51 protein-coding genes (1 of these 51 only partly in view) are annotated in these 56,171 nt (G+C 72.1%); 28 read left to right on the forward strand and 23 right to left on the reverse strand.

The window, feature by feature from the left end:
• On the forward strand, positions 1 to 205 hold the final stretch of the coding sequence (locus ACWCP2_RS18870; protein ID WP_450909755.1) for a Gfo/Idh/MocA family protein. Its footprint begins 725 nt before the window's first position; only the last 205 of its 930 coding nucleotides appear in the window; its start codon lies off the left edge, out of view; the stop codon is at positions 203 to 205.
• 96 nt (positions 206 to 301) lie between these two features.
• Here the strand turns inward: ACWCP2_RS18870 and ACWCP2_RS18875 are convergent, their stop codons facing one another.
• On the reverse strand, positions 302 to 886 hold the full coding sequence (locus ACWCP2_RS18875; RefSeq protein ID WP_450909707.1) for a hypothetical protein: 585 nt from the start codon (positions 884 to 886) through the stop codon (positions 302 to 304).
• A 173-nt stretch (positions 887 to 1,059) separates the two neighbouring features.
• On the opposite strand from ACWCP2_RS18875, the gene ACWCP2_RS18880 reads away from it, so the two are divergent.
• Positions 1,060 to 1,767 carry an NADPH-dependent F420 reductase gene (locus tag ACWCP2_RS18880; protein WP_450909708.1) on the forward strand — a complete coding sequence of 236 codons (708 nt, stop codon included), beginning with the start codon at positions 1,060 to 1,062 and terminating at the stop codon, positions 1,765 to 1,767.
• Complete coding sequence (locus tag ACWCP2_RS18885; RefSeq protein WP_450909709.1) at positions 1,764 to 2,690, forward strand: ketopantoate reductase family protein; 927 nt, start codon at positions 1,764 to 1,766, stop codon at positions 2,688 to 2,690. Before ACWCP2_RS18880 ends, ACWCP2_RS18885 begins: the two co-directional genes overlap by 4 nt.
• A gap of 80 nt (positions 2,691 to 2,770) precedes the next feature.
• Here the strand turns inward: ACWCP2_RS18885 and ACWCP2_RS18890 are convergent, their stop codons facing one another.
• Entirely contained in the window at positions 2,771 to 3,163 is a 393-nt protein-coding gene (locus tag ACWCP2_RS18890) for an ArsC/Spx/MgsR family protein (RefSeq protein ID WP_450909710.1), read from the reverse strand.
• Positions 3,164 to 3,269: 106 nt separating this feature from the next.
• Between ACWCP2_RS18890 and ACWCP2_RS18895 the strand changes: the two genes are divergently transcribed.
• Complete coding sequence (locus ACWCP2_RS18895) at positions 3,270 to 3,533, forward strand: hypothetical protein (RefSeq protein WP_254383401.1); 264 nt, start codon at positions 3,270 to 3,272, stop codon at positions 3,531 to 3,533.
• On the opposite strand, the gene ACWCP2_RS18900 is transcribed toward ACWCP2_RS18895, so the two are convergent.
• Positions 3,514 to 3,726 carry a hypothetical protein gene (locus ACWCP2_RS18900; RefSeq protein WP_450909711.1) on the reverse strand — a complete coding sequence of 71 codons (213 nt, stop codon included), beginning with the start codon at positions 3,724 to 3,726 and terminating at the stop codon, positions 3,514 to 3,516. The two genes, ACWCP2_RS18895 and ACWCP2_RS18900, sit on opposite strands and share 20 nt — an antisense overlap.
• A gap of 121 nt (positions 3,727 to 3,847) precedes the next feature.
• On the reverse strand, positions 3,848 to 4,975 hold the full coding sequence (locus ACWCP2_RS18905) for a PP2C family protein-serine/threonine phosphatase (RefSeq protein ID WP_450909712.1): 1,128 nt from the start codon (positions 4,973 to 4,975) through the stop codon (positions 3,848 to 3,850).
• 115 nt (positions 4,976 to 5,090) lie between these two features.
• Between ACWCP2_RS18905 and ACWCP2_RS18910 the strand changes: the two genes are divergently transcribed.
• From ACWCP2_RS18910 to ACWCP2_RS18920, 3 genes are all read left to right on the forward strand, one after another.
• Positions 5,091 to 5,759: a VIT1/CCC1 transporter family protein gene (locus ACWCP2_RS18910; protein WP_450909756.1), complete on the forward strand. Its 669-nt coding sequence runs from the start codon at positions 5,091 to 5,093 to the stop codon at positions 5,757 to 5,759.
• A 101-nt stretch (positions 5,760 to 5,860) separates the two neighbouring features.
• On the forward strand, positions 5,861 to 6,754 hold the full coding sequence (locus ACWCP2_RS18915) for a TIGR01777 family oxidoreductase (RefSeq protein ID WP_450909713.1): 894 nt from the start codon (positions 5,861 to 5,863) through the stop codon (positions 6,752 to 6,754).
• Positions 6,755 to 6,971: 217 nt separating this feature from the next.
• Positions 6,972 to 8,228, forward strand: a complete 1,257-nt coding sequence (locus ACWCP2_RS18920) for an FAD-dependent oxidoreductase (protein ID WP_450909714.1) — start codon at positions 6,972 to 6,974, stop codon at positions 8,226 to 8,228.
• 201 nt (positions 8,229 to 8,429) lie between these two features.
• Here ACWCP2_RS18920 and ACWCP2_RS18925 read toward each other — a convergent pair whose 3' ends face one another.
• Positions 8,430 to 9,944, reverse strand: a complete 1,515-nt coding sequence (locus ACWCP2_RS18925) for a regulator (RefSeq protein WP_450909715.1) — start codon at positions 9,942 to 9,944, stop codon at positions 8,430 to 8,432.
• A 173-nt stretch (positions 9,945 to 10,117) separates the two neighbouring features.
• Here ACWCP2_RS18925 and ACWCP2_RS18930 point away from each other — a divergent pair, with 173 nt between their 5' ends.
• The 5 genes from ACWCP2_RS18930 to ACWCP2_RS18950 all read left to right on the forward strand — a co-directional run bounded on the left by ACWCP2_RS18930 (position 10,118) and on the right by ACWCP2_RS18950 (position 13,615).
• A complete protein-coding gene (locus ACWCP2_RS18930; RefSeq protein ID WP_450909716.1) occupies positions 10,118 to 10,477 on the forward strand; it encodes a hypothetical protein in 360 nt (119 codons plus the stop codon).
• Positions 10,478 to 10,565: 88 nt separating this feature from the next.
• Entirely contained in the window at positions 10,566 to 11,363 is a 798-nt protein-coding gene (lipB, locus tag ACWCP2_RS18935) for a lipoyl(octanoyl) transferase LipB (RefSeq protein ID WP_450909717.1), read from the forward strand.
• Between the two features lie 119 nt (positions 11,364 to 11,482).
• A complete protein-coding gene (lipA, locus tag ACWCP2_RS18940; RefSeq protein ID WP_450909718.1) occupies positions 11,483 to 12,436 on the forward strand; it encodes a lipoyl synthase in 954 nt (317 codons plus the stop codon).
• A gap of 272 nt (positions 12,437 to 12,708) precedes the next feature.
• Positions 12,709 to 12,906 (forward strand): SCO2195 family GlnR-regulated protein, encoded by a 198-nt coding sequence (locus ACWCP2_RS18945; protein ID WP_243329800.1) that lies wholly within the window; start codon positions 12,709 to 12,711, stop codon positions 12,904 to 12,906.
• 10 nt (positions 12,907 to 12,916) lie between these two features.
• A complete protein-coding gene (locus ACWCP2_RS18950) occupies positions 12,917 to 13,615 on the forward strand; it encodes a DUF4191 domain-containing protein (protein WP_450909719.1) in 699 nt (232 codons plus the stop codon).
• Positions 13,616 to 13,745: 130 nt separating this feature from the next.
• Here the strand turns inward: ACWCP2_RS18950 and ACWCP2_RS18955 are convergent, their stop codons facing one another.
• Positions 13,746 to 14,213, reverse strand: coding sequence for an RDD family protein (locus ACWCP2_RS18955; RefSeq protein ID WP_450909720.1), 468 nt, complete (start codon positions 14,211 to 14,213; stop codon positions 13,746 to 13,748).
• Positions 14,214 to 14,398: 185 nt separating this feature from the next.
• Between ACWCP2_RS18955 and glnA the strand changes: the two genes are divergently transcribed.
• Complete coding sequence (gene glnA / locus ACWCP2_RS18960; RefSeq protein ID WP_382971796.1) at positions 14,399 to 15,808, forward strand: type I glutamate--ammonia ligase; 1,410 nt, start codon at positions 14,399 to 14,401, stop codon at positions 15,806 to 15,808.
• 93 nt (positions 15,809 to 15,901) lie between these two features.
• Here the strand turns inward: glnA and ACWCP2_RS18965 are convergent, their stop codons facing one another.
• On the reverse strand, positions 15,902 to 18,121 hold the full coding sequence (locus ACWCP2_RS18965; RefSeq protein ID WP_450909721.1) for a hypothetical protein: 2,220 nt from the start codon (positions 18,119 to 18,121) through the stop codon (positions 15,902 to 15,904).
• A 287-nt stretch (positions 18,122 to 18,408) separates the two neighbouring features.
• Between ACWCP2_RS18965 and ACWCP2_RS18970 the strand changes: the two genes are divergently transcribed.
• Positions 18,409 to 18,609 carry a hypothetical protein gene (locus tag ACWCP2_RS18970; protein ID WP_450909722.1) on the forward strand — a complete coding sequence of 67 codons (201 nt, stop codon included), beginning with the start codon at positions 18,409 to 18,411 and terminating at the stop codon, positions 18,607 to 18,609.
• A gap of 105 nt (positions 18,610 to 18,714) precedes the next feature.
• Complete coding sequence (locus ACWCP2_RS18975) at positions 18,715 to 19,032, forward strand: MazG-like family protein (protein ID WP_450909723.1); 318 nt, start codon at positions 18,715 to 18,717, stop codon at positions 19,030 to 19,032.
• An 18-nt stretch (positions 19,033 to 19,050) separates the two neighbouring features.
• Here the strand turns inward: ACWCP2_RS18975 and ACWCP2_RS18980 are convergent, their stop codons facing one another.
• On the reverse strand, positions 19,051 to 19,704 hold the full coding sequence (locus tag ACWCP2_RS18980; protein WP_450909724.1) for a TetR/AcrR family transcriptional regulator: 654 nt from the start codon (positions 19,702 to 19,704) through the stop codon (positions 19,051 to 19,053).
• 86 nt (positions 19,705 to 19,790) lie between these two features.
• Between ACWCP2_RS18980 and ACWCP2_RS18985 the strand changes: the two genes are divergently transcribed.
• Positions 19,791 to 20,561 carry an SDR family NAD(P)-dependent oxidoreductase gene (locus ACWCP2_RS18985; RefSeq protein ID WP_450909725.1) on the forward strand — a complete coding sequence of 257 codons (771 nt, stop codon included), beginning with the start codon at positions 19,791 to 19,793 and terminating at the stop codon, positions 20,559 to 20,561.
• A gap of 37 nt (positions 20,562 to 20,598) precedes the next feature.
• On the opposite strand, the gene ACWCP2_RS18990 is transcribed toward ACWCP2_RS18985, so the two are convergent.
• Positions 20,599 to 21,117: a DUF4240 domain-containing protein gene (locus ACWCP2_RS18990; protein WP_266881731.1), complete on the reverse strand. Its 519-nt coding sequence runs from the start codon at positions 21,115 to 21,117 to the stop codon at positions 20,599 to 20,601.
• Between the two features lie 156 nt (positions 21,118 to 21,273).
• On the opposite strand from ACWCP2_RS18990, the gene ACWCP2_RS18995 reads away from it, so the two are divergent.
• A complete protein-coding gene (locus ACWCP2_RS18995; RefSeq protein ID WP_450909726.1) occupies positions 21,274 to 22,923 on the forward strand; it encodes a protein kinase domain-containing protein in 1,650 nt (549 codons plus the stop codon).
• A gap of 55 nt (positions 22,924 to 22,978) precedes the next feature.
• On the opposite strand, the gene aceE is transcribed toward ACWCP2_RS18995, so the two are convergent.
• From aceE to ACWCP2_RS19020, 5 genes are all read right to left on the reverse strand, one after another.
• Positions 22,979 to 25,663 carry a pyruvate dehydrogenase (acetyl-transferring), homodimeric type gene (aceE, locus tag ACWCP2_RS19000; protein ID WP_450909727.1) on the reverse strand — a complete coding sequence of 895 codons (2,685 nt, stop codon included), beginning with the start codon at positions 25,661 to 25,663 and terminating at the stop codon, positions 22,979 to 22,981.
• Positions 25,664 to 25,907: 244 nt separating this feature from the next.
• Positions 25,908 to 26,531 (reverse strand): GntR family transcriptional regulator, encoded by a 624-nt coding sequence (locus tag ACWCP2_RS19005; RefSeq protein WP_450909757.1) that lies wholly within the window; start codon positions 26,529 to 26,531, stop codon positions 25,908 to 25,910.
• 232 nt (positions 26,532 to 26,763) lie between these two features.
• Positions 26,764 to 28,560 (reverse strand): 2-oxoglutarate dehydrogenase, E2 component, dihydrolipoamide succinyltransferase, encoded by a 1,797-nt coding sequence (gene sucB, locus ACWCP2_RS19010; protein WP_450909728.1) that lies wholly within the window; start codon positions 28,558 to 28,560, stop codon positions 26,764 to 26,766.
• Between the two features lie 54 nt (positions 28,561 to 28,614).
• Positions 28,615 to 30,003, reverse strand: coding sequence for a dihydrolipoyl dehydrogenase (gene lpdA, locus ACWCP2_RS19015; protein ID WP_250742547.1), 1,389 nt, complete (start codon positions 30,001 to 30,003; stop codon positions 28,615 to 28,617).
• Positions 30,004 to 30,299: 296 nt separating this feature from the next.
• On the reverse strand, positions 30,300 to 31,835 hold the full coding sequence (locus ACWCP2_RS19020; protein ID WP_450909729.1) for a leucyl aminopeptidase: 1,536 nt from the start codon (positions 31,833 to 31,835) through the stop codon (positions 30,300 to 30,302).
• Between the two features lie 345 nt (positions 31,836 to 32,180).
• On the opposite strand from ACWCP2_RS19020, the gene ACWCP2_RS19025 reads away from it, so the two are divergent.
• The 5 genes from ACWCP2_RS19025 (at position 32,181) to ACWCP2_RS19045 (ending at position 39,159) form a co-directional block, all read left to right on the forward strand.
• Positions 32,181 to 34,205: a hypothetical protein gene (locus ACWCP2_RS19025; protein ID WP_450909730.1), complete on the forward strand. Its 2,025-nt coding sequence runs from the start codon at positions 32,181 to 32,183 to the stop codon at positions 34,203 to 34,205.
• A gap of 265 nt (positions 34,206 to 34,470) precedes the next feature.
• Positions 34,471 to 35,985, forward strand: coding sequence for a GT4 family glycosyltransferase PelF (gene pelF, locus ACWCP2_RS19030; protein WP_450909731.1), 1,515 nt, complete (start codon positions 34,471 to 34,473; stop codon positions 35,983 to 35,985).
• Positions 35,982 to 37,613, forward strand: a complete 1,632-nt coding sequence (locus tag ACWCP2_RS19035; RefSeq protein ID WP_450909732.1) for a hypothetical protein — start codon at positions 35,982 to 35,984, stop codon at positions 37,611 to 37,613. Before pelF ends, ACWCP2_RS19035 begins: the two co-directional genes overlap by 4 nt.
• 53 nt (positions 37,614 to 37,666) lie before the next feature.
• The gene (locus ACWCP2_RS19040) at positions 37,667 to 38,326 is read left to right on the forward strand and encodes a spherulation-specific family 4 protein (protein WP_450909758.1); all 660 of its coding nucleotides are present in this window, start codon (positions 37,667 to 37,669) and stop codon (positions 38,324 to 38,326) included.
• A complete protein-coding gene (locus tag ACWCP2_RS19045) occupies positions 38,323 to 39,159 on the forward strand; it encodes an endo alpha-1,4 polygalactosaminidase (RefSeq protein WP_450909733.1) in 837 nt (278 codons plus the stop codon). The genes ACWCP2_RS19040 and ACWCP2_RS19045 overlap by 4 nt, the downstream gene beginning before the upstream one ends.
• A 24-nt stretch (positions 39,160 to 39,183) precedes the next feature.
• Here ACWCP2_RS19045 and ACWCP2_RS19050 read toward each other — a convergent pair whose 3' ends face one another.
• The 5 genes from ACWCP2_RS19050 to ACWCP2_RS19070 form a co-directional block, all read right to left on the reverse strand.
• The gene (locus tag ACWCP2_RS19050; RefSeq protein ID WP_450909759.1) at positions 39,184 to 40,365 is read right to left on the reverse strand and encodes a sensor histidine kinase; all 1,182 of its coding nucleotides are present in this window, start codon (positions 40,363 to 40,365) and stop codon (positions 39,184 to 39,186) included.
• A gap of 71 nt (positions 40,366 to 40,436) precedes the next feature.
• Positions 40,437 to 41,204 (reverse strand): hypothetical protein, encoded by a 768-nt coding sequence (locus tag ACWCP2_RS19055; protein ID WP_450909734.1) that lies wholly within the window; start codon positions 41,202 to 41,204, stop codon positions 40,437 to 40,439.
• Positions 41,201 to 42,934 (reverse strand): phosphatidylglycerol lysyltransferase domain-containing protein, encoded by a 1,734-nt coding sequence (locus tag ACWCP2_RS19060; RefSeq protein ID WP_450909760.1) that lies wholly within the window; start codon positions 42,932 to 42,934, stop codon positions 41,201 to 41,203. Before ACWCP2_RS19060 ends, ACWCP2_RS19055 begins: the two co-directional genes overlap by 4 nt.
• A gap of 278 nt (positions 42,935 to 43,212) precedes the next feature.
• The gene (gene cobT / locus ACWCP2_RS19065) at positions 43,213 to 44,274 is read right to left on the reverse strand and encodes a nicotinate-nucleotide--dimethylbenzimidazole phosphoribosyltransferase (RefSeq protein WP_450909735.1); all 1,062 of its coding nucleotides are present in this window, start codon (positions 44,272 to 44,274) and stop codon (positions 43,213 to 43,215) included.
• 74 nt (positions 44,275 to 44,348) lie between these two features.
• Positions 44,349 to 45,554, reverse strand: coding sequence for a bifunctional adenosylcobinamide kinase/adenosylcobinamide-phosphate guanylyltransferase (locus ACWCP2_RS19070; protein WP_450909736.1), 1,206 nt, complete (start codon positions 45,552 to 45,554; stop codon positions 44,349 to 44,351).
• 104 nt (positions 45,555 to 45,658) lie between these two features.
• Between ACWCP2_RS19070 and ACWCP2_RS19075 the strand changes: the two genes are divergently transcribed.
• Entirely contained in the window at positions 45,659 to 45,871 is a 213-nt protein-coding gene (locus tag ACWCP2_RS19075) for a hypothetical protein (protein WP_450909737.1), read from the forward strand.
• Positions 45,872 to 45,970: 99 nt separating this feature from the next.
• Here ACWCP2_RS19075 and ACWCP2_RS19080 read toward each other — a convergent pair whose 3' ends face one another.
• The gene (locus ACWCP2_RS19080; RefSeq protein ID WP_450909738.1) at positions 45,971 to 46,693 is read right to left on the reverse strand and encodes a class I SAM-dependent methyltransferase; all 723 of its coding nucleotides are present in this window, start codon (positions 46,691 to 46,693) and stop codon (positions 45,971 to 45,973) included.
• An 89-nt stretch (positions 46,694 to 46,782) separates the two neighbouring features.
• Positions 46,783 to 47,391, reverse strand: a complete 609-nt coding sequence (locus tag ACWCP2_RS19085; RefSeq protein WP_450909739.1) for a DUF3043 domain-containing protein — start codon at positions 47,389 to 47,391, stop codon at positions 46,783 to 46,785.
• Positions 47,392 to 47,624: 233 nt separating this feature from the next.
• On the opposite strand from ACWCP2_RS19085, the gene ACWCP2_RS19090 reads away from it, so the two are divergent.
• Complete coding sequence (locus tag ACWCP2_RS19090; protein WP_450909740.1) at positions 47,625 to 48,416, forward strand: PspA/IM30 family protein; 792 nt, start codon at positions 47,625 to 47,627, stop codon at positions 48,414 to 48,416.
• Positions 48,417 to 48,429: 13 nt separating this feature from the next.
• Entirely contained in the window at positions 48,430 to 48,708 is a 279-nt protein-coding gene (pspAA, locus tag ACWCP2_RS19095) for a PspA-associated protein PspAA (RefSeq protein ID WP_450909741.1), read from the forward strand.
• A 145-nt stretch (positions 48,709 to 48,853) separates the two neighbouring features.
• On the opposite strand, the gene ACWCP2_RS19100 is transcribed toward pspAA, so the two are convergent.
• Positions 48,854 to 49,621: a hypothetical protein gene (locus tag ACWCP2_RS19100; protein WP_450909742.1), complete on the reverse strand. Its 768-nt coding sequence runs from the start codon at positions 49,619 to 49,621 to the stop codon at positions 48,854 to 48,856.
• A gap of 70 nt (positions 49,622 to 49,691) precedes the next feature.
• On the opposite strand from ACWCP2_RS19100, the gene ACWCP2_RS19105 reads away from it, so the two are divergent.
• The 3 genes from ACWCP2_RS19105 (at position 49,692) to ACWCP2_RS19115 (ending at position 54,623) form a co-directional block, all read left to right on the forward strand.
• Positions 49,692 to 50,513, forward strand: a complete 822-nt coding sequence (locus tag ACWCP2_RS19105) for an adenosylcobinamide-GDP ribazoletransferase (protein WP_450909743.1) — start codon at positions 49,692 to 49,694, stop codon at positions 50,511 to 50,513.
• A gap of 37 nt (positions 50,514 to 50,550) precedes the next feature.
• Entirely contained in the window at positions 50,551 to 51,267 is a 717-nt protein-coding gene (locus ACWCP2_RS19110; RefSeq protein ID WP_450909744.1) for a response regulator, read from the forward strand.
• Between the two features lie 224 nt (positions 51,268 to 51,491).
• Positions 51,492 to 54,623: an efflux RND transporter permease subunit gene (locus tag ACWCP2_RS19115; protein ID WP_450909745.1), complete on the forward strand. Its 3,132-nt coding sequence runs from the start codon at positions 51,492 to 51,494 to the stop codon at positions 54,621 to 54,623.
• Positions 54,624 to 54,702: 79 nt separating this feature from the next.
• Here the strand turns inward: ACWCP2_RS19115 and nadA are convergent, their stop codons facing one another.
• On the reverse strand, positions 54,703 to 55,905 hold the full coding sequence (nadA, locus tag ACWCP2_RS19120; RefSeq protein ID WP_450909746.1) for a quinolinate synthase NadA: 1,203 nt from the start codon (positions 55,903 to 55,905) through the stop codon (positions 54,703 to 54,705).
• Positions 55,906 to 56,171: the final 266 nt, after the last annotated feature.

Consider the following 56,171-nt stretch of genomic DNA (forward strand, 5'->3'; position numbering starts at 1 on the left):
GGCCGCCGGGGTGGGGCTGGAACTGCGCGGGTCCGCCGGTGTCTTCGGCCTGCCGGACTGGGGCAACGTGCCGGGCGCCTACGGCCGCGCCCTGGACGCGCTCCTCACCTCGGCCCGCACCGGGGTGCCGGACGCACGGGGGGCGGAGTTCGGGGCCCGGCTGACGGAGATCCTGGCGGAGGCGGAGGCGCAACTGCCGGAGTGAGCCCGGGTCCAAGGCCGGGTCCAAGGCGGGGTTCGAGACGGTGTTCAAGGCCCGGTCCAAGGCCGGGTCCAAGGCCGGGTCCAAGGGGGCCCGCGTTCACTTGATGACCGCGTTCGCCGCGATGATGGCCAGCCCGATCGTGGCGTCGGCGACCCCGATGAGCAGCGCCGAGGCGAGCTTGTAGCCCACCCTGAGGGCCACGAAGGCGCCCCAGGCGAACAGCAGCGCGGTGTTCACGCCGAGCCCGACGGCCGTGACCGCGTGCGAGTCCCACTCGGCGAGTCCGGCGACGAGCAGGAGCAGGACCGTGGGCAGGGTGGCCGCGATCATGGGCCACTCGTTCCACAGCGCCCGCCCGAGGATCCGCCACCGGTGCCCGGCGGAGCCGGACTGATGGGTGCTCATGTGGTGCGAGTACCCGTGCGCGAGTCCGGCCGTGGCGGCGGTGACGAGCACCCAGCTGGCGTCGTAGAAGGGGGTGTACTCCCCGCCCTTCTGGTCGAGCGCGGCCAGCAGACCGGACGCGAGGACGGTGCCGTACACCCCGCCGAACATCCAGTCGGCGCCGCGCCGGGGCGGGGGGAGCGGAGGGATCGCGGACACCGGGAGGTCCGCCGGGGCGGGCGGCGGCGCCGGCGGCTCGCCGGGCAGGGTGGGCCGCGGGTGCTGCTGCTCGTTCACGATGGATCCTTTGGTGTGGTACGTCCCCTTTGTGATGGCCTCACCCTACGAGGCGCGGGATGGGGCCGGTGTGAAGGCTGCGACGGGGGTGGGGCCGCGACCCGCCGGGACGCGGCCCCACTCCGCCGGCCCAGCGGCGGAATACCGTGGATCGCGGGCGACTTGAACCCCGCATGGCAACTCTTGGACTCATCGGAAGCGGCAACATCGGAAGCACCCTCGCGCGGCTCGCCGTGGACGCGGGGCTGGACGTGGTCCTCAGCAATTCCAGGGGACCGGCGACGCTGGACGCCCTCGTCGCCGAGCTCGGCCCGCGGGCCCGGGCCGCCACCCCGGCCGAAGCGGCCGAGGCCGGCGACTGGGTCGTGGCCACCATCCCGCTCGGCAAATACCGCGAACTCCCCGCCGGGGCCTTGGCGGGCAAGGTCGTGCTCGACACGCTCAACTACTACCCGCAGCGGGACGGGATCTTCCCCGCCCTGGAGGCGGAGGAGACCACCACCAGCGGGCTCGTCCAGGAGCACCTGGCCGGGGCGCAGGTCGTCAAGGCGTTCAACAACATCTACTTCACGCACCTGCTCGCCCTCGCCCGCCCGGCCGGTTCCCCGGACCGCTCGGCCCTGCCGATCGCCGGCGAGGACCCGGCCGCCCGCGCGTCCGCCACCCGCCTGCTCGACCTGCTCGGCTACGACGCGGTCGACGTGGGCGGGCTCGCCGAGAGCTGGCGCTTCCAGCGCGACACGCCCGTGTACGTCCTTCCGTACGCCGAGGACCTGTCCCGCCCCGGGGGCATCGCCGAGGACCCGGGGGCCGTCGCCGACGCGGCGGCCGTCCGCGCGGCCCTGGCCGAGGCGGTCCGGCCGGCGGGCTCCGCCGGATGAGGATCCTGACGGTCGGCGCCGGAGCCGCGGGCGGCTACTTCGGTGCCCGGCTCGCCCGGGCGGGGCAGGACGTCACCTTCCTGGTGCGCCCCCGGCGGGCCGGGGCCCTGCGGGAACGCGGGCTGCGGGTGAGCGGGCCGGGGGAGGAGATCGTGCTCGACCCGAGGCTCGTCACCGCCGGAGAGCTGCAGGAGACGTACGACCTCGTCCTGCTGTCGGTGAAGTCCACCTCCCTCGAAGCGGCCGTACGCGACCTCGCGCCGGCGGTCGGTCCCGGAACGGCGATCCTGCCCCTGCTCAACGGCATGGCCCACCTCGACCGCCTCGCGGACCGGTTCGGGGACGCGGCGGTGCTCGGCGGCGTGGCCAAGGTGGTCACCACCCTGAACGAGCAGGGCGACATCCTCCGGATGGCCCCGCCCACCGTGGTGCTCACCGGCGAACGCGACGGCCGTCCCTCGGCGCGGGTGGACGCCGTCCGCGCCGTGCTGGCCGGGGCGGGGATCGACAGCCCCGAAGTGCCCGACATCATCGGCGCCATGTGGCACAAGTGGGTCTTCATCACCACCCTGGTGGCGGTGACCACCCTGGCGCGCGGAGCCGTCGGCGAGATCAACGCCGTGCCCGGCGGGACCGGGTTCGGCCGCGCGGTCCTCGCCGAGGCGGCCGCGGTGTCGGCCGCAGCCGGACACCCGGTGCCGGAGTCCGAATTCGACTTCACCGCGCGGACGCTGGCCACCCCGGACTCGTCGCTGACCCCGTCGCTGTACCGGGACCTGCTCGCCGGCCGTCCGACCGAGGTCGAGCACGTCTTCGGCGACCTGTCCGCCCGGGCCCGCGGCTTCGGCGTCCCCACCCCGCTCCTCGACGTCGCGGCGGTCCAGCTGAGGGTCCACGAACGGCGGGTGGCGGCGGGGGAGTAGGTGCGGGCGGCGGAGCGGGGCGGGGCCGGGGGCGACCGGACCGGGCGCGCCGCGCAGTGCGTGGACGGGGGCTTCGGCGGTCAGGCCGGCCGGCCCTGGGGGCCGGGCGTGCGGGAGAGGGCTTCGCGGACGGCCTCCTCGGAGCGGGCCACCACCGCGGTGCCGTCCTCGGCCGTGATGATCGGGCGCTGGATCAGCTTCGGGTGCGCCGCCAGGTGGCTGATCCAGGCCCCGCGGGCCCCTTCGGTCTCCTCGCGCGGCAGGTCCCGTACCCCGGTCTCCTTGGCCAGCGGGTCCGAGGTGCGGGTGATGTCCCAGGGCTCCAGGCCCAGTCGGCCCAGGACCTCGCGGATCTCGGCCTCGGAGGGCACGTCCTCCAGGTAGCGGCGGACGGTGTACTCGGCGCCCTCAGCGTCCAGCAGGGTCAGTGCGCTGCGGCACTTCGAGCAGGCGGGATTGATCCAGATCTCCATGCCCGGAAGCTTAGCGAGGCGGTGCCTGGCCAGGTCCTTTGTCAGTGGTCGCGGGTAAAATTCAAGGAGAAGGACAGGACGCCAACTTGCCTTTGGGAGGCTGTAGATGGCCACTGCCATGACCCTGCACACCATCGGGCCCGTCAAGAAGAAGCCGCTGCCGGCGGGGCTGCCCCGCGAGTGGTACGAGAGCCACAACCGGCGGCTGAAGGCCATGCGGCTGGCGATATCGCTGCTCGACTCCGGCACGTATGACGCTCAGCGCGCCACCAACCGCAAGATCCGCACGATGGCCGTCCGGACGGGCATCCGCCGGCCGTCGAACGTCACCTGCAAGATGGTCCGCTCCTTCATACGCGACGCCGGGTAGGCGGGGCGGGCGGAGGCGGGCCGACCTGGAGCGAGGCGGGGGCCTCGATCTGCTGGTGCCGGGCCGAGCCCGGTTCCGCCGCCGCCTCCTTCCCGGCGAGGCCGAGCACGATCGAGCCGGTGATCAGGGCGACGGCTCCGGCCGCCGCGATGACCGCCGTGATCCGCTGGTTGTGCTTGTACGGTGCGCGCATCGAATGGGCCTCGGTTTCCGTGCTCGAAGGGCTGGAAGGCCCGAGCAAAACATGGAAATCGAGCCAAACGGGCGGTTGTCTGCGTTTGTCGCCGTTTGGTCATGCGATCAGTACGGCGTGGTCATCCCACGCCGGAGCCGGACGTCTTCCCGCCCGGCTCCGGCTCCGGCTCCGGTTCCAGGGACAGCACCAGCAGGGCCACGTCGTCGCGCGGCCCGCCCCCGGTGAAGGACCTCAAGTCCCGCCACACCGCCGGGGCCAGCCCGGCCGGATCGGTCGCCAGTACGGGCACCCGCGCGGCCAGCGGGTAGAAGTTCCCCGCCGCGTCGCGGGCTTCCGTGACCCCGTCCGTGTACATGACCAGCCGGTCCCCGGCCACGACCCGCAGCTCGGCCGGGGCCGCCGGGGTGGGACCGGCCAGGCCCAGGCCCAGCGGGGGCCCCGGCTCCACGTCGACCTCCGAGACCGTGAAACCCCGGAGCAGCAGGGGCGGGGGATGCCCGCACGACACGATGCGCACGAGGTCCAGCCCGGGCGGGAACTCCAGCAGCACCGCCGTCGCGAAGAGCTCCGCGTGCGCCACCGACTCGGCCGCCGAGTCCGCCAGCAGCCGCCGGTCCAGCCGGGCCGCCACCGTGGTGAGTTCCGCGTCGTCGAGCACCCCCTCGCGGAAGGCGCCGAGCAGCGAGGCCACGGTGCCGACGGCGGCCAGGCCGTGGCCCTGGACGTCACCGATCAGCGCGCGCACACCGTAGGCGCCGACCCGTACGTCGTACAGGTCGCCGCCGACCAGGGTCCCGTGCTGGGCGGCCCGGTACAGGCCCGCGCAGCCGACCGGGCCAACCCGCTCGGGGACCGGTGGCAGCACCGCGAGCTGCGCCGCCTCCGCGACGGTGCGCACGCTCACCAGCTGGGCGTCGCGGCGTTTTCGGACCCAGGCGACCACCACGCTGAGCAGCCCGATCGCCGCGACGGTCGCGAGGTCGGAGCCCTGGGCGTGGGCGATCCCGAGCGTGGGCAGGCCGATGAGGACCAGCACCACGGCGGCGAAGACGGCCGTCCCGGCGGCCCCGTAGGCGAAGGCGGCCACCGGAGGGAGGCCGGCCAGGAAGTAGCCCAGCTCCACGTCGCCCGGGGTGATGCGCTGGACCAGCACCAGCACCACGAGGGCCACCGCGGGCGCGAGGCGGGCCCAGCGCGGCGGCGGCGCCCCGCGCGGCCAGCCCGGCTCCTCGCGTCGGCGTCTCACTCCTCCACCCTCGTCCCGGCGCCGGAGGCGCGCACGCCGGGTGGCTCCTTCCGGCGGCGCCCGCGACAGTGGGGGCGTGACGGAAACGGATGGCGCGGCGGGGCAGAGCGCGGCGATGAGCACACGGCTGAACTGGCTGCGGGCCGGGGTGCTCGGCGCGAACGACGGGATCATCTCCACGGCGGGCCTGGTCGTCGGCGTCGCCGGGGCCACGACCTCGCGCACGGCGATCCTGGCGGCGGGCGTCGCCGGGCTGCTGGCGGGCGCGCTGTCGATGGCGGCGGGGGAGTACGTGTCGGTCAGCTCCCAGCGGGACTCGGAGAAGGCGGCGCTGGACCTGGAACGGCGGGAGCTGGCGGAGTCGCCGGAGGAGGAGCTGGACGAACTGACGGGGCTGCTGGTCGGCAGGGGGCTGAGCGAGGCGGTGGCCCGGGAGGCGGCGGAGCAGCTGACGGAGCGGGACGCCCTGCGGGCGCACGCCCGGGTGGAGCTGGGGATCAACCCCGACGAGCTGGCCAACCCCTGGCACGCGGCGGCGGCGAGCCTGGTGGCGTTCACGGTCGGGGCGCTGCTGCCGCTGCTGGCGATCGTCCTGCCGGGGGCGTCCCAGCGGGTCCCGGTGACCGTGATCGCGGTCCTCCTCTCCCTGACCCTGTGCGGGGTGCTCAGCGCCCGCCTGGGCGGGGCGCCCGCTCCCCGGGCCATCCTGCGCAACGTCACCGGCGGCGCCCTGGCCATGGCGGTCACCTACGCGGTGGGCACCTGGCTGGGCACGGCGACCTGACACCCCGGCGACCTGACAACTCCGGCGACCTGACACCCCGGCCTCCGGCCGTCCGGGCCGGGTGCACCCCGTAGGGGCGGGACCGCTGCCAAGATGGGGGCATGCGTATCGCGGTCACAGGGGCCACAGGACTCATCGGCAGCGCCCTCGGGCGGTCACTGAAGGCCGACGGGCACGAGCTCGTCCGGTTCGTGCGGCGGGAGCCGGCCGGGCCGGACGAGGCGCGGTGGGACCCCGCGCGGGGGTACGTGGACCCGGCCGGGCTCGCCGGATGCGACGCCGTCGTGCATCTCGCCGGGGCCGGCGTGGGGGACCACCGCTGGACGGACGCCTACAAGCGGGAGATCCGCGACAGCCGGGTCAAGGGCACGGCCGCCATCGCCGCGGCCGTCGCGGCCATGGACGAGCCGCCCGCCACGCTCGTCAGCGGATCCGCCATCGGGTACTACGGCGACACCGGCGACCGGACCGTCGACGAGGACGCCCCGGCGGGGGAGGGGTTCCTCCCCGAGGTCTGCGTCGCGTGGGAGGCCGCCGCCGCGCCCGCCCGGGACGCCGGGATCCGGACCGTGTTCGCCCGTACCGGACTGGTCGTCGCCGCCGAGGGCGGGGCCTGGGGCAAGCTGTTCCCGATCTTCAAGGCCGGCATCGGCGGCCGCCTCGGCAACGGCCGCCAGTACTGGTCGCACATCGCGATGCACGACGAGATCGCCGCGCTGCGCCACATCCTCGACACGCCCGCCCTGACCGGACCGGTGAACCTGACCGCCCCCGAGCCCCTGACCAACCGCGAGGTCACCGCCGCGATGGGCCGGGTCCTGCACCGCCCGGCGGTGTTCGCCGTGCCGGCGCCGGTCATGCGCGCGGTGCTCGGGGAGTTCGCCCAGGACGTGCTGGGCAGTCAGCGGGTGCGTCCGGCCCGGCTGCTGGAATCCGGGTTCGTCTTCCGCTACCCCGGGATCGAGGAGTCGATCAGGGCAGCACTGGAGGCCTGAAACACCCCGGACCCGCGCGGCCGGAAAGCCCCGGAGCCCCGGAGCTCCGGGGGAGCGCCCCGGCGCACGGGTGCGACCGCTCGTGAGCCGAATGCGACCGTCGTGCGACCGGAGTTGACCGCATCACCCGTAATGGTCCGACCAACTCGGGTTCCGCTGGACTCCGTTGGGGGAAGGAGGATCCCCACACAGCCGGGCCGACCTCGGGGAGGGGCACGTGCTCAACAGCGCCAGCGCACACGCACACCATGCGGACGTGGTCATCGTGGGAGCCGGAGTCTCCGGACTCGCGGCAGCGCACCACCTGATCGCGGCCGGAGTCACGGTCATCGTCCTGGAGGCCGCGGACGACGCCGGCGGCCGGATGGCCACCGAGACCGTGGACGGCTTCCGGCTCGACCGGATCGGCCAGCTCCTGAACACCGCCTACACCGAACCGGCCCGCACCCCGGGCCTGGAAGGCCTGGTCCTCAAGCCCTTCGCGCCCGGCGCCCTCGTCCACGGCGAGGGCAGGACCCTGCGCGCCGGGGCCCTCACCCCCGCCCGCGCCCTGGCCAGCGGCTCCCTCGACCAGGCCCGGATCGGCGCGGCCCTCGGCCGCCTCGCCGCCCTGCCCGAGGAACGCCTCCTGACCCGCCCCGAGCGCACCGCACACGCCGCCCTGAGCTCCCGGAGCCTCGGTACGACGCTGCGCCCGCTCCTCGCCGCGCTCCTGCGCGACCCCGCGCTCACCACCTCCAGCCGCGTCGCCGACCTGGCCCTGCGCACCTTCGCGCGCGGCCGCCTCGCCGTGCCCGAGGGCGGCGCCGCCACCCTGCCGGCCCTGCTCGCCGCCGGACTGCCGCCCGGCACCGTACGCACCGGGGTCCGGGTCCGCTCGGTGGCCACCAACCTGGTCACCACCGAGGAACACGGCGACTTCAGCGGCCGCTCCGCGGTCCTGGCCACCGGCGCGCGGGCCGCCGCCGACCTGCTCCCGGGCCTGCGCGTGCCCGCCTTCCACCAGGTGACCGTGATGCACCACGCCACCACCACCCCGCTCCCCTGGGACGGCTCGCTGCTCGTGGACGGCGACCCGGACTGGCCCGTCGCCCACACCGCCGTGATGAGCGCCGTCGACCCGACGCGCGCCCCCGCCGGCCGCAGCCTGGTCACCACCACCGTGCTCGGCCCGCCACCGCCCACCCGCACGGTCGCCTCGCGCCTCGCGCGGCTCTACGAGACCGCGACCCGGGACTGGGAACTGCTCACCGTCCACCACACCCCCGAGGCCGTCCCCGCCATGCCGCCGCCGCAGGACACCCGGCGCACCGTCCGGGTCCTGGCCGGGCTGTACGTGTGCGGCGACCACCGGGACACCAACACCGTCGAGGGGGCCCTGCGCTCGGCCCGCCGCGCCGCCGCCGCCGTCCTGCGCGACTTCGGCATCCCCGTCCCCGCCGCCCCGCAGGCCGCCCTCCCGGTGGCGGCCTGAGCCAACCACCCACCCCGGCCCGGCGGGGCCGACCCGACCCCGCCGGGCAAAGACCAGCCCCACCGGGCAAAGACCAGCCCCACCGGCGTGTGAGGCGCGGGGTCCGGGGCGGAGCCCCGGGAACGGACCCGCGGGGAACCACGGCGCAGCCACCCCACCCGGCCCCGGGGGCGGCCCCGGAACCCAGGCCGACCCGCAGGGTCAGGACAAGGCGGCCACCCGGTCCCGGTAGCCCCGCACCGCGGACGCGTCCCGGTACGGCTCCAGCCGCCGCTCGAAGTCCCGTACGTACTCCACCGCCCGCACCGACCGCATCTCCATCGCCTGCTGCGCCGCCTCCGCCCCCAGCGCGCACGCCTGGTCCAGCTCGCCCAGCCCCAGCCGCGCCGTGGCCAGCACCACCCGGCAGAACAGCCGCGAGCGCGCGTACGAGGGCGCCCGCAGCTGCAGGGACCGCTCCGCGTGCTGCGCCGAGGCCCGGTACTGCTGCAGGTCCCGGTGGCAGTGCCCGAACTCGTCCGCGAGCTGCGCCTCGTCGTAGTCGCGCGCCCAGTGCGGTACGTCGTCCCCCGGCCGGGCCGCGCCCAGCGCCCGCTCGGCCCGCACCAGCGAGGCCGTCGAGGCCCTGACCTCGCCGAGCACCGCGTGCCCCCGCGCCTCCGCCGAGTGCAGCAGCGCCTGCACCACCGGCGGCGGCCCGGAGCCCACGCCCTGCTGGGCCACCCGGGCCAGCTGCACCGCCTCCCGGCCGTGCCCGAGGTAGACCGCCTGCCGGCTCATGGTGATCAGCACGTACGCCCCGTACGGCCGGTCCCCGGCGGCCTGCGCCAGGCGCAGCGCCTGGACGAAGTACCGCTGGGCGAGCCCGTGCGCGGCGATGTCGTACGAGGTCCAGCCCGCGAGCCGGGTCAGATCGGCGGCGGCGGAGAACAGCCGGCGCCCGGTGGTCTCCCCGTAGGTGCCGCGGAGCATCGGCTCGGCCTCGTGCTCCAGGTACCGCACCAGGGCCTGGCGGGCATGGCCGCCGCCGTAGGCGTGGTCGAGGGTGCGGAACAGCTCGCCCACCGATCTGAGCGCGGCGATGTCACCGCCCGTCACCCGCTGCCCGGGACCGCGGTCGATCTGCCGTTGCCGGGGCACCGAGGCCCGGCCGGGCACGGGACGGCCCGGGTCGAGGCGGTTCGGGTCGAGACGGCCCTGATCGAGGCGGCTCAGCTCCGGCCGGCCCTGCTCGGGCACGCGCGGGGCGGCCTGCTCCGCGCCCCGGGCCACCCGTTCGTCGGCGCGGCCGATCAGCCAGTCCCGGCTGGGCACCACCAGCCCGGCCGGGGTGAAGGCGATCTTGCGCAGCTCGGCGTGCGAACCGGAGTCCTTGCGCCACAGCCCGCTCGCGATGTCGACGGCCTCCTCGGGGGTGGCCGCGAACTCCAGCCCCGCGTACACCGGGGCGCATGCGTCCAGCCCCAGGTCCTGGGCCGAGAGCCGGCGCCCCAGGCGCCGGGTGAACACCTCCGCGATCAGCGCCGGCGTGGTGCCGCGCGGCTGCTGCCCGCGCAGCCAGCGGGTCACGGAGGTCTTGTCGTACCGCAGATCGAGACCGTGCTCCAGGCCGAGCTGGTCGACACGGCGGGCGAGCCCGGCGTTGGAGAACCCGGCCTCGGCGATCAGCGCCGAGAGCTGCCGGTTGGGGACACGCTGGGCAGGTCGTTCCGTCATCGGCTCCACGGTCTCCTGACGTGACGGACCGGAGTCCCGGCCCTGTGAACGGCGTGAATGTAGCGGCGAACCTCGCCCGTACCGCCCTCTCTGTCCCACATTCATCCGATCGTGTGCAGAACCGGTGGGTCTCTTTACGGACCGACCCCCTCCACCCGCGTACGCTGCGCCCCATGACCCGCCGGCCCACCGGGGAGCCTCACCCCGGCAGCTGCGAGCGCCCCGGAGGCGACGGCAGCCACGCAGCGTCCGCGCCGCCGCCGCACGTGTCCGAGCCGGCCGCTCCCGAGCTCACCGAGGCGGAGTGCCGGCGGTGCGGGACCTACATCGCGGGTCTCGACGGGCGCTACGCGTGCGGGGTCTGCGGCTGGGTGAACGACCACACCGAAGGGCACCGCCGGCTGCCGCGGGCGGACGAGGACCCGGACCGGCCGCCGGCGGGCCGCAGGCGCCCGAAGCAGCTCCCCGGTCCCTTCGGCCCCCTCGGCCCCCCCGATCCCGGGCCCTTCGCGGTGTCCGGGACGGGCGGCTGACAGGGCCCGCGGGGGCCGCCGTACCCTTGCTTGGTGCGATAGGTGCACACAGCAAGTTCGTCGGCAGGTTCAACGAGGAGGCGCCGCGGTGGCTGAGCTTGGGTTTGTCCGCATGGGCTTCGGCCCGGAGGCCGTGGAGTACACGGTGGCCTGGGAAGAGCAGCGCCGGGTCCACGCGGCCCGCTTCGCGGACGAGATCGAGGACACCTGCCTGCTGCTGGAGCACCAGCCGGTCTACACGGCCGGCCGGCGCACCGCCGACAACGAGCGCCCCCTCGACGGCACGCCCGTCGTGGACGTGGACCGCGGCGGCAAGATCACCTGGCACGGCCCGGGCCAGCTGGTCGGCTACCCGATCATGAAGCTGCCCCGCCCCGTGGACGTGGTCGCCCACGTCCGCCGCCTGGAGGACGCGCTGATCCGCACGGCCGCCGAGTTCGGCCTGGAGACCACCCGCGTCGAGGGACGCAGCGGGGTCTGGGTGCTCGGCGACCCGGTGGAGGAGCGCCCGAAGATCGGCGGCCTCTCGCTGGACTTCGACCCGCGGCTCAACGACGAGGAGTTCGACCCGAGGCTCAACGGCCCCGAGTACGCCCCGTCCAACGCCGGCCAGCGCCGCGAGGACCGCAAGCTCGCCGCCATCGGCATCCGCGTCGCCAAGGGCGTCACCATGCACGGCTTCGCGCTCAACGTGAACCCGGACAGCACCTGGTTCGACCGGATCATCCCCTGCGGGATCCGCGACGCCGGTGTGACCTCGCTCTCCTACGAGCTGGGCCGCGAGGTCACCGTCGCCGACGTGCTGCCGGTGATCGAACGGCACCTGAAGGACGTCCTGGAGCAGGCCGAGATGCGCCCCAGGGAGATAGAGCCCGCCGCGGGCTGACCCCGGCGGGACGCCGGGGAATGGGTCGGGCCGCCCGCAGGTTGGCCGACGTAAGAGCGTATGAAATTACGGGCGTACCCTGGTGGGCGCCGAAGAATCGAAGTCACAGGGAGCCGGTCGTGTCCGCAGTCGCACCCGACGGACGCAAGATGCTGCGCCTAGAGGTCCGTAACGCCCAGACGCCCATCGAGCGCAAGCCCGAGTGGATCAAGACGCGGGCCAAAATGGGTCCCGAGTACACCAAGATGCAGGCCCTGGTGAAGGGCGAAGGACTGCACACGGTGTGCCAGGAAGCCGGCTGTCCGAACATCTACGAATGCTGGGAGGACCGCGAGGCCACCTTCCTCATCGGTGGCGACCAGTGCACCCGGCGCTGCGACTTCTGCCAGATCGACACGGGCAAGCCCGAGGCGCTGGACCGCGACGAGCCCCGCCGCGTCGGCGAGTCCGTCGTCACCATGGACCTGAACTACGCCACCATCACGGGCGTCGCGCGCGACGACCTGGCGGACGGCGGAGCCTGGCTCTACGCGGAGACCGTGCGCCAGATCCACCAGCAGACGGCGGGCCGCGCGAGCGGTCAGACCAAGGTCGAGCTGCTCGCCCCGGACTTCAACGCGGTCCCGGAGCTGCTGGAGGAGGTCTTCGCCTCCCGCCCCGAGGTCTTCGCCCACAACATCGAGACGGTGCCGCGCATCTTCAAGCGCATCCGCCCCGGCTTCCGCTACGAGCGCTCCCTCGACGTGATCCGGCAGGCCCGCGCCTACGGCCTCATCACCAAGTCCAACCTGATCCTGGGCATGGGTGAGGAGCGCGAGGAGGTCTCCGAGGCGCTGAAGGACCTCCACGAGGCGGGCTGCGAGCTCATCACCATCACCCAGTACCTGCGCCCCTCGCCGCGGCACCACCCCGTCGAGCGCTGGGTGAAGCCGGCCGAGTTCGTGGAGCTGGCGAAGGAGGCCGAGGAGATCGGCTTCTCCGGAGTCATGTCCGGCCCGCTGGTCCGCTCCTCGTACCGCGCCGGGCGTCTGTACCAGCAGGCGATGGAGAAGCGCAGCGGAGCCGTGGCGTAGGTCGTGACCGTCTGGGCGACGCACGAGTGACTCCCGAGTCGCATGGTGCGTGAGGTATGTGAACTCGCGCACAAAGTCTTACTTACGGGTAACCCCGCACCGATGCGGCCCCTAGGCTTTCTCTAGCGAGAGACCTGGTGGGCCGCATCAAGGTTTCATCACTGTTTGACCAGTCGGTCATGCCCTGGTAACACCAGTCAGTGACGATTGTTCGACGCACCGCACACACGCTTGGCCACCCCCGACGTGAGCACCGTGAAAGGGTCGACACCATGCAGGCCGCGCCCGTACGCGCCATCGCCATCCCGTCCCTCACCGACGCCGTCCGCGGCCTGGAGTCGCTGCTCATGAGCGGCGCCCGCCGGAACGCCTGGACGGCCGTCCTCGAAGACCGCCGCAGGGCCCAGGACCGGGTCGAAACCGAGCACGTACTCGAGGCCGCGGCGACCCGGACCGAGAAGGCCACGTAAACTTCGCTGCATGGCGAGGAAGTCAAACGCAGAGACTGCTGCGAACCCCGGGCGACTGAAGCAGATCGCCCTGACGTACAAGATGACGCGCAAGGCCGACCCGAAGGTCGGTCTGATCGTCGCGGGCGTGGGAATCGTCACCTTTGGTGTGTTCCTTGCGATCGGCTTCCTGATCGGCCACCCGGTCTACCTGGGCATCCTGGGCTTCCTGGTGGCGTTCCTGGCGATGGCGATCATCTTCGGACGGCGGGCCGAGACGGCCGCCTTCGGGCAGATGGAGGGACAGCCGGGCGCGGCCGCGGCCGTACTGGACAACGTGGGCAGGGGCTGGACCACCACCCCCGCCGTCGCGATGAGCAAGCAGCAGGACATCGTCCACCGTGCCGTGGGCAAGGCTGGCGTGGTCCTGATCGCCGAGGGCAACCCGAACCGGGTGAAGCCGATGCTCGCGAACGAGAAGAAGAAGCTGGCCCGGATCATGCCCGACATCCCGGTCCACACCTTCATCGTGGGCAAGGGCGAGGGCGAGGTGCCGCTCAAGAAGGTCCGTACGACCCTGATGAAGCTCCCCCGCGTGCTCTCCGGACCCCAGATCACCCAGGTCAACGACAAGCTGCGGGCCATGGGCGACTTGCTGAGCAACATGCCGATCCCGAAGGGCCCGATGCCCAAGGGGATGCGCATGCCGCGCGGCGGAAAGATGCGCTGATCCGCTTTTCGTATACGAGATGTGCGACAACGTGCGGCAACGTGCGACACAGAGGGGCGCCCCGGACCGATGGCCCGGGGCGCCCCTCTGTGTTCTGCGCGCGTTCCGCGTGCGCTTCGCGTGCTCCGTCTCAGATCCTGACCTGTACGGCGCGGCTGAGGCGGTCGTGCAGCCCGCGGCCGTCGCGGTCCCAGACGAGGGCCGGGATCAGCAGGGCCAGGAGGGCGGTACGGAGCACCACGCGGCCGAACCCGAGCCGGCCGCCGTCCTGCGAGACCACCCGGAGGCCCAGGATCCGCTTCCCGGGGGTAAAGCCCACGGTGCCGACCGTCAGGATCACCAGGGCGACGAACACGGCCAGCGTCCAGTTCCCCGAGTCGTTCCAGTCACGGCCCGTGATCAGGCCGTACGCGATGAGCTGGCAGCCCAGCCAGTCGATGGCCACGGCGCCCAGCCGGCGGCCGAAACGGGCCACGGAGCCGCTCCCGTGCTGCGGCAGGCCGAGCTGCTTGCCGGGGTAACCGAAGTCGGCACCCATCTCCTCGGCGGCCTCGCGGGGGCCGGAGAGCCAGGATCCGATTGCTTGCCTCTTGTCCACGCCAACACGGTACCCGTGCCGTCGGGCGCCCTTCCGGCGGGACCCTGGTTAACTTGTGCGAAACAAATGGGTCATGCTTGAGAAACCCCGTCTGCTTATGGTCGGGTCAGCGTGCGGCACCGCACTGACGCACCACTAGCTATAAAACCCGCCCCTGCCCCGGGGCCGGGAGTAGGAGGAGTTGGATGTTCAAGAACGCCGACGAAGTGACGCAGTACATCCAGGAGAACGACGTCAAGTTCGTTGACGTCCGCTTCTGCGACCTGCCTGGTGTGATGCAGCACTTCACCATTCCGGGGCGGGCGTTCGACCCGAACGAGGAGCTGGCCTTCGACGGCTCCTCGATCCGCGGCTTCCAGGCGATCCACGAGTCCGACATGGCGCTGCGCGCCGACATCACCACCGCGCGCCTGGACCCGTTCCGCAAGGACAAGACGCTCAACATCAACTTCTTCATCCACGACCCGATCACGGGCGAGGCCTACAGCCGCGACCCGCGCAACGTCGCGAAGAAGGCCGAGGCGTACCTGGCCTCCACCGGCATCGCCGACACCGCGTACTTCGGCCCCGAGGCCGAGTTCTACGTGTTCGACAGCGTGCGCTTCGCGACCACCGCGAACGAGAGCTTCTACCACATCGACTCCGAGGCCGGTGCCTGGAACACGGGCTCCGAGGAGAACAACCGTGGTTACAAGGTCCGCTACAAGGGTGGTTACTTCCCCGTAGCCCCGGTCGACCACTTCGCCGACCTGCGCGCCGAGATCTCCCTCGAGCTGGACGCCCAGGGCCTCCAGGTCGAGCGTCAGCACCACGAGGTCGGCACCGGCGGCCAGGCCGAGATCAACTACAAGTTCAACACGCTGCTCGCCGCGGCCGACGACCTGATGCTCTTCAAGTACATCGTGAAGAACGTCGCGTGGAAGAACGGCAAGACCGCGACCTTCATGCCGAAGCCGATCTTCGGCGACAACGGCTCGGGCATGCACGTGCACCAGTCGCTGTGGGCGAACGGCGACCCGCTGTTCTACGACGAGGCCGGCTACGCGGGCCTCTCGGACACCGCCCGCTACTACATCGGCGGCATCCTCAAGCACGCCCCGTCGCTGCTGGCGTTCACCAACCCGACGGTGAACTCCTACCACCGCCTGGTCCCGGGCTTCGAGGCGCCGGTCAACATGGTGTACTCGCAGCGCAACCGCTCCGCCGCGATGCGCATCCCGATCACGGGCTCGAACCCGAAGGCCAAGCGCGTCGAGTTCCGCGCCCCGGACCCGTCCTCGAACCCGTACCTGGCGTTCGCGGCCCTGCTCCTCGCGGGCCTCGACGGTGTGAAGAACAAGATCGAGCCGATGGAGCCGATCGACAAGGACCTCTACGAGCTCTCCCCGGACGAGCACGCGAGCGTCCCGCAGGTCCCGACCAGCCTCGAGGACGTCCTCAAGGCCCTGGAGGAGGACCACGAGTACCTCCTGGCCGGCGGTGTCTTCACCCCCGACCTGATCGAGACCTGGATCGACTACAAGCGCACCCACGAGATCGCCCCGATCGCGCAGCGCCCGCACCCGCACGAGTTCGAGCTCTACTTCGACCTCTAAGCCGTGCCCGGGTCGTGCTGACGCACTGATCGCCAGGAGCCCCGTACCCCTTCCCGGAGAGGTACGGGGCTCCGGCCATTTCGCCTCCGCGTCCTACAGGGGCTCCGCCAACCCGTCCACGAGGGGCATCAGGCGGCGGAGGTCGATGCTCGCGGCGAGGAGGGCCTGGCTCGCCTCGTCGGCCTCCTCGCGGCTCAGCGGGTAGGACCCGGTTCCGGACGCGGCCGCGGCCACCAGCCGGTTCGTCCGCTCCTCCAGCGCCTTGGCATCCGTCACGAGCCGGCGTACCTGCGCCATGAACCCGAGGGCGCCGCCGGCATCTGCCGACGCACCAGTGGGCTCCTGCCCGTCTCCGGCACCGGCGTCCGCCGTGGTCTCCCGGGCGGGGAGGGCGGTGGGCACGGCCCCTGGACCCGCCGGTCCTGACCCGCTCGCCGCGGACGGGTGACCCGGTCCGGACGGGCTGGTCGTGGGGGTGTCCGGTGCGGAGGTGTCCGTGAACAGGCTGTCGTCCGCTTCATCCTCGGGGGGAGCGGACCGGGTCGTCGACCCGCGACGAGGGGCCGGAGTGCGTGTCCGTGAGCCGCCGGACTCCTTGGGGAACTCGCGGTTGAACCAGGCCCGGGTCATCGGTTCGATGAGGGGCTCGCCGGTAACCCCGACCTTGCGCGGCTTGCGGTCCCCGTCGTCCATCGCGGAAGCGAGCTCACGCAGGACACCCACCGCCATAGCGGGCTTGCTACGCATCGCGTTCAGGCTGTTGCGTACTGTCCGGCGGACCCGGCTGGCCTTGACCCCGTCGTCATCGGTCTGCTGGCCATTGAGCGAGCCCCGGTCGGCGTCGATGATGTCGAAGGCCGCGAGCCAGTGGGCGGCGCGGTAGGCGATCAGTTCCTCGAACGCTTCGGCGTCAGTGTCGGCAGCATGGAGCAGTTCCCGCAGCGGTCGTCCCGAGGGCTTGAGCCCCTCCCGGATCTCCCCCAGTTGGAACACCTCACCGATGCGGGGGTTCCACGGGAGGGGGTAGCTTTCGGAGGTCATGGCCGACCAGGCGCGCGCCCGCCGGTTGACCTCAGCAGCGTTCAGCTGTGACGGAGGCGACTCACTCAGCGCTCGTCTGATCAGGAGTTGCTTACGGCGGTCCTGAGGGAACAGCTCCCCGAGGAGGCGCATCGAACGAATGTCCCTCAATTCGCTGATGCTTTCGATCTCAGCGTTCTCCGGCAAGTCAGTGACCGGTGCCGTGCCGGACAGGACCTCAGCGGTCTTCTCGTCGAGCACGCCTTGGGCGGCGTAGAAGCCGAGCACGCTGCGCCCGAGGGCGCGCCCGCGGTCGTTCGGCGTGAACTCCAGGGGTGGATGCACGTGGTCGTGCCGGTTGCTCATCTGTGCGATCCGGTACAGCCGGCGCGGAGTGGGGCATCCGATGACAAGGTGTGCTTCCACGACGGCCACCCGCTTGGCCCGGAACGCCCGAGATGTCGCCTCAAGTTCGAGTTCGGGCGCGTCGGCCTCTGCTTTGGCGAGTTCCTCGTTCAGCAGTCCGGAAAGCCGGGGGAGCCACTCGTTGGCATCAAAGATGATCCGCTCGCCTTCGCCTCCGATCTTCCATGCGGAGACCCCGGTGACTACCTCGGCGGACGTGACCCCGAAGATTTCATGTCGCTGTTTTGTGCGATTGTTGCCCCGGACTGCCATCCACTGCCAGTGGGCCTGTGGGTGGAGGGGGTTTCCGTCACGGTCCTGGAGTGCGTCTTCCTGGATCCTGACATGCTGGGCGATGTAAAGGCCAGGCTCCTTCTGGCCGTTGAGAATGAGGTCTTCTTGTAGGTTAAAAGTTCGATGCCCGTCCTTTTTCGTCAGGACCATGGCCGCATTGTCGAGATTGTCGATGAGGGATTCCCTGCTGTCCGCCACGGTCTCGACCGCCGCGAAGGCCTTCTCCCGGCCATCCTCGGTGATCCTGACCAGGGGGGCGACCCGCGGGAGTGCACGATGGCCCTCCTTGAGCGTTGCCGGGTTGGCGGCCGAATGCCATTCCGAACTGATGCGTTCGTTGTGCTCCCAGACGCTTCCTCCGACGCCGTGCATCCGTACGACGACGGCTAGCATCTCCCCGGAATCCGAGTGCAGGTGCCGGAGCGCTCCGTCCCTGATGATCCGCCCCCCGGCTCCGGTGGGTCCGGTCAGAGTGTCTCCTGGCCTCACGAGGAACGGGGCCATGTTCTCCAGTGCTTCGCGCGGAACGTTCACGCCTGGGGTGGCCAGGACGGCATCAACCCACTCCGCCTGCTCATCCGGCGTGGGCGGCATCAGGAACGGACCTCGCTGGAACGGTTCAGGATCTGTATCTGAGCTCACGACATTCCCTTATGCTTCGACTTGGCCCGCCGGGAGACAGGATGCGGCAGCAGGTAGGGATCTTGGGGCGGAATCGTAGACTTGATCAGGAACGATCAGGAAGCGACCCTGGGGTATCAATAGGCGGCAGATCGAATCTTGGGATTCTGGATAGGCCGTTCGTGATGGCAGAGTTAGAAAAACTAATCACGATCCCGCCTGCACGGGCAGACCCCTCCGAAAGCCGAGTATCGGACATTATGAGTACCTCCTCGAACGGCATTCCGGTCTACGCCTGGCTGATCATTGCCGCGCTCGCCTCGGCCACCGTCGCGCTGGTCTGCGCCTTGATTGAACTTGGGCTGGGGGCGAACGCCCGGGACGTGGCGGGTACGGGAGGGGCCGTATTCCTGGCCGGTATGGCCATCGGCATCTCGGTCATCGGTCTGCTGCGCCGCTGAAGGGCGACCGGATCGGGGGGCCGCCCTGTCGCGGCTCTCTCAACTCCCTTCCCTCGTACCGGAGACGGGCAGTGGTGCGGCTGCTTCTGCGGCTAGCTTCGGGGGATGGACGACACCTGGAAGACCATCGGGGCGCTCGTGGCCCGGTTCGACGCGTACGACCGGGAGCGCGGGGTGGCGCGCGAGGAGAGCCTGATGCTGCAGATCCTGAAGATCGGGGAGGAGTTCGGGGAGGCCGCGCAGGCCGTCATCGGGGCCAGGGGGACCAACCCGCGCAAGGGGGACTCGCACACCTGGGGCGATGTGGAGGCCGAGGTGGCCGATGTCATCGTCACGGCGATGGTCGCGCTGGCCCGGATGCGGCCCGACGCGCCGGCCTTCTTCGCGGAGCACCTGAGGGAGAAGTCCGCGCGGTTCCTGTGACGGGAGCCCCGGGCGGGCTTAGCGCAGCAGGGGCATCGCGCCCGTGAGGTCGCGCAGGCAGCGGACCGCGAGTTCCGCGGGGGAGCCGGGGCCCGCGGGCGGGGTGTCCGTGGTGGACCAGAGTTCCAGGGCGATGCGGATCGCGTCCGTGGCGGCCGCCGCGAGGAGGCGTACGGCGAGGGGCTCGGCGTCCGGGCCTGCGAGCCGGGCGACCACCGGGACCAGGCGCTCCTCGGAGTCCTGGTTGACCCGGTACCAGACGGCCCGCAGGGCCTCGTCGGTGGTGGCGGCGCGCAGCAGGCCGCGGGTGACCTCCAGGCCCTCGTCGAGCGCCTGGGGGTCCGTGAGGGAGCGCGTGACGGCGCGCTCCAGGGCCTCGGTGAGCGGAGTGCCGGGGTCCTCCTCGGCGATCAGCGCGCGCCAGGCGTCGCCGCCGACCGCGAGCAGCGGGCCGACGGCCTCCTGCTTGTTGCGGAAGTAGCGGTAGAACGTGCGCAGGGCCACGCCCGCCCGGTGGGCGATGTCCTCGGCGGTGGTGCCGTCGGGGCCGTGCTCGGCGAAGAGCGCGCAGGCCGCGCGGGCGATGTCGAGCTGGGTGGCCGCCTTGCGGCGCTCGTTCAGCGACTGGGCTCCGGGGCCGGCCTGGGGAGAGTACGGGCGTGGGGATCTCACGGGGGAAGGATACCCCGGCCGGGAGAGGCAAATGCACGTTTTGACACGCTGGCAAAACGTGTCATCACGGGAGTACGCTCCTTCCCATGAACCGTTACGAAGGACGACGCGTCCTCATCACCGGCGGCGGCTCCGGCATCGGCCAGGCCGCCGTCCACCGCATCCTCTCCGAGGGCGGCCGGGTCCACACCGTGGACGTCAACGAAGCCGGCCTCAAGGCCACCGCCGACCGCGCGGCCGCCGACGGGCACGCCGACCGCCTCACCACCGCGGTCCTCGACATATCCGACGAGGCCGCCGTCAAGCTGGGCATCGCCGCCGCCGTCGACGCCCTCACCGGCATCGACGTCCTGGTCAACGCCGCGGGCATCCTGCGTTCCTCGCACACCCATGCGACCACGCTGGAATTCTGGAACAAGATCATCGCGGTGAACCTGACCGGAACCTTCCTGGTCATCCGCGAGTCGCTCCCCGCGCTGCTGGCGGGCGAGCAGCCGGTCGTCGTCAACTTCAGCTCCACCTCGGCGTCCTTCGCCCACCCCTACATGTCCGCCTACGCGGCCAGCAAGGGCGGCATCCAGTCCATGACGCACGCGCTCGCCGCCGAGTACAGCAAGCAGGGGCTGCGCTTCGTCTCGGTCGCGCCCGGCTCCATCGAGAGCGGCATGACCACCGGCAACGGCCCCGGCCTGCCCGAGGACACCGACTGGAGCCTGTTCGCCAAGCTCGCCCCGGCCCTCGGCCAGGGCTTCGCCGGCCCGCAGGCGGTCGCCGGCGTCGTCGCCATGCTGGGCTCCGAGGACGGCTCCTTCATCACCGGTACGGAGATCCGTATCGACGGCGGCACGCACTACTGAGGCGACGCGGGCGCGGCAGTCCCGCGCCAGTCCCGCATCAGCCCCTGAAGCGGTCCCACAGCCGGGGGAAGCGCTCCGCGAGCACGGCTTCGTTCTCGAAGTCCAGCGCAGCGCCCTCCGGCTCCGCGGGCTGCAGCGGGATCCCCAGATCCGGCGCGACCGACCCGGTCAGCTGCTCGTACGCCTCGTCCGCCGCGTACCCCAGCTCCTCGCCGTCCCCGTCGATCTCCTCGTCGAACTCGTCGAGGAGCTCCGCGAGCTGGTCCGGATCGTGCACCCCGCCCTCGAAGACCTCCCGGCCCTGGCCGATCAGCCAGCACCGGAAGTAGTCGAACGCGTCGTCGCTGGCCCCGTCGAGCAGCACCCACGCGGCGCCCCACAGGTCCCAGGTGTACGCCCGGTTGTACCGCGACTCGAAATGCCGCGCGAAGTCCAGGACGGAGTCCGGGTCGAGCTGTGCCAGCCGCTCCACGAGCAGCTCGGCGTGTTCCTCGGGGTCGCCCTCGGCGGCCTCGCGGGTACGGTCGACCATCTCCCAGAACTCCGTCTCGTCCATCACCGCTCAAGCATCACGGGTCCACCCCCTCACCGCCACCGCGCGTGCCGCGAAAGGCCGGTGCACGCCCCCCGCACGGCCCCGCCCATGGGGCCGAACTCCGCCGTTCGGGCGCCATACTCGAGAAGAGGTGGCCGGCGGGGTGGGGAGGCGCGGGTGCAGGACGAGTTGCTCGGGGACAGGTACCGGCTGGAGCAGTGCCTCGGCAGTGGGGGGATGGGCCAGGTCTGGGGTGCGTTCGACCACCGGCTCCAGCGGCCGGTCGCGGTCAAGTTGGTCCCCGCGGGGCCCGGGCCGCAGGGCGTCGTGGTGGAGCGGCGGTTCGTCCGCGAGGTGTTCACCGGCGCGGGGTTCCCGAGCCCGTACACCGTGACGGTCCACGACTGGGGCGAGGCGGTGTGGGCGGGCCGCAGCCACTACTACCTCGTCATGGAGCGCCTCGACGGCCGCACCCTCGCCGAGGAGTTCCGCGCGACGCCCCGGCCGTCCTGGCGGAAGGTGGTGCACTGGTCCTCCCGGATCGCCTCCGCGCTCGCCGCGGCGCACGCGCGCGGGATCGTGCACCGCGACATCAAGCCGCAGAACGTCGTCATCACTGCCGACGGGCGGGTCAAGGTGCTTGATTTCGGCATAGCCGCGTTCCTCGGGGACACCCACCGCCTGTCCGCCCTGACACCGGACGGCAGGGCGATGTGCACCCCCCAGTACGCGTCTCCGGAGCAGTGCCGGGGAGAGAAGGGGATCGGGCCCCCGTCCGACCTCTACAGCCTGGGCGTCGTCATGTACGAGGGACTCGCGAGCGCCCCTCCCTTCACCGCTGACACCCACCACGGGCTGATCTACCAGCAGGTCCACGCCGAGGTACCACCCCTGGGCAAGGCCGCGGAGGGGGTCCCGTACCGCATCGAGGACCTGGTCATGAGGCTGCTGGCGAAGGAGCCCGGCGCGCGGCCCGCGGACGCCGACACGGTCGTGCGGGAGCTCCGGGCGGTCCGCCGGGCGCGGCAGCGGCGCGAGTCGGCCACGATCCTGCGTCGGCGCACGGCCCTGGCGGCCCGGACGGAGGCCGCCGCCCGGTCCCGGGCGGCGGCCCTGACCGACCAGGCCCTGCTGGACTCCGCCGTGATCCGCGCGCAGGCCCAGCGGCTTCGGGTGGGAGCCAGGAGGGACGCCGAGGAGGCGGAGCTGCGGCGGCGGGAGGCGGAGCTCCTCCTGAAGGAGACCCGGGCGAGGATGGACCGGGCCACGGCCGACCTCGAGTGGACGCTGCACGATCGGCGGGCGGAGGCCGACCGCGAGCTGGCCGACCGGCGGGCCGCGGTCGAGGAGGAGCTCGTCGAGGTGCGCGAGCGGGCCGAGCGGGACAGCACAGAGGCGGAGCGGGACCGGGCCGATGCCGGGCGGGAGCGCGCGGAGGCCGAGCGGGACCGGGCGAACGCGGTGCACGAGGCCGACCGGGCGCTCGCCGCAGCGGCGGACGAGACGCGCGAGATGCTGGCCAGGGCCTCGCGGCGGTCCCGCGAGGTGGTGACCGAGGCCCTTGGCCGGGCCGAGCGCCTGCGGGCCGAATCGGCACGGGAGCAAGCCGCGATCGATGCGGAGCGCGCGGAGCTCGCGGACCGCCTGGACTCCCTGCGCGACCGGCTGCTCGCGCCGCCCCGCGGCGGCCGCGGCGGAGCCGTTCCCGAGGCGCGGTCCGGCGGGGGCGCCGGGGTGGCATGGGACCCGGAGGCGGACGACGACCTGGCCGCGCGGCGGGCGCGGCTCGCGGCGCACGGGGCCAGGAACGTTCCGGGAACGCCGTGAGGCGGCCCGCCCCCAGGGGACGGACCGCCTCACGGTCGTTCGGTGCGCGGGGGCCTTACAGGCCGTAGCGCTCCCGGGCCTCCTTGATGGAGGACGCCGGGACCTCGCCGCGGCGGGCGAGCTGGGCCAGCGCGGCCACCACGATGGACTGGGCGTCGACACCGAAGTGGCGGCGGGCACCCTCGCGGGTGTCGGAGAGACCGAAGCCGTCCGTGCCCAGCGAGGTGTAGTCCTGCTCGACCCACTGGCTGATCTGGTCCGGGACCTGGCGCATCCAGTCGGAGACGGCGAGCACCGGGCTGGTGACGCCTTCCAGGGCGCGGGTGACGAACGGGGTGCGCAGCTCTCCCCGCAGGAGGGCCTCGTCGCACTCCAGCGCGTCGCGGCGCAGCTCGCCCCAGGAGGTGGCGGACCAGACGTCGGCGGCCACGTTCCAGTCGGCGGCGAGCAGCTTCTGCGCGTCCAGGGCCCAGTGGATGGCCGTACCGGAGGCCATCAGCTGGATCTTCGGGGCGTCGGCGGCCGGGGCCGCCTCCGCCAGGTCCGCCGCCGTGTTGAAGCGGTAGAGACCGCGCAGGATGCCCTCTTCCACGCCCTCGGGCATGGCCGGCTGCGGCTTCGGCTCGTTGTAGACCGTCAGGTAGTAGAAGACGTCTTCCGGCTTCTCGCCGTACATCCGGCGCAGACCGTCCTTGACGATCACCGCGATCTCGTACGCGAAGGCCGGGTCGTAGTTGAGCGACGCCGGGTTCGTGGACGCGATCAGGTGCGAGTGGCCGTCCGCGTGCTGCAGGCCCTCACCGGTCAGCGTGGTGCGGCCGGCGGTGGCGCCGACGATGAAGCCCTTGCCGAGCTGGTCGGCGAGCTGCCACATCTGGTCGGCGGTGCGCTGCCAGCCGAACATCGAGTAGAAGATGTAGAACGGGATCATCGGCTCGCCGTGCGTCGCGTACGACGTACAGGCGGCGATGAAGTCGGCCATGGCGCCGGCCTCGGTGATCCCCTCGTTGAGGATCTGGCCGTCCTTGGCTTCCTTGTAGTACATGAGCTGGTCGCGGTCGACCGGCTCGTACGTCTGGCCCAGCGGCGAGTAGATGCCGGCCGACGGGAAGAGGGACTCCATGCCGAAGGTGCGGGCCTCGTCGGGGACGATCGGCACCCAGCGCTTGCCGGTCTCCTTGTCCCGCATCAGGTCCTTGACGAGCCGGACGAAGGCCATGGTGGTGGCCATCTCCTGCTTGCCGGAGCCCTTGAGCAGCGGGGCGAAGGAACGGTCCGCCGGAGCCGGCAGGGCCACGTGCTTGACCTTGCGGGCCGGGGCCGGGCCGCCGAGCGCCGCGCGGCGCTCGTTCAGGTACTGGACCTCGGGGCTGTTCGCGCCCGGGTGGCCGTACGGGACCTGGCCGTCGGCGAAGGCGCTGTCCGGGATCGGGAGGCCAAGGAGGTCACGCATGTCCTTGAACTCGTCGATCGTCAGCTTCTTCATCTGGTGGTTCGCGTTCTTCGACTCGAACCCGGCGCCCAGCGTGTAGCCCTTGACGGTCTGCGCGAGGATGACCGTCGGAGCACCCTTGTGCTCCAGCGCGGCCTTGTACGCGGCGTAGACCTTGCGGGGCTCGTGGCCGCCGCGGGAGGTGTGGAAGCACTCGGCGATCTTCGCGTCGGAGAGCACACCGGCCAGCTGCACGAGCTCGGCGTTGGCGCCGAAGAAGTGCTGGCGGATGTAGGCCACGTCGCGGGTCGCGTACGTCTGGAACTGCGCGTCGGGTACCTCGCGCAGGCGGCGTACCAGGGCGCCCGTGGTGTCGAGCTGGAACAGCTCGTCCCAGGCGGAGCCCCACAGCGACTTGATGACGTTCCAGCCGGCGCCGCGGAACTGGGCTTCCAGCTCCTGCACGACGCGGAAGTTCGCGCGGACCGGACCGTCGAGGCGCTGCAGGTTGCAGTTGATGACGAAGGTCAGGTTGTCGAGCTGCTCGCGGGAGGCCAGGGCCAGGGCGGCGGTCGACTCGGGCTCGTCCATCTCGCCGTCGCCCAGGAAGGCCCAGACGTGCGAGTTGGCGGTGTCCTTGATGCTCCGGTTCTGCAGGTAGCGGTTGAAGCGCGCCTGGTAGATCGCGGAGAGCGGGCCGAGGCCCATGGAGACCGTCGGGAACTCCCACAGCCACGGCAGGCGCCGCGGGTGCGGGTAGGACGGCAGGCCGTTGCCGCCGGACTCCTGGCGGAACTTGTCGAGCTGCTGCTCGGAGATCCGGCCGTCGAGGAAGGCGCGGGCGTAGATGCCGGGGGAGGCGTGGCCCTGGATGTAGAGCTGGTCGCCCGATCCGTCGGCCTCCTTCCCGCGGAAGAAGTGCTGGAAGCCGGTCTCGTACAGCCACGCGGCGGAGGCGAAGGTGGCGATGTGGCCGCCGACGCCGTACTTGGAGCCGCGGGTCACCATGGCGGCCGCGTTCCAGCGGTTCCAGGCGGTGATGCGGGCTTCCATCGCCTCGTCACCGGGGAACTCAGGCTCCGCGGCGGTGGGGATGGTGTTGACGTAGTCCGTCTCGAGCAGCTTCGGCAGCGCGAGGCCGGCGGCCTCGGCGTGCTGGAGCGTACGACGGAGCAGGTACTCGGCGCGGCGCGTACCGGCGGCCTTGGCGACGGCGTCGAGCGAGGCCGCCCATTCGGCGGTCTCCTCGGTGTCGCGGTCCGGGAGCTGGTCGAGCTCGCTCGGAAGCTTTCCTACGGGGTCGGACATCGGTGTGCGCCGCCTTCCGGACAAAGGAGAGGTGGTGAAGAAATCCCTGACGGGCAGGACAGGGTCGTTGGACCCGGGTGGGGTCCGCGGATGACTGTAAGGCGCTGATCGATGATCGATCAAATGAAAGTGATGAAGAAACGTCCATATGACAAAAGTCGGCACCGGGTGCCATGAAAATGGGCACCCAGTGCCGGGCAAAGCTGGACAAGACGGGCGCTCGACCGCGTCTCGAAGGGCGAGATCAGGCCCGCGGCGCGCACCCCAGAACATGCCGCTTCACGAGCAGACCGATGTCCGGGTCCTGGTTGCGGAAAGCGTCCACAAGGGCTTCGTGCTCCTCCGCGTAGGACTTCTGGACCGTTCCCAGCCACCGGATGGACAGGGCCGTGAAGACCTCGATGCCCAGGGACTCCCAGGTGTGCAGCAGCACGCTGTTCCCGGCCGCCCGCACCATCTCCCGGTGGAAGCCCACGGTGTGCCGCACCTGGGCCGTGCCGTCCGCGCTGCGGTCGGCCTCCCACAGGGCCGCCACGTGCGGTTCCAGGGCCGCGCAGTCGCGCGCCAGCCGGGGCGCGGCCAGCTCGGCCGCGATCTGCTCCAGGCCCGCCCGGACCGGATAGATCTCCTCCAGGTCCGCCGCCGACAGGTTCCGTACGCGCACGCCCTTGTTCGGCGCCGACTCGATCAGCCGCAGCGTCTCCAGCTCGCGAAGGGCCTCGCGCACGGGGGTTTGGCTGACCTCCAGCTCCACCGCGATCCGGCGCTCCACGATCCGCTCACCGGGCTTCCAGCGCCCGCTGACGATCCCCTCCACGATGTGCTCGCGGATCTGCTCGCGCAGCGAGTGCACGACGGGTGGGGTGATCATCGGGGCTTCATCTCCTGAGGGGTGTGCAGGGGCATGCGGGGCCTTGATGCGTAGACAATACGGCGGTGCCGCTCGTCGCGATGCGTTCCTGGTCAGAGGCGCAGCGTGAGGCTGGTTACAGCCGTCAACCGGAGGGGCCCAGGGTACGACGACGGCGCCCCCGCCCGGGACGTGCATCCCGGGCGGGGGCGCCGTGCGCGACAGGGGCGAACCGCTGCCGCGATGAGCCTTACAGGCCGAGCTCGACCTCGAACTCGCCGGCCTCGAGGATCGCCTTGACGGCCGAGAGGTACCGGGCCGCGTCCGCGCCGTCCACCAGGCGGTGGTCGTAGGACAGGGTCAGGTACGTCATGTCGCGGATGCCGATGTTCGTGCCCTCGGCGGTCTCGATGACCACCGGGCGCTTGACCGTCGCGCCGATGCCCAGGATGGCGACCTGGTTCGGGGGCACGATGACCGTGTCGAACAGCGCACCGCGCGAGCCGGTGTTGCTGATGGTGAAGGTCGCGCCCGACAGCTCGTCCGGCGTGATCTTGTTGCCGCGGACCTTGGAGGCCAGGTCGGCGGTCGCCTTGGAGATGCCCGCCAGGTTGAGGTCACCGGCACCCTTGATGACCGGGGTCATCAGGCCCTTCTCGGAGTCCACGGCGATGCCGATGTTCTCCGAGTCGAAGTAGGTGATGGTGCCCTCGTCCTCGTTGATCCGGGCGTTGACGACCGCGTGGGCCTTCAGCGCCTGGGCCGCGGCCTTGACGAAGAACGGCATCGGGGACAGCTTGACGCCCTCGCGGGCGAGGAAGCCGGCCTTGGCCTTCTCGCGCAGCTTCATGATCTTGGTGATGTCCACCTCGACCACGGAGCTGAGCTGCGCCTGCGAGTGCAGGGCCTTCATCATGTTGTCGCCGATGACCTTGCGCATGCGGGTCATCTTGACGGTCTGGCCGCGCAGCTCGGAGACCGCGGCGGCCGGAGCCTTGGCGGCGGGAGCGGGAGCGGCAGCGGCCGGAGCCGGGGCGGCAGCGGCGGCCTTGGCGGCCTCGGCGGCGGCCAGGACGTCCTGCTTGCGGATGCGGCCACCGACACCGGTGCCCGAGACCGCGGACAGGTCGACGCCGGACTCCGTGGCGAGCTTGCGCACCAGCGGGGTCACGTACGCGCCCTCGTCACCGGCGGAAGCCGGGGCGGCGGGGGCGGCCGGAGCGACCGGAGCCGGAGCGGCGACCGGGGCCGGGGCGGCGACGGGCGCCGGAGCGGCAACCGGGGCCGGAGCGGCAACGGGAGCGGCCGGGGCGACCGGAGCCGGAGCGGCCACGGGAGCCGGGGCGGCAACCGGAGCCGGAGCGGCGGCCGGAGCCGGGGCGGCGGCGGCCGGAGCGGCCGCGGGAGCCGCGCCCGCCGCGCCGATGACGGCCAGACGCGCGCCGACCTCGGCGTTCTCGTCCTCGGCGACCAGGATCTCCAGCAGGACGCCGGCGACCGGGGCGGGGATCTCGGTGTCGACCTTGTCGGTCGAGACCTCCAGCAGCGGCTCGTCGGCCTCGACCGACTCGCCGACCTGCTTCAGCCAGCGGGTGACGGTGCCCTCGGTGACGGACTCGCCCAGAGCGGGGAGCACGACATCGGTGCCGGAGGCGGCCGGGGCCTCGGCGGCCGGAGCCGCGGGGGCCTCGGCGGCGGGAGCCGGAGCGGCCGGAGCCTCAGCGGCCGGAGCCTCAGCGGCCGGAGCCTCGGCGGCAGGGGCCGCGGGGGCCTCGGCGGCCGGAGCCTCGGCAGCGGGCGGCGCGCCCGAACCGTCGTCGATGACGGCCAGCTCGGCGCCGACCTCGACGGTCTCGTCCTCGGCGACCTTGATGGAGGCCAGGATGCCCGACACGGGGGACGGGATCTCGGTGTCGACCTTGTCGGTCGAGACCTCGAGCAGCGGCTCGTCGGCCTCGACGCGCTCGCCCTCGGCCTTCAGCCAACGGGTGACAGTGCCCTCAGTGACGCTCTCACCGAGCGCCGGAAGGGTTACGGAAACCGACATGGTTTCAGTTGCTCCTAACGAATGTGCGGAAGTGGTCGTCGCGCCCAGTGACGATTAGTCGTGTGCGTGCAGCGGCTTGCCGGCGAGTGCCAGGTGGGCCTCGCCCATCGCCTCGTTCTGCGTGGGGTGCGCGTGGATGAGCTGCGCGACCTCGGCCGGCAGTGCTTCCCAGTTGTAGATCAGCTGGGCTTCGCCGACCTGCTCGCCCATCCGGTCACCGACCATGTGGACGCCGACCACGGCACCGTCCTTGACCTGGACGAGCTTGATCTCGCCCGCGGTCTTCAGGATCTTGCTCTTGCCGTTGCCCGCCAGGTTGTACTTGAGGGCCACGACCTTGTCCGCGCCGTAGATCTCCTTGGCCTTGGCCTCGGTGATGCCGACGGAGGCGACCTCGGGGTGGCAGTACGTGACGCGCGGCACACCGTCGTAGTCGATCGGGACGGCCTTGAGGCCGGCCAGACGCTCCGCGACCAGGATGCCCTCGGCGAAGCCGACGTGCGCGAGCTGGAGGGTCGGGGCGAGGTCGCCGACGGCCGAGATGGTCGGCACGTTGGTCTGCATGTACTCGTCGACCACGACGTAGCCGCGGTCCATCGCGACGCCCTGCTCCTCGTAGCCCAGGCCCTGGGAGACGGGACCGCGGCCGATCGCGACCAGCAGCACCTCCGCCTCGAAGGTCTTGCCGTCGGCGAGGGTGACGCGCACACCGTTCTCGGTGTACTCGGCCTTGTCGAAGAAGGTGCCGAGGTTGAACTTGATGCCCCGCTTGCGGAACGCGCGCTCCAGCAGCTTGGAGCTGTTCTCGTCCTCGACCGGCACGAGGTGCTTGAGGCCCTCGACGATGGTGACGTCGGTGCCGAAGGACTTCCACGCCGAGGCGAACTCGACGCCGATGACGCCGCCGCCCAGGACGATGGCGGACTCCGGCACGCGGTCCAGGACCAGCGCGTGGTCCGAGGAGATGATGCGGTTGCCGTCGATGTTCAGGCCCGGCAGCGAGCGCGGCACGGAGCCGGTCGCCAGGAGCACGTGGCGCCCCTGGATGCGCTGGCCGTTCACGTCGACGGACGTCGGCGAGGAGAGGCGGCCCTCACCCTCGATGTAGGTCAGCTTGCGGGAGGCGACAAGACCCTGCAGGCCCTTGTACAGGCCCGCGATGATGTCGTCCTTGTACTTGTGCACACCCGCGATGTCGATGCCCTCGAAGGTGGCCTTGACACCGAACTGGGCGGCTTCGCGGGCCTGGTCCGCGATCTCGCCCGCGTGCAGCAGAGCCTTCGTGGGGATGCAGCCGTTGTGCAGGCAGGTGCCGCCGAGCTTGTTCTTCTCGATCAGGGCAACGTCCAGACCCAGCTGGGATGCGCGCAGTGCCGCGGCGTAACCGCCACTGCCGCCGCCGAGGATCACTAGGTCGAAAACGGTGCTGGCGTCGTTCGCCACGTCACGTCCTCCATGCATGTGCGCCGAGCACCGGTCCTCTGTGACCGGGCGGCGGCTGGTATACGGCCGCTTTTTCTTCGGCCCTGTGGTGGGGGCCCTGTCCTGCCGAGAACCCATCTTCGCATTTGTCGGCGGAACGCGGGACGCCGGGCCTGCCCTGGGACAGGTCGTTCTGCCCGAACCGGGGGTTACCGCAGCGTAGAAACCTACGGATTTCGTTGGCAGCGAACAGGCCCCGGCCGCGATCAGAAAATCTGATCACGGCCGGGGCCCGTGTGGAGCCGGTCTGCCGGGTGTCAGCCCAGGTCGCCCGTGGCCGTGCGCTCGGCCAGCCGGACCAGGGTGCGGACGGCGGAACCGGTGCCGCCCTTGGGGGTGTAGCCGTACGGGGCGCCCTCGTGGAAGGCGGGGCCCGCGATGTCGAGGTGGGCCCAGGTGATGCCCTCGCCGACGAACTCCTGGAGGAAGAGGCCGGCGACCAGGCCGCCGCCCATCCGGACACCCATGTTGGCGATGTCGGCGGTGGGGGAGTCCATGGACTTGCGCAGGTCCTCGGGGAGCGGCATCGGCCAGGAGGACTCGCCGACCTCCTCGGCGATCTCGTGGATCGAGGTGCGGAAGGCGTCGTCGTTCGCCATGATCCCGAAGGTGCGGTCGCCCAGGGCCATCACCATGGCGCCGGTCAGGGTCGCCACGTCGACGATCGCGTCCGGGTTCTCCTCGGAGGCCTTGGTCAGCGCGTCGCCCAGGACCAGGCGGCCCTCGGCGTCCGTGTTGAGCACCTCGACCGTCTTGCCGCTGTACATGCGCAGCACGTCGCCGGGCTTGGTGGCGGAGCCGGAGGGCATGTTCTCGGCGAGCGCGAGCCAGCCGGTGACGTTGACCTGGAGGCCCAGCTTGGCGGCCGCGACGACGGAGGCGAAGACGGCGGCGGCGCCGGCCATGTCGCACTTCATCGTCTCGTTGTGGCCGGCCGGCTTCAGGGAGATGCCGCCGGAGTCGTAGGTGATGCCCTTGCCGACGAAGGCGAGGGTCTTCTCCGCCTTGGCGTGGGTGTAGCTGAGCTTCACCAGGCGCGGCGGGTTCTCGGAGCCCTTGCCGACGCCCATGATGCCGCCGTAGCCACCCTTGACCAGGGCCTTCTCGTCCAGGACCTGGACCTTGATGCCGTTCTCCTTGGCGGCCGCGCCGGCGACCGCGGCGAAGGCCTCGGGGGTCAGGTCGTTCGGCGGGGTGTTGACGAGGTCACGGGCGATGTTGATCTCGGTCGCCAGGATCGTGGCGCGCTCGGCCGCGGCCTTGTGCTCCTTGTCGCGCGGCTTGGCGCCGAGCAGGGCGATCTCCGCGAGCGGCTGCTTCGGGCCGCCGTTCTTGGAGCCGGCGGCCTTCTTCTCGCCGCCCTGGTAGGCGGTGAAGGCGTACGCGCCCAGCAGCGCGCCCTCGGCCACGGCCGTGACGGCGGAGGCGTCGTCGAGGGGGAGCGCGAAGGCGGCCTTCTTGGTGCCGTGCAGGGCACGGGCGGCGGCGCCGGCGGCGCGGCGCAGCGCCTCCTCGTCGTAGGACTCGTCGGTGTCGGGGAGGGCGCCCAGTCCGACCGCCAGCACGACCGGGACCTTGAGGCCGTCCGGCGCCGGCAGCTTGGTGGTCTCGCCTTCGGCGCCCGAGGCACCGAGGGCTTCGAGCACGGCGGCGAGCTTGCCGTCGTACGCCTTGTCCACGGCCTCGGCGCCCGCGGCGACGACGGGGCCCTTGGGGCCCTTGGCCACGCCGACGACGAGGGCGTCGGCGCGCAGCGTCGCCGGTCCGGCAGTGCTGAGAGTCAGAGCAGTCACGGTGGTGAATTCTCGCTTCCGTTTTGGTGGTGTGGGCCGAGTGGGTGGACGGCCGTCCGTAGCGATCGTATTCGGGCCCGATGGCCGCCGGAAACGAGCCTACGCGCACGCACTCGTCCGCACGTCACTCGAAGGTTTGGCAAGTTGTTCGATCACGTGGCCATCGGGTTCACCCATCTGTGGCCTCTGTTCCACGTTTGCCCCTCCGGCCCCATGAGGTCCGAAACACTCGGACCACTCTCGCAAGGGGACGCGGGGTTCCTTTGCATCATTTCCACAGAAGCCTCCCCGGTCCGGCCCATGGCCGTGGACCGAAGTCGAGGATCTGCGGGGGGAAAGGCCGAAATGGTCCACAAGAACCGGATGAACAGGCTCGCCGCCGTCTGCCTCGCGGCCGCCATAGCATCCGTCGCAGTACCCGGAGCGGCCGCGCACGCGGCCGTGACTCCGCGCATCGACCTGCGGGTGCTCGTCGTCGACGACGGAGGGTCCTCGGTCGAGGCGATCACGGCGGAACTCCGCGACACGGGCGTTCCGTACACCCGCGTCGACCTGGGCAGCGGCAGCCGGCCGGTCGTCAACGCGGCCTTCCTCGCCGACACCGTCGACGGCCGGCCGCGCGCCAAGTTCCAGGGCGTGGTGCTGCCGAACGAGAACCCGTTCGGGGCGGGCTCGGCCGAGATGGCCGCGCTCACCGCGTACGAGACGGCGTACGGGATCCGCCAGGTCGACGCGTACACCTGGGCGCACCCGGAAGTCGGCCTGGAGTACACCGACAACGGCGGCTACAGCGGCACCCTGGACGGCACGCAGGCCGCCGTCACCACCGCCGGCAAGGCCGGCCCCTTCGGCTACCTCGGGGGGCAGGTGGCCTTCGAGGACAACTCGCCGCTGATCCCCGAGAGCTACGGGTTCATGGCCAGGCCGCGCACCGGCTACACCAGTTACCTCGACGCCCCGGTCGGCTCCGGACGGGCCTCGCTCGTCGGCGAGTACACCCACGACGGGCGCAGCGAACTGGTCGTCACCTTCGGCTACAACCAGTACCAGCAGCAGTTCCGGCTGCTGGCCCGCGGCATCGTCGAGTGGGTCACCCAGGGCGTCCACCTCGGCCAGGAGCGCAACTACTTCGCGGTCCACGTCGACGACGTCTTCGCTCCCGACGCCCGCTGGAACAAGGACCTGAACTGCACGCCGGGCGACTACGCCTGCGCCGGCGGCGAGGGCCTGGAGTCCACGATCCGGATGACGGCCGCCGACGCCCAGTACCTGGCGCAGTGGCAGACGTCCAAGGACTTCAAGCTCGACCTGCTCTTCAACGCGGGCGCGGGGGAGGAGTGGAAGGCCGAGAACGGCAACACCGACGCCCTCACCGCGCAGCTGATCGCCGACCGGGCGAAGTACCGGTGGATGAACCACACCTACACCCACCCCTTCCTCGGCTGCGTCCAGGACACCACCACCGTCCCGTGGACCTGTACGAAGAACAGCGCCGGCGCGATCAACTACATGAGCCGCGCCGAGATCTCCGCGCAGATCCGGGACAACAACAACTGGGCCGCCGCCAAGGGCATCACCACCGACCGCACCGAGCTGGTCACCGGTGAGCACTCCGGCCTCAAGACGCTTCCGCAGCAGCCCCAGGACAACCCCAACCTGGCCGGCGCGCTCGCCGACAACGGCGTGAAGTGGGCGGGCAGCGACAACTCCCGCGAGCCCGTGCAGCGGCCCGTGGGCGCCGCGCTGACCGTCCCCCGGTACCCGATGAACGTGTACTACAACACCGGCACCAACGCCGAGATGGCCGACGAGTACAACTGGATCTACACCAGCCGGGCCGACGGCGGCAGCGGCATCTGCGAGGACAACCCCGGCACCTCCACCTGCCTGCCGGACCCGCTCGACGCCGCCACCGGCTACCTGGAATACATCGTCCCGGCCGAGGCCAGGACCGCCCTGCGGCACGTCCTGAACAACGACCCGCGCCCGCACTACGTCCACCAGTCCAACCTCGCCGAGGACCGCACCCTCTACCCGGTGCTGAACCAGGTCATCGACGGCTACCGCACCCTCTACGCGCCCAGCGCGCCGCTCGTGAACCAGAGCATGAAGGACACCGGCGTCGAGCTCCAGCGCCGCGCGGCCTGGAACGCGGCGATCGCCGCCAACCAGGTCACCGCCTACCGCATCGGCAAGGACGTCACCGTCAAGGCGCCCTCCGGAGTGGTGGCCCCGGTCACCGCGCCCACCGGCACCAAGAAGCAGCTCCTGCTGGGCACCGCCGACTTCGGCACCGCCTACGCCGGCACCCGCTCCGCCTGGACGGCCCCCGAGCCGCTCCAGAGCGCCGTCACGCTGCGCATGCCGTGACGCCGCGCATGCCGGACGCCGCGCATGCCGTGACGCCGCGCATGCCGTGACGCCGCGCATGCCGTGAGGCCGCGCATGCCGTGACGCTCCGGACGCCTGAACTCCGGACCCGCACCGCGCTCCGGACCATCTGAGGCTCCGGACGCTCGACCCGCCCCGATCAGCCGGGCGGGCACGCAGAAGACAGCCACGCGTACCACCTAGCGCCGGCGCTCCGCGAACCACGGGCGCCGGCCCCTTTTCCGTCCTTGGGGGGACACACCGCATGAGCCATGGGCGCCATGTCACCATGCTCACCGAAGGCACCTACCCGCACGTCCACGGGGGCGTCAGCACATGGTGCGACCAACTGGTCCGCGGCATGCCGGAGGTCGACTTCAACGTCATAGCCCTGACCGGCTCCGGACGCGAGCCGGTCACCTGGGAACTGCCGCGCAACGTCTACCGCCACACCAGCGTTCCCCTCTGGGGCGCACCGCCGGCCCGCAGACTGGGCTCCGGCCTGCGCGGCAAGGCCGGACGCGCCTTCGCCGAGACCTACGAGACCTTCCTGCTCTCCCTGCTCGACCCCGCGCGCGGCGGATTCTCCGAATCCCTGCGCGAGCTGGCCCGCCTCGCCCGCTCCGGGCGCCTCGCCGCGGCCCTGCGCTCCGAGTCGGTGCTGCGTCTGCTGATGACCGTCTGGACCCGCCCCGGCCAGGTCACCGCGGCCGCCGGGCCCACCATCCACGACGCGCTCACCGCCACGGACCTGCTGGAACACGCACTGCGGCCGCTGTCCGTGCGGATCCCGCCCGACAGCGTCGCCCACGCCGTCAGCAGCGGACTGGCCACCCTGCCGGCGCTCGCCGCCAAGTACCTCGACGAGGTGCCGTTCCTCCTCACCGAGCACGGCATCTACCTGCGCGAGCGCTACCTCGGCTACCGCAGCGCCGAACAGCGCTGGCCCGTCAAGGCGCTCCTGCTCGGCTTCTACCGCGAGCTCAACACCGAGGGCTACCGCCAGGCCGACCTGATCACCCCGTGCAACCAGTACAACCGCCGCTGGGAGGAGCGCGGGGGCGCCGACTCCGAGCGGATCCGCACCGTCTACAACGGCGTCGACCCGCACGCCTTCCCCGAGGCCGGCCCCGAACCGGAGGTCCCCACCCTCAGCTGGTGCGGCCGCATCGACCCCATCAAGGACCTCGAAACCCTGATCCGGGCCTACGCGTTCATGCGCGAGGAGCTCCCCGCCCTGCGACTGCGCCTCTTCGGCCCGGTCCCGGCGGGCTGCGAGGACTACAAGCTGAAGCTGGAGAAGCTCGCCGCCGAACTGGGCGTGACCGACGGGATCACCTACGAGGGCCGCATCGACGACGTGGCCCGCGCCTACGGGGCCGGCTCCGTCGTGATGCTCTCCTCCATCAGCGAGGGCTTCCCCTTCTCCATCATCGAGGCCATGTCCTGCGGCCGCACCACCGTCTCCACCGACGTGGGCGGGGTCCGCGAGGCCGTCGGCGACACCGGGCTCGTCGTCCCGCCGCGCGAGCCCGAGACCATGGCCCGCGCCACCCTCGCCCTGCTCCGCGACGACGAACGCCGTGCGGAACTGGGCCGGATGTCCCGCAGGCGGGTGGTGGAGAAGTTCACCCTCCACCAGTCCGTGGACGGCTTCCGCCACATCTACCGCGAGCTCGCCGGCCAGCCCGTGCTGCCCGTCCACGTGGGCGACGAATGGACCCAGCGCCTCGCCGACCCGTGGTACAAGGAACTCGCCGCCGACGGGAGCCTGTGGTGAGCGGATCCCTCTGGCTCAAGCCCCCCGGCCCCGACGGGCCGTGGGTACCCGCCGGCCACGCCGCGTCCGCCGGCCGCGGCACCGCGCCCGCCGCGCCCACCTCCTCCACGGCCGGCGCCTCCGCGGCCGGCGCCCTGCCCGGCATCCCCCGGCCGCGCCGCGAAGGCGGCGACGGACCGGCCGCCGACCCGATGGACGAACTCGCGCAGCGCCTCGACGTGTTCATCGCCGCCGCCGTCCACCCCGACGAGATCGCCGCCGTCCTGGAATCCGACGGCATGACCGACGAGCACATCCGCCTCGCCTACGGACGCCAGGACTCCTTCGGCCTCGCCGAGGAGCTCTACGCCCGGGTGCCGCGCTCCTTCCCGGAGCCCGAGAAGGTCCCCGACCCCTGGAAGGTGCCCCTCACCGCCTGCCTCCTGCGCGGGGTGATCTTCGCCCTGCCCGGGCTCGCCTACCTGCTGGGCGCGCCCCTGCTGGACGGCCCCAAGGACCGGCTGGGGCTGCCCGCCGGAACCCTCACCCTGCTCGCCGGGGCGCTCATCGGCTGGGTCTGGGACCAGACCCTGTCCCACCGGGCGTACTCCTGGCTCGGCCTCGGCGACCGGGCCGCCGCCGGGCGGACCCTGCTCGCCGGAGCCCCCGCGGGGGCCCTCCTGGGGACCGCCGCCGCGCTCGCGGTACCCGGCGGGCCCCCCTTCTCCTACGCCTTCGCCGCCGGTCAGGCCCTGTACGTCGGGGCCGCCACCGTCCTGCTCGTCCTCGGGCGGGAGCGGCTGCTGCTCGCCGCCCTCGCCCCGATGGCCGCCGGGGCGCTGCTCACCCTCCTCGTGGAACTGCCCGTCCCGGTCAGGGTGTTCCTGCTGACGGCGTCCCTCCTGGCCGCCTGCGCCCTGGCCGTACGGGAACTGCCGATGGCCGAGGGCGTACGGACCCTCCTGCTCCGCGTCCGCGGCTGGACGGAGCACCGGCCGGGCCGGCGGGGCCCGGTGCGCTGGCAGATGCTGCGCGGCGCCGAGGAGGAGTACGCCCCGCGCGGACCCCGGCTCGGGGACTCCGTCCCCTACGGGGTGTTCGGCCTGGGCACCGGCCTGCTCGTGCTGTACGCCGCCCTGGGGGAGGTGCTCGCCGGCGGCCCCGCCGAGGCGGTCGCCGCCCCCTCGGCGGTGGCGCTCACCCTCAGCATGGGCCCCGCCGAATGGCTGCTCCACCGGTTCCGCAGCGGCAGCCTGGCCGGGCTGCGGGCGGCCCGCTCGCCCCGGCAGTTCTGGCTGCGGATGCTCTCCACCCTGGCCCGGTGCCTCGCCACCTACCTGGCGGTGCTGCTGGCCCTGGGCCTCACCGGAACCCTGCTCTGGCCCGGCGCGCCCGGTCTGACCGGGGTCCGGGGCGCCACCCTGCTGCTGCTCGGCGCCGTGATGTGGACCGGGCTGCTCCTGCAGTCCTTCGGGGCGGTCCGGCCCGCCGCGGTGGTCTGCGCCTCGGCCGCCGTCGCGCAGAGCCTGGCCCTGCTCCTGGGCCTCGGCCAGCCGCGCGCCGTCCAGCTGGCCGTCGCCGGGGCCGCGGCGCTCGCGCTGGGCACCCTGGTCTGCCTGCTGCTCGGCCGCGCCACCGCCCACCGCTGACGCCCGCGCCGTACCCACCGATCCACGTGACCCCGTACGAGAAGAAGGACCTCATGCTCCTGGTGCCCCTCTACGAGCACCCCGCCGACCGCCCCGAGGACTGGGAGCGGCTCATCCGGGCCGCGGGCCGGCTGCACTCCGTGGTGCTCAACCCCGCCAGCGGGCCCGGCGAGGCCCCCGACGAGCGGTTCGCCGCCGTCGCGGAGCGGCTGCGCGGGGCCGGCGTGCCCGTCCTGGGGTACGCCGACACCGACTACGGGCGCCGCCCGCACGCCGCCGTGGTCCAGGACCTGCTGCGCCACCGCGACTGGTACGCCACCGACGGGACCTTCCTGGACCAGGCCGCGGCCGGTCCGGAGTTCCTGCCGCACTACCGGCGGCTCGCCGTCGCGGCGCGGGCCGCCGGGGCCCGTACCGTCGTCCTCAACCACGGGGTGCACCCGCACCCGGACTACGCCGGACTCGCCGACCTGCTCGTCACCTTCGAGGGTCCCTGGGACGCCTACCGGGACGCGGCCGTCCCCCCGTGGACCGCCGACCACCCCGCCCACCGGTTCTGCCACCTCGTCTACGCCGTCCCGCCGGGCGCCCCGGCCGCCGAACTCGCCGAACGGCTCGCGGCCCAGCGCGGGGCGGGGGTGCACTGCGCGGTCCCGGGGACCGGCGCGCACCCGTGGGGGACCCTGCCGTACGCCCTGGAGGACGCCGGATGAGACGCCCGCCCGCCCGCCGCCCGCTGCTGCTGCTCCTCGTGCCCCTGCTGCTCCTCGCCGCGTGCACCTCCGGCCCGGAACCGGACGGGGACGAGGACCGGCCCGACGGCCTCTCGCCCGCCCCGGCGCCGGGCGAGCGCTGGCGGCCGGCGCCCGGGATCAGCTGGCAGTGGCAGCTGACCGGGAAGCTCGACACCTCGGTGCGGGCGGCGGTCTACGACATCGACGGGTTCACCACCACCAAGGCGCAGGTGGCCGAACTGAAAGCGGCCGGCCGGCGGACCGTCTGCTACCTCTCCACCGGCGCCTGGGAGGACTTCCGCCCGGACGCCGATGCCTTCCCGCCGTCGATGCGCGGGGCGGGCAACGGCTGGCAGGGCGAGCGCTGGCTCGACATCCGGCGGCTCGCGGAACTGGAACCGCTGATCGCCAAACGGTTCGACATGTGCCGCGACAAGGGCTTCGACGCGGTCGAGCCGGACAACATGGACGCCTACCGCAACAGGTCCGGCTTCCCCCTCACCGCCGGCGACCAGCTGGCCTACAACCGGCTGATCGCGCGGCTCGCCCACGACCGGGGGCTGTCGGCCGGGCTGAAGAACGACCTGGACCAGATCCCGGAGCTGGTGGGGGACTTCGACTTCGCGGTCAACGAGCAGTGCGCCCAGTACGACGAGTGCGCCCGGCTGACCCCGTTCATCGCGGCGGGCAAGGCGGTCTTCCACGTGGAGTACGAGCTCCCGGCGAGCCGCTTCTGCGCCGCCACGACCGCGCTGAAGCTCAGCTCGCTGGAGAAGAAGTACGACCTGGGCGCCTGGCGGAAGGCCTGCTGAGCGCTCAGCCCGGCGGGAGGCCCCTCAGCTCACCGGAAGGATGGCGTGCACCCGGTAGCCGCCGCCGAAGCGGGGCCCGGCGAAGCAGGAGCCGCCCAGGGCCACGGCCCGCTCGCGCATGCCGAGCAGGCCGTGCCCGCCGCCGGGGTCGCGGGGCTCCGGCGAGGGGTCCGCCGCGGAGCCGCCGTCGTCCAGGACGGTCACCTCCACCGAGCCCCCCACCCGCACCACGCTCACCTCGGCGCCGGCCCCCGGACCCGCGTGCTTGCGGACGTTGGTCAGCGCCTCCTGGATCACCCGGTACGCCGCCAGGTCCACGGCGGCGGGCAGCGGCGCCGCGGCGGCCGGACCCAGCTGGACCATCACCTTCACCGGCAGCCCGGCGTGCCGGAAGGTGCCCACCAGGTCGTCGAGGACGGCCAGACCGGGCGCCGGCTCGGTCGGGGCCTCCGGGTCGCCGGACTGGCGCAGCAGACCGACGGTCGCCCGCAGCTCGTTCAGGGCCGAGCGGCTGGCGTCCCGTACGTGCGCGAGGGCTTCCTTGGCCTGGTCCGGGCGCTTGTCCATGACGTGCGCGGCCACCCCCGCCTGCACGTTGACCAGGGCGATGTGGTGGGCGACCACGTCGTGCAGGTCCCGGGCGATCCGCAGCCGCTCCTCGGCGACCCGGCGCCGGGCCTCCTCCTCGCGGGTCCGCTCGGCGCGCTCGGCCCGTTCCTGGATGGCGTCGATGAAGGCCCGCCGGCTGCGCACCGCGTCCCCGGCGGCCGCGGCCATGCCCGTCCAGGCGAAGATGCCGAGGTTCTCCTGCGCGTACCAGGGCAGCGGTCCGGCCAGCATGGCCACGCCCGTCAGCCCGGCCATGGTGAGCAGGCCGAGCTTCCAGGTGGTGGGCCGGTCGGTGCGGGAGGCCACCGTGTACAGGGCGATCACCGTGCACATGGCGACGGGCGCCCGCGGCTCCCCGGTGGTCAGTTCCAGCAGCGAGAGCCCGACGGTCACGGCCAGCACCGCGCGCGGCCGCCGGCGCCGCAGCACCAGGGCGGCCGCGCCGAGCACCATCAGGACCAGCGAGAAGGGCTCGGGCGTGCGGGTGCCGAAGGTCGGGCCGTGCTCCCCGTGCGGGTTGGCGAAGGAGCCGACGACCATGGCCCCGAGCGCCCCGAACGCCAGGACGGCGTCGGTGGCCAGCGGATGGTCCCGCATCCACTGCCGTGTGGGGGCGAGCGGCCCGAGGTGTGTCGTCACCCCGATACGGTACGGCCCCGCGCCCCGGATCAGACCCGCGGCGGCGGGACCGGCGGCGCCCCGGGCGGGACCGGGGGCGGGTTCGGCGGCGGGACCGGGGGAGACGCCCCGGCGGGGGGCCGCCCCAGCGGGGCGCGGGAGCGTTCCGGGCCCCACTTGGCGCGGACCAGGCAGATCAGCATCACCGAGGCGATGGCCGCCAGGTGCTCCTTGCCCGCCAGGTTGTCCTTGAAGAGCAGCTCGCCGATCATGACCAGGATCACGACGGAGCCGGTCAGGTACGCCCGGTAGCGCCAGCAGACGTACACGGCGAGCCCGACCACCGCCGCCGAGGGCCCGGTGTCGTTGACGATCCGGTCCGAGTCGGGCAGGCCGAAGGGGTGGTCCGGGCCCAGCGTGAGCCCGATCCGCGCGTACGTGGTCCCGGCCAGGGTGGCGACGTAGCCGATGACCAGCGTGCGCCACCAGCCGATGCAGATCTCCGCGATCCCGAACACCAGCAGGATCTGCGCGAGCGCCCCCCACACCGGCAGGTCGAGCGCCGGGACGAACAGCGACAGCGGGGTCCGCAGCAGGGCCAGCCAGAGCGGGTCGACGGCCTTGACCGACCCGAGGTCCTGCACCGGCTGGAAGCCCCATGACGTCTGCTGGACGATCTGGAAGACGGTCGTCAGGCAGACCGCGCCGAGGGTCATCGGGATCGCCCGCCACTTGTCGCGGACGAGCGCGTCCCGGACCGTCCGGTACAGGGGCCCCCACTCGCGGCGGGCGAACCGCCGCAGTGAGGCAGTGGTCAACGCTTGCTCTCCAGATGTCTGCGGTGCATCCACTTCGGCAGCCCGGGTGCTTCCAGGAAGCCCTCGGCCCGGCCGGCCGCGATCCCGATCCGCAGCAGGTCCGAACTCTTCTCGAAGAGCATGAACCGCGGTTCCCAGATCGGCCGGTATTTGGCGTTGGCCCGGTAGAGGGACTCGATCTGCCACCAGCGCGAGAAGAAGCTCAGCAGCGAGCGCCACAGACGCAGCACCGGACCGGCGCCGAGCTTCGACCCGCGCTCGAAGACGGAACGGAACATCGCGAAGTTCAGCGAGACCTGTGTGACCCCGATCTCCTTTGACCGCTCCAGGAGTTCGATCACCATGAACTCCATCAGACCGTTCTCGGAATCCCGGTCACGGCGCATCAGGTCCAGGGACAGGCCCTTCGGCCCCCAGGGCACGAAGGACAGGACGGCGCGCAGCTCGCCCTCGCCGTCGAAGCACTCCAGCATCACGCACTGGCCGTCGCCGGGATCGCCCAGCCGGCCCAGTGCCATGGAGAAGCCGCGCTCGGTCGCGCCGTCGCGCCAGTCGTCGGCGCGCACCAGCAGTACGTCCATCTCCTCGGTGGGGATGTCGGCGTGGCGGCGGATGCGGACGGTGTACCCGGCCCGCTTGACGCGGTTGTACGCCTGGCGGACGGTGCGCATGGCGCGGCCCTCCAGGGTGAACTCGTCGGTCTCCACGATGGCCTCGTCGCCGAGTTCCAGCGCGTCCAGTCCGTGCCGGGCGTAGATCTGCCCGGCCTCCTCGCTCGCGCCCATCACGGCGGGCACCCAGCCGTGCTCGCGGGCCTCGGCCAGCCACGGGTCGATGGCGCCGGGCCAGGCCTCGGGGTCGCCGATCGGGTCGCCGGAGGCCAGCGAGACCCCGCCGACGACGCGGTAGGTGACCGCGGCCTTGCCGGTGGGGGACCAGATGACGGACTTCTCGCGGCGCAGCGCGAAGTAGCCCAGCGAGTCGCGGTCGCCGTGCCGGGCGAGCAGCAGGCGCAGCTTCTCCTCGTCCTCCTCGCCGAGCGGGTCGACGGCGCGGCGCGAGCGGAACGCCGCGAACAGGACGGCGAGCAGCAGCAGCGTCGACATGACGTTGATCGCCACGTCCACCCAGCCCGGGGTGGTGATGGTGTTGTAGGCCTTGTCGTCCGGGGCCAGGGTGACCAGCCGCATCACGCCGTACCGCCACCGCGCCAGGAAGGTGGCGTCCGCGGCGTCGGGGTCGGTGTTGGTCGCGCCGACGAGCAGGGCGGCGACCAGCGAGGTCAGCAGCAGGCCGACGGAGGCGACCAGGCTGGCGAGCAGCGGGTTGGAGCGGTCGCCCTTGGCGTAGAACTCCCGGCGGCCCAGCAGCAGGGCGCCGACGAAGAGCGCGGTCAGCCCGAAGGCCACCCAGTTCTGCGGGTGCCCACGGAACTCCGGGTAGCAGAACTCGTACCCGCTCCCCGAGCACGGGGTGAAGGAGGCGACGGCGGCCATCGTGAAGGCCGCCAGCAGCAGCCCGCTGAGCACGAGGTTCAGGATCCAGGCCGCCCGTTTGCGGCGGCCCATGGTGACGGTGAGCAGCAGGGAGAACGCCGCCGAGGCGAAGCCCGCCGTGAGCAGGTACGGGGTGTAGAAATCGGCGGTGCTGTGCCGGCGCAGGTCCTGGCCGAGCGAGAACCACACCGCGCTGAGCAGGTTGACGAAGGTGACGGCGCGCAGGTACCACACCGCGAAGGTGGCGCTGCGCCGTGAGCGGACGCTTCCCCGGCCGCTGCCCCGGCCGCCGGCCTGGACGTTCGCGGGGGTCGGAGCCTGGGCGTTCCCCCGCCCGCCCCCCGGATTGTTTCTGCCGTTCGGATCCCCACCGGTTCCTCGGTCGGTCTTCCGATCGGTCTCTGCGCTGGTCAAACGGACCTCTCCCATAAAAAGCGATGATATGGGGCATCGCGGTCCGTGCTGGGGTCCCTGAGGGCCGCGGCCTGGTCAGGACCGCGGGCCCCGGTGACTCATTCGGTCGGCTCGGCCGCCCGTTCCGGGAGTTCCGCCGCGAGTGCGGCGGCCGCCTGGACGAGGGGGAGAGCCAGCAGCGCCCCGGTTCCTTCTCCCACAGTGACGCCGTGGTCGAGCACGGGGTTGAGTGCCATCCGGTCCAGGGCCTTCGCCTGGCCCGGCTCCCCGCTGGCCTGTCCGGCCAGCCACCAGTCCGGGGCCCGGAAGGCGGCCCGCTGCGCCACCAGCCCGCAGGCCGCCGAGACGACCCCGTCGAGGATCACGGGGGTGCGGCGCACCGCGCACTGGAGCAGGAAGCCGGTGATCGCCGCGACATCGGCGCCGCCGACGGTGGCGAGCAGCGCCACCTGATCGCCGAGGACGGGCCGGGCGCGTCGCAGCGCGTCGCGGATCGCCGCGCACTTGCGCATCCAGGTCAGGTCGTCGATCGGCATGCCGCCGCGGCCGGTGACCACGGAGGCGTCCGTACCGCACAGGGCGGCGACGAGGGTCGCGGCGACGGTGGTCCCGCCGACGCTCAGGTCGCCGAGGACGATCAGGTCGGTCCCGGAGTCGGCCTCCTCGTCGGCGATCTGGATCCCGAGGCGCAGCGCGGCCTCGGCCTCCTCGGTCGTCAGCGCGTCCTCCACGTCGATCCGCCCGCTGCCGCGCCGCACGCGGTGCTTGGTGATCTCCTGGGGCAGCAGGTCGAGATGGCAGTCCAGTCCGGCGTCCACGATCCGTACGGAGGCACCGAGACGTCCGGCCAGCACCGACACCGGGCTGCGGCCGTCCAGGACGGCCCGCACCAGCTCGTGGGCGCTGCCGGCGGGACGTACGGAGACCCCCTCGGAGGCCACCCCGTGGTCCGCGGCGAACAGGACGACGCGGGGCCGCTCGATCGGCTTGACCGGCACCCGGCCCTGGGCGGCGGCGAGCCACTCGGCGAGTTCGTCGAGCCGCCCCAGCGCCCCGACCGGCACGGCCAGCCGTTCACGGCGTTCCTCGGCGTCACGCCGGACGCCCCCGTCGGGGCGCTCGATCAGATCGGAGAAGTCGTCGAGATTCAGCGTGGTCATTTGCCAGAGGGTACAGCGGCCCCCCGCGCTGCCCGAACGGTCCGTGCGCCGCGTTCCGTTGCCGGTGGCCGCCGCTACTGCTTCAGGACCAGCGCCTGCCCCGCCACCACCAGGAGGACGTGCTCGCACTCCCCGGCGACCCCCGCGTTCAGCCGCCCCAGCTCGTCGCGGAACCGCCGCCCCGACGCCGTCGCGGGAACGACCCCGGAGCCGACCTCGTTGCTGACCAGCACCACCTGGCGACGGGTGGCCCTCACCGCCGCCACCAGTTCGCCGACGCGCGCGGCCAGCTCCTTGCTTCCCCCGCCCGCCCAGACGGAGTCGTCCCACGCGCCGGCCCGGTCCATCGCGTCCGTGAGCCACAGCGCCAGGCAGTCGACGAGCAGCGCCGGCCCCTCCTGCTCCAGCAGCGGCACCAGGTCGCAGGTCTCCACCGTCCGCCAGGACGCGGCCCGGCGCTCGCGGTGCAGCCCGATCCGCGCGGCCCACTCCGGGTCGCCCTCGCGCGTACCGCCGGTGGCCACGTAGACCACCTCCGGGTAGCCGGACAGCCGGCGCTCGGCCTCGTACGATTTGCCCGACCGGGCCCCGCCCAGGACCAGGGTCCGGCGCGGCACCTCGGGCGCCGGCCGGTACTCCCCGGCCGCCACCGTGGTCCCGTCCGGCACCGTGCGGGCGCCCGCGGCGGCGCACCGGCGCTCCAGTTCCGCTCCCGGCGGGGTGTCGTGGTCCAGGTGGACCGCGATCACGTCCGTCGCCGGGCCCACCGCCCCGCTGGCCCGCAGCCGCGCCAGCGCCTCCGGCCGGCCGAGCACGTCCGCGAGGACCACGTCGTACGGGCGCCGCCCGCTGGTGCCCGAGGTCCCGGCCGGGGCCCCGCCCGGCGGCAGGTACAGCATCCGGGCACCGTCCGGCCCGGTCACCTCGTACCCGGTGCCCGGCGCGTCCATCGGCACGGCCCGCACCCGGTGCCCGGAGATCACCGCGAGCTCCCGCCCGTCCGGGACCCGCCCGGCCGCCGGCAGCCCCGGCGGCAGCTCGACGGCGGGGCCGTCGTGCGGGTGGGTCAGCAGGACCTGCCGTACGGCGGCCAGCGAATGCCCCGCCCTGGCGCCGGCGAGCACCGCCCCGGGCGTCAGGTCGAGCAGCAGCGCCCCGTCCACGAGCACGGACGTGGCGGCGCGCGCCCGGGGCCCCACGGAGAGCGCGCACGCGGCGCAGGGACAGCCGGGGCGGGGCAGTCCTTCGGGTGTGCCGGTGCCGAGCAGAGTGAGTTCCACAGGATGATCCTCCCGCGTCGCCGGGACTGCTGCGCGCCCGGTTAGTCTGCGGGCACACTCAAGGCGAGAAGCGTGTGAGAAGCGGACGAGCAACGGAGGCGGACATGGCGTGGACGTGGCGGTTCGAGGCGGCCGACGGCAGCGAGACGAGCCCGTCGGTGGTGCCGGAGGAGTTCACCACGCAGGGGGACGCCGAATCCTGGATCGGCGAGTACTGGAAGGACCTGCTGGAGGGCGGTACCGAACAGGTGAAGCTGTCCGACGACAACGGGGTCCAGCTCTACACGATGAGCCTGCGCGAGGCCGCTGAGCTCTGACCGGTTCCGGACGTTTCCGGCCGGGTGGGCGAGAGCCCGGACCCCCTCGGGGGTCCGGGCTCCGCCGTGTCGTGCGCTGTCCGCGGGGGACCGGGCGGTTCAGCCCCGTACGCCGCACAGGTGCAGCAGCGCGGCCACCCCGCGGTAGGGGTCGGTCCGCCCGGCGCGGTCCTCGGCGGCGAGCAGCCGCTCCAGTTCCGCGTCGGCGGGGAGCTCGTCCGCCACCTCGGTGCCGTCGGTGAAGACGCGTACGCCGTACCAGGTGTGCAGCGGGGCGCCGATCCCGGACAGGGTCGCGGTCAGCGTGGCCAGCCGGTCGGCGCGCACGTCCAGGCCCAGCCGGTTCGTGTAGTCGACGCCGTCGAAGGCGGCCAGCGCGGCCGTCCAGTCGCCGTGCAGGCCGGGCCGCATGGCGAGGGCGTCGCCGTTGCGCACCAGCAGGGACAGCAGCCCGCCGGGGGCCAGCATCCGGGCGAGCCCGGCGAGCATGGCGTCCGGCTCGGGGACGTACATGAGGACGCCGTGGCAGAGCACGACGTCGAAGCTGCCCGGCAGGAAGTGCGCGCCGGTCTCCCGGCCGTCGCCCTCCATGAGGCGTACGCGGTCGCGGATCCCGGGGGGTTCGGCGGCCAGCACCTCACGGGCGACGGCCAGCATGGCCGGATCCTGCTCCAGCCCGGTCACCATGTGCCCCGCGCGGGCCAGGCGCAGGGCCTGCGTGCCCTGGCCCATGCCGACGTCCAGGACGCGCAGCCGCTGTCCCACGGGGAAGCGGTGCGCGATCTGCTCGTCGACCTGCCGGCCGACGAGCTCCTGGCGCACCGCGTTGCGGAGCCCGCCCAGGCCTTCGAGCCACAGCCGGGCCCCGTCCGCGAAGCCACCCCCGCCGAACGCTCCGGGCGTTCCTCCGCTCAGGGCCGTTCCCCGCGCTTGACCTGCGGCTTCGGCAGACGCAGCCGGCGCATCTGGAGGGTGCGCATCAGGCCGTACGCGACGGCGCCGCGCTTGGGCTCGTCCGGGAAGCGCTGGCCGAGGGCCTTGCGCAGACGGATGAACATGCCGATGGAGTCGAGGATGATCAGTGCGATCACGCCGAGCCACAGCAGCAGCGCGATGTTCTGGATGGACGGCACCCGCACCATGCTCAGCACCAGGATGATCACGGCCAGCGGCAGGAACATCTCGGCGACGGAGAAGCGGGAGTCGACGAAGTCGCGTACGTACCGGCGCACGGGACCCTTGTCCCGGTTGGGCAGGTAACGCTCGTCGCCATTGGCGAGGGCCTCGCGCTGCTTGGTCATCTCGACCCGGCGGCGCTCACGAGCCCGCTTGGCATCCTCCTTGCGGTTGCCGGTCGAAGCCACCACTGCCTTGCGCTGCGACTGGGCCACAGCACGCTTCGGCGTCGGGCGGCCCTTCGGGGCCTGAGGGTCACGGGACTGCGAGAGGTCGGCGCTCACCTTGTCGGTGGCGGCGTCCTTCTCTTCCTTGGAGGATCGGCTACCAAACACAAAACCCAAGGGTACGTGGTTGTGGACACGCGCCCCATCCCGGCGGGGAACGATCCGGCAACGGCGGGCGTCCTTCCTGAGGGGAGCACCTACTCCTTACGCCTGACACGGCGGGCGAGCAGTCGTCCTGGAGGAGGAGCGCATCCCCGCTCGAACAGTGCGGTAATAGAGACAGGGCCCGTACTGTGGGTCTTGTTGGTGACCTGGAGCACAGTCCGTCTAGAAGGGGGCGCGCGAAGCCCATGAGCGGTGTCATGAAGCGTATGGGGATGATCTTCCGCGCGAAGGCGAACAAGGCCCTGGACCGGGCCGAGGACCCGCGCGAGACCCTCGACTACTCGTACCAGAAGCAGCTCGAACTGCTGCAGAAGGTGCGCCGCGGAGTCGCCGACGTGGCGACCTCCCGCAAGCGGCTGGAACTGCAGCTCAACCAGCTCCAGGGCCAGTCCAGCAAGCTGGAGGACCAGGGCCGCAAGGCGCTGGCCCTGGGCCGCGAGGACCTGGCCCGCGAGGCCCTGTCCCGCCGCGCCTCGCTGCAGCAGCAGGTCAGCGACCTCGAAGTGCAGCACCAGACCCTCCAGGGCGAGGAGGAGAAGCTGACGCTGGCCGCGCAGCGGCTCCAGGCCAAGGTGGACGCCTTCCGCACCAAGAAGGAGACCATCAAGGCCACGTACACGGCCGCGCAGGCGCAGACGCGGATCGCCGAGTCCTTCTCCGGCATCTCCGAGGAGATGAGCGACGTCGGCCTCGCCATCCAGCGCGCCGAGGACAAGACCGCGCAGCTCCAGGCCCGCGCCGGAGCGATCGACGAGCTGCTCGCCTCCGGAGCGCTCAGCGACGCGAGCGGGCTCGCCAAGGACGACCTCCAGGCCGAACTGGACCGCATCTCGGGCGGTTCGGACGTGGAGCTGGAGCTCCAGCGGATGAAGGCCGAGCTCGCGGGCGGTCCCTCCGCGCAGAATCCGGCCATCGAGGGCGGCGCCCCGGGCACCGGCCAGCAGTCGCAGACCCAGCACCGGTTCGACAAGCAGTAGGACGGGGCCCGTCATGATTGTCCGCATCATGGGGGAAGGTCAGGTGGAGCTGGCGGACAGCCACTTCACCGAGCTCAACACGCTGGACGACGAACTGCTCGCGGAGATGGAGAGCGGTGACGAGGAGGGCTTCCGGCGCACGCTGGGGGAGCTGCTCGCCGCCGTGCGCCGCCTCGGCACCCCGCTGCCCGACGAGGCGCTGGAACCGTCCGAGCTGATCCTGCCGGCCCCCGACGCCTCGCTGGACGAGGTGCGGGAGATGCTGCGGGACGACGGGTTGATCCCGGGCTGATGCCGGGCTGATCCCGGGCTGATTCCGGGCCGAGACGTGAGAGAAGGGCCCACCCCCATCCGGGTGGGCCCTTCCCCCGTTCCGGCTGCGTCAGGGCCGGTTCAGGGCCGGTTCAGGGCCATTTCAGGGTCGTTTCAGGGTCGCGTCAGTGCTTCTCGCTCTTGGAGATCCGCCGCTCCGGGTCCGGGGTCCCGCCGATGAAGTTCTCGAACTTCCGCCGCGGCGAGGACCACCGGCGGTCGTGGTGGAAGGCGCGCAGATTGGCCTTGGCGCGGGCCTTCGGGCGGTTCGCGTAGAACTTGTTCGCGTACGGGGAACCGGGCCGGGCGAGCCGGATCGCGCCGATCAGCGCGACGAAGGGGATGACGGTCCCGAAGAACGCGGTGCGCGCCTTGCCCTTCCACAGGGCGATCAGGGCGAGGAAGAAGTTGGTCGCCGTGTTCATGGCGACCAGTCCGCGGTTGTGCCGCTCGTCCTCGGTGAGGTCGTTGACCCCGAACGGCAGGAACCCGCCCAGCACCAGCGCCACGATCGCCGCGGTCAGGACCACGATCTCCACGCTCTTGCGGCCCTGCTCGCTCCAGTAGACGTCGTCCAGGTGCAGGATCAGCGCGAACTCGTCCAGCACCAGCCCCGCGCCCAGCCCGAAGATCACGGCCGACAGGCCCGCCCCGAAGCTGTGCCGGGCGCTGCCGATCGCACCGAAACCGCCGATGATCACGAGGATCACGCCCGGGACCACGTGGTGGATGTGCATCCCGCCCGGGGTGACGTTCTTGAAGGGTCCCCGCCCCGCCCGGATCATCCGGGTGATCATGCGGGTGACCAGGAAGGACAGGACGAAGGAGAGCAGCGCGAGGAGCAGCGGGAGCTTCCCCGGCTCCACGATGTTGCGATACCACCAGTGACCCATGCCACCACCTCCCGATTTGGGGTGTATTGGGTAACTTACCGGTCGCATCGAACGGGTAGCGTTCGCGCCGATGACAGATTCGTACGACGGCCCGTCCCCGACCCCGCCCCCGGAGCGCGCCTCGCTGCTCGACGGGGTGCGCTTCGCCTTCGGCACGCTCACCGTGCTGCCCACCCGCATCCACCGCTGGGACCGCCCCGCCGCCCGCACCGGCATGGCCTGCGCCCCGCTCGCCGGGCTTGTCGTGGGGCTCCTCGCGGCCGCGCCCGGGGTGGTCCTGCTGCTGTGCGGAGGCGGCCCGCTGCTCGCCGCCGCCGTCACCGTCGCGGTACCGGCGGCCCTGACCCGCGCCCTGCACCTGGACGGCCTCGCCGACACGGCGGACGGACTGGGCAGCGCCAAACCGGCCGACGCCGCGCTGCGCATCATGAAGCAGTCCGACATCGGGCCCTTCGGTGTGGTGGCGCTGGTGTTCACGCTGCTGGTCCAGGTCGCGGCGCTGGCGGACGTGTACGCCGACAGCTGGAACCGGGGTGCGCTGGCCGCCGTGGTCGCCGCCGTCACCGCCCGGCTCGCCATGACCCTCGCCTCCCGCGACGGGGTCCCCCCGGCCCGCCCCGAGGGGCTGGGCGCGGCCGTCGCCGGGGTCGTCCCGGGCGGGGCGGCCGCCGCCGTCGCAGGCCTCGTACTCGTGCTGTCCGCCGCCGCGGCCCTCCCGCTGGGCCTGCCGGCCGCCGCCCAGTGCGCGGCGGCCGTCCTGGCCGCCCTGCTGGCCGCGGAAGCCCTGCTCCGCCGCTGCGTGCGCCGCTTCGACGGGGTCACCGGGGACGTGTTCGGAGCCCTGGCCGAGGTCTCGGCGACGACGGCCCTGCTCGTACTGGCCCTGGGCTGAGGCCTTTCCGGCGCGCGGGACGACGTAGGGTCGGGGCGTGGAACAGACCCCGAACCAGGCCCCGACGCCCATCCGGGTGCTCCTCGCCGACGATCAGGCCCTGCTGCGCAGCGCGTTCAAGGTGCTCGTCGACTCCGAGGCCGACATGTGCGTGGTCGGGGAGGCCTCCGACGGGGCGCAGGCCTTCGAGCTGGCCCGCACGGAGCGGCCCGACGTCGTGCTCATGGACATCCGGATGCCCGGCACCGACGGCCTCGCCGCCACCCGGCTGATCAGCGCCGACCCCGAACTGGCCGAGGTCCGCGTGGTGATGCTCACGACCTTCGAGGTGGACGAGTACGTCGCGGCGGCCCTGCGGGCGGGCGCCTCCGGGTTCCTCGGGAAGGGGGCCGAGCCCGAGGAACTGCTCAACGCCATCCGCGTCGCGGCCGCCGGCGACGCGCTGCTCTCCCCGGCCGCCACCAAGGGGCTCATCGCCACCTTCCTCGCGCAGGGCGGCGGAGCCGGCGAGACCCCCGCCGCGGGCGCGGCCCACCTGCAGCGCCTGGCCGCGCTGACCGGACGCGAGCGCGAGGTCCTCGTCCTGGTCGCTGCGGGCCTGTCCAACGACGAGATCGCCCGCCGGCTGGAAGTCAGCCCGCTCACCGTCAAGACCCACGTGAACCGGGCCATGTCCAAGCTCGGCGCCCGCGACAGGGCGCAATTGGTGGTCATCGCGTACGAATCGGGACTGGTCCGGCCCCGGGCCGAGTAGTCCGCCATACCGCACGGCGGTCCGCGATACGGGGCGGAGTACGGGTTCGGAGTACACCCGTCTACTGCGGACGCGGTATGCCCCGGATAAGGACGGGACCTGGGAGCGACGCCGGCGTGCCCGTGCGCGGGAGAGGCTGAGGGGCCCCGCGCGTGCCCGAAGGCACGGCCGTCCGTCATGCCTCGTCGACGTCACCGCGTCCCTGCAGAGAGATCCCCATAGCCATGTTCCGGCTGTCCCGCTTCAGCCTCGCCCAGAGGGCGCTGATCGGCCTCGTGTCGCTCGTCGCGCTCCTCTTCGGCGCCATTGCCATCCCACAGCTCAAGCAGCAGCTGCTGCCCTCCATCGACCTGCCGATGGTGTCCGTGCTCGCGCCGTACCAGGGCGCCTCGCCCGACGTGGTGGAGAAGCAGGTCGTCGAGCCGATCGAAGCCATGCTCAAGGGCGTCGACGGCATCACCGGCATCACCTCCACCGCCAGCGAGGGCAACGCCCTCATCATGGCGACCTTCGACTACGGCGACGAGGGCACCAAGCAGCTCGTCGCCGACGTGCAGCAGGCCGTCAACCGGGCCCGCGTACGGCTGCCCTCCGAGGTCGACCCGCAGGTCGTCGCCGGTTCCACCGACGACATCCCGACCGTGGTCCTCGCCGTCACCTCCGACAAGGACCAGCAGGCGCTGGCCGACCAGCTGAACAAGTCCGTGGTCCCCGCGCTGGAGGACATCGCGGGCGTCGGCCAGGTCACCGTCGACGGGGTCCGGGACCTCCAGGTCACCGTCACCCCCGACGACGCGAAGCTCGCCGCCGCCGGCCTCGACGGCGCGGCCCTGGCCCAAGGCCTCCAGGCGGGCGGCGCCACCGTCCCCGCCGGCTCCTTCGACGAGGCGGGCAAGAACCGCACCGTGCGCGTCGGTTCGGGCTACACCTCGCTCGCCCAGCTGGAGGACCTGCGCCTCACCGCCGGCCCGGGCAAGCCCGCCGTCCGCCTCGGCGACGTGGCGAGCGTGAAGCAGGAGCCGGCCAAGGCCGACTCCGTCACCCGCACCAACGGCAAGCCCAGCCTCGCCGTCATGCTGACCATGGACAAGGACGGCAGCGCCGTCGCCATCTCGGACGCGGTCAAGGACAAGCTGCCCGAGCTCCGCTCCACCCTCGGCTCCGGCGCCGAGCTGACCGTCGTCAGCGACCAGGGCCCGGCCGTCGCCAAGTCCATCTCGGGCCTGACCACCGAGGGCCTGCTCGGCCTGGTCTTCGCCGTCGTCGTGATCCTGGTCTTCCTCGGCTCCCTGCGCTCGACGCTGGTCACCGCGGTCTCCATCCCGCTCTCCGTCGTCCTGGCGCTGATCGTGCTGTGGACCCGCGACCTCTCCCTCAACATGCTGACGCTGGGCGCGCTCACCATCGCCATCGGCCGGGTCGTCGACGACTCGATCGTGGTCCTGGAGAACATCAAGCGCCACCTCGGCTACGGCGAGGAGCGGCAGCACGCCATCATCACCGCGGTCAAGGAAGTGGCCGGCGCGGTCACCTCCTCCACGCTCACCACCGTCGCCGTCTTCCTGCCGATCGCCTTCGTCGGCGGCATGGTCGGCCAGTTCTTCGGCCCGTTCTCCATCACCGTCACCGCGGCCCTGCTGGCCTCGCTGCTCGTCTCCCTGACGGTCGTGCCGGTGCTCTCGTACTGGTTCCTGCGCGCGCCGAAGGGCGTCAGCGAGGGGGACGCCGCGAGCATCGACAAGGCCCGCCGCGAGGCCGAGGAGAAGGAGTCCCGCAGCAAGCTCCAGCGGTTCTACGTACGGGCCCTGGGCCTGGTCACCCGGCGCCGGGTGACCACCCTCGTCGTCGCCGTCGTGGTGCTCGTCGCGACGCTGGGCATGACCCCGCTGCTCAAGACGAACTTCTTCGACCAGGGCGAGCAGGAAGTCCTCAGCATCAAGCAGCAGCTGCCGCCCGGCACCTCGCTGGCCGCCGCGGACGAGGCGAGCCGCAAGGTCGAGAAGGTCCTGGACGGGACCGACGGGGTCAAGGACTACCAGGTCACCGTCGGCTCCTCCGGCTTCATGGCCGCCTTCGGCGGCGGTACGGGCTCCAACCAGGCCTCGTACCAGGTCACGATGGAGGACTCGGGCCGCACCGACTCGGCCAAGAAGCACATCGAGACCGCCCTGAAGGGGCTCGACGGCATCGGCGAGACCACCATCGCGGCCGGTGACGGCTTCGGCAGCCAGAACCTCAGCGTCGTCGTCAAGGCCGGCGACGGAGCCGTCCTCGCCAAGGCGGCCGAGCAGGTCCGCGCCGCGGTGGCGAAGATCGACGACGTCACCGACGTCCAGAGCGACCTGTCCCAGTCCGTGCCCCGGATCTCGGTCACCGCCACCCCCAAGGCGGCGGAGCTCGGCCTGAACCAGGCGGCGCTCGGCGCCCTCGTCGGCCAGGCCGTACGCGGCAACCCGGCGGGCAAGGCCGTACTGGACGACACCGAGCGGGACATCGTCATCAAGTCCGCACAGCCGGCCACCACCCTGGCCCAGCTGCGGGCGCTGCCCGTCGGCCCCGTGAAGCTCGGCGACATCGCCGAGGTCAAGGAGGTCCCCGGCCCCGTCGCGATGACCCGGATCGACGGCGCCCGCGCCGCGACCATCACCGCGAAGCCGGTCGGTGACAACACCGGCGCCGTCAGCTCCACCCTGCAGACCAAGATCAAGGCCCTGGACCTGCCCGAGGGCGCCACGGCCACCATCGGCGGCGTCGGACAGGACCAGAGCGAGGCCTTCGGCCAGCTGGGCCTGGCCATGCTCGCGGCCATCGCGATCGTGTTCATGCTGCTCGTCGCGACGTTCCGCTCGCTGGTCCAGCCGCTGATCCTGCTGGTCTCGATCCCCTTCGCCGCGACCGGCGCGCTCGGCCTGCTCCTGGTCACCGGCACCCCGCTCGGCGTCCCGGCGATGATCGGCATGCTGATGCTCATCGGCATCGTCGTGACCAACGCGATCGTCCTGATCGACCTGGTCAACCAGTACCGGGCCCAGGGCTACGGCGTGATCGAGGCGGTCGTCGAGGGCGGCCGCCACCGGCTGCGCCCGATCCTGATGACGGCACTGGCGACGATCTTCGCGCTGCTCCCGATGGCGCTGGGCGTCACCGGGGAGGGCGGCTTCATCTCGCAGCCGCTCGCGGTGGTCGTCATCGGCGGCCTGATCAGCTCCACCCTGCTGACCCTGCTCCTGGTGCCGACCCTCTACACGATGCTGGAGCTCCGCAAGGAGCGCCGCAGCGCGAAGAAGCGGGCCCGCCTGAGCGTGGTCCCGGCCCCGGCGGCCTCCGCGCAGGACGAGAGCCCGGTCAAGGTCTGAGAGCCGTAGGCACGTACACGCCGAAGGGCCGCCCCTCGCAGGAGGGGCGGCCCTTCGGTCGTCGTGCCGCGGGTCCGGGCTACGGAAGCGCGAGCATCCGCTCCAGGGCGAGCTTGGCGAAGCTCTCGGTCTCCTTGTCGACCTGGATCTGGTTGACGAGGTTGCCCTCGGCCAGGGACTCCAGGGTCCACACCAGGTGGGGGAGGTCGATGCGGTTCATGGTCGAGCAGAAGCAGACCGTCTTGTCGAGGAAGACGACCTCCTTGTCCTGCGCGGCGAAACGGTTCGCCAGGCGGCGCACGAGGTTCAGCTCGGTGCCGATGGCCCACTTGGAGCCGGCCGGGGCCGCCTCCAGCGCCTTGATGATGTACTCGGTGGAGCCGACGTAGTCCGCGGCCGCCACGACCTCGTGCTTGCACTCCGGGTGGACCAGGACGTTCACGCCGGGGATGCGGGCGCGCACGTCGTTGACCGAGTCGACCGAGAAGCGGCCGTGGACCGAGCAGTGACCGCGCCACAGGATCATCTTGGCGTTGCGGAGCTGCTCGACGGTCAGGCCGCCGTTCGGCTTGTGCGGGTTGTAGAGCACGCAGTCGTCCAGGGACATGCCCATGTCGCGGACGGCGGTGTTGCGGCCCAGGTGCTGGTCCGGCAGGAAGAGCACCTTCTCGCCCTGCTCGAACGCCCACTCCAGGGCCTTCTTGGCGTTGGACGACGTACAGATCGTGCCGCCGTGCTTGCCCGTGAAGGCCTTGATGTCGGCCGAGGAGTTCATGTACGAGACGGGGACCGTGGCTCCGGCGATGCCGGCCTCGGTCAGCACGTCCCAGCACTCCGCGACCTGCTCGGCGGTGGCCATGTCGGCCATCGAGCAGCCCGCGGCCAGGTCCGGCAGGACGACCTTCTGGCCGTCCGAGGTGAGGATGTCCGCGGACTCGGCCATGAAGTGGACGCCGCAGAAGACGATGTACTCGGCCTCCGGCCTGGCGGCCGCGTCCTTGGCGAGCTTGAAGGAGTCACCGGTGACGTCGGCGAACTCGATGACCTCGTCACGCTGGTAGTGGTGGCCGAGGATGAAGACCTTGTCCCCGAGCTTCTCCTTGGCGGCACGGGCGCGCGCCACGAGGTTCGGGTCCGACGGCGAGGGCAGGTCGCCGGGGCACTCCACCCCGCGCTCGCTCTTGGGGTCGGCTTCGCGGCCGAGCAGCAGCAAGGCAAGGGGCGTCGGCTGGACGTCCAAAGGCTGGTTGTCCAAAGGCTGGGCGGTGGTCACGACACGCACCCTTTCTGTTCTTCGACAAGGGACTTCTGAAGCCACTCTGAAGCCATCGCTTCGACTTCTCGTCTATTTGACGCTATCTATCATAACTGCTTCACGTCACTTTGACGATGCCGATAGTGTCGATGTGACGAATTCGCCCGCCCCCCACGGGTGCCTCGCCGGGACCCACCACCGCGCGACGGTGTGCGAGCATGGAATTTCTGAAACACGCGTCGGGTCCCGGAATGAATCCGCGGTCCCGCTCGTTGCCACCGACGGCAAGAGTC

The sequence above is a fragment of the Streptomyces sp. NPDC002104 genome (genome assembly GCF_053593795.1).

What these genes read in the sequence shown, in the direction of transcription:
- ACWCP2_RS18895 (WP_254383401.1), top strand. Translation starts at nt 3,270, where the DNA reads ATGGCCACTGCCATGACCCTGCACACCATCGGGCCCGTCAAGAAGAAG.
- ACWCP2_RS18900 (WP_450909711.1), bottom strand. Translation starts at nt 3,726, where the DNA reads ATGCGCGCACCGTACAAGCACAACCAGCGGATCACGGCGGTCATCGCG.
- ACWCP2_RS18945 (WP_243329800.1), top strand. Translation starts at nt 12,709, where the DNA reads ATGCAGGCCGCGCCCGTACGCGCCATCGCCATCCCGTCCCTCACCGAC.
- ACWCP2_RS18880 (WP_450909708.1), top strand. Translation starts at nt 1,060, where the DNA reads ATGGCAACTCTTGGACTCATCGGAAGCGGCAACATCGGAAGCACCCTC.
- ACWCP2_RS19040 (WP_450909758.1), top strand. Translation starts at nt 37,667, where the DNA reads ATGCTCCTGGTGCCCCTCTACGAGCACCCCGCCGACCGCCCCGAGGAC.
- ACWCP2_RS18885 (WP_450909709.1), top strand. Translation starts at nt 1,764, where the DNA reads ATGAGGATCCTGACGGTCGGCGCCGGAGCCGCGGGCGGCTACTTCGGT.
- ACWCP2_RS18950 (WP_450909719.1), top strand. Translation starts at nt 12,917, where the DNA reads ATGGCGAGGAAGTCAAACGCAGAGACTGCTGCGAACCCCGGGCGACTG.
- ACWCP2_RS19105 (WP_450909743.1), top strand. Translation starts at nt 49,692, where the DNA reads ATGACAGATTCGTACGACGGCCCGTCCCCGACCCCGCCCCCGGAGCGC.
- ACWCP2_RS18930 (WP_450909716.1), top strand. Translation starts at nt 10,118, where the DNA reads ATGACCCGCCGGCCCACCGGGGAGCCTCACCCCGGCAGCTGCGAGCGC.
- ACWCP2_RS18970 (WP_450909722.1), top strand. Translation starts at nt 18,409, where the DNA reads ATGAGTACCTCCTCGAACGGCATTCCGGTCTACGCCTGGCTGATCATT.
- ACWCP2_RS18910 (WP_450909756.1), top strand. Translation starts at nt 5,091, where the DNA reads ATGAGCACACGGCTGAACTGGCTGCGGGCCGGGGTGCTCGGCGCGAAC.
- cobT (WP_450909735.1), bottom strand. Translation starts at nt 44,274, where the DNA reads ATGACCACGCTGAATCTCGACGACTTCTCCGATCTGATCGAGCGCCCC.
- ACWCP2_RS18975 (WP_450909723.1), top strand. Translation starts at nt 18,715, where the DNA reads ATGGACGACACCTGGAAGACCATCGGGGCGCTCGTGGCCCGGTTCGAC.
- ACWCP2_RS18985 (WP_450909725.1), top strand. Translation starts at nt 19,791, where the DNA reads ATGAACCGTTACGAAGGACGACGCGTCCTCATCACCGGCGGCGGCTCC.
- pelF (WP_450909731.1), top strand. Translation starts at nt 34,471, where the DNA reads ATGAGCCATGGGCGCCATGTCACCATGCTCACCGAAGGCACCTACCCG.
- sucB (WP_450909728.1), bottom strand. Translation starts at nt 28,560, where the DNA reads ATGTCGGTTTCCGTAACCCTTCCGGCGCTCGGTGAGAGCGTCACTGAG.
- aceE (WP_450909727.1), bottom strand. Translation starts at nt 25,663, where the DNA reads ATGTCCGACCCCGTAGGAAAGCTTCCGAGCGAGCTCGACCAGCTCCCG.
- pspAA (WP_450909741.1), top strand. Translation starts at nt 48,430, where the DNA reads ATGATTGTCCGCATCATGGGGGAAGGTCAGGTGGAGCTGGCGGACAGC.
- ACWCP2_RS19045 (WP_450909733.1), top strand. Translation starts at nt 38,323, where the DNA reads ATGAGACGCCCGCCCGCCCGCCGCCCGCTGCTGCTGCTCCTCGTGCCC.
- ACWCP2_RS19100 (WP_450909742.1), bottom strand. Translation starts at nt 49,621, where the DNA reads ATGGGTCACTGGTGGTATCGCAACATCGTGGAGCCGGGGAAGCTCCCG.
- ACWCP2_RS18990 (WP_266881731.1), bottom strand. Translation starts at nt 21,117, where the DNA reads ATGGACGAGACGGAGTTCTGGGAGATGGTCGACCGTACCCGCGAGGCC.
- ACWCP2_RS19090 (WP_450909740.1), top strand. Translation starts at nt 47,625, where the DNA reads ATGAGCGGTGTCATGAAGCGTATGGGGATGATCTTCCGCGCGAAGGCG.
- ACWCP2_RS19050 (WP_450909759.1), bottom strand. Translation starts at nt 40,365, where the DNA reads ATGCGGGACCATCCGCTGGCCACCGACGCCGTCCTGGCGTTCGGGGCG.
- ACWCP2_RS18925 (WP_450909715.1), bottom strand. Translation starts at nt 9,944, where the DNA reads ATGACGGAACGACCTGCCCAGCGTGTCCCCAACCGGCAGCTCTCGGCG.
- glnA (WP_382971796.1), top strand. Translation starts at nt 14,399, where the DNA reads ATGTTCAAGAACGCCGACGAAGTGACGCAGTACATCCAGGAGAACGAC.
- ACWCP2_RS18915 (WP_450909713.1), top strand. Translation starts at nt 5,861, where the DNA reads ATGCGTATCGCGGTCACAGGGGCCACAGGACTCATCGGCAGCGCCCTC.
- ACWCP2_RS19075 (WP_450909737.1), top strand. Translation starts at nt 45,659, where the DNA reads ATGGCGTGGACGTGGCGGTTCGAGGCGGCCGACGGCAGCGAGACGAGC.
- ACWCP2_RS18890 (WP_450909710.1), bottom strand. Translation starts at nt 3,163, where the DNA reads ATGGAGATCTGGATCAATCCCGCCTGCTCGAAGTGCCGCAGCGCACTG.
- ACWCP2_RS19115 (WP_450909745.1), top strand. Translation starts at nt 51,492, where the DNA reads ATGTTCCGGCTGTCCCGCTTCAGCCTCGCCCAGAGGGCGCTGATCGGC.
- ACWCP2_RS19025 (WP_450909730.1), top strand. Translation starts at nt 32,181, where the DNA reads ATGGTCCACAAGAACCGGATGAACAGGCTCGCCGCCGTCTGCCTCGCG.
- ACWCP2_RS18965 (WP_450909721.1), bottom strand. Translation starts at nt 18,121, where the DNA reads ATGCCGCCCACGCCGGATGAGCAGGCGGAGTGGGTTGATGCCGTCCTG.